We start from the raw sequence: 57,671 nt of genomic DNA, 5'->3' as shown, positions 1-57,671 counted from the left end.
TCTGAAAATAAAAAAATCCAAACTTCAGAAACGAGTGGATATTTTTTAACAGCAGCAGAGAGAGAAATAAATAATATACCACCGTCACAATCCACTAATGCTAATAATTCTTTTAAAGCAAGTAGTGGAACAGTACAATACGATCCTAAAATCGGCAACTTTGGTGGTGCAATTATAGATCAACAAATATTAAAAAATGGAATATTTAACTATCGTGGGAAAATAATGGATGCAGGTCTATATAAACAATGGACATATCATTACCAAATTGACCCAGCTTTATTACCTTATATCGGTTCAATAGAGTTACATAAACAAGATTTTCGCGGGTTATATGGTTTTGACAAGAAATATTATGCAGCCAATAAAGTAGCGACGCTACGTGTAGATTCGAAAGGTAGAGGATCTATTACACATAGTGACTTAAATCAATTAATAGAATTTAATAATGCTTTGCCAGAAACAGTAGGTATTAGAATAGTAATTAAATATAATCAAAGTCCTAATAATATATTGACTAGAAATGCTTCCTATGATCAAAAGGGTAATTTAATATCTAGTACAACTCAAGTAAAAGAAGATTTTGCATTCTATGGGTATTTTACAGATAGAAATGGAGGAATAATTAATAACACCTTTGGATCTGCAACCTACTATATACAAGATTTAGATAAAGATGGTTTAACGGATAATTATGAAATTCACAATTCACATTCTGATCCATTTAATGGTGATACAGATAGAGATGGCAAAAATGATGGGGACGAGGTTTTAAGATATCAAACTTCTCCTTTAGTAGGGAAACCCATCGTAAATGACATCACAACAGAGGATACTATTATTAGAGGTGATGTCCCATTAGATAAATCAGCAGCAAGACAAAAGGTGAAAATTTTAAATCCAAATGGCAATGTCATAAAACAAGGCGCGCTAAATAAAAATGGTACGTTTAGTTTTAACGTGTCAAAATTACCACCTGGAAAATATAAAGTGGCTATTGAGTCACCGAATTATCGAAATGCTGAAGTAAATACATTTAATGTAATTGATATGAAAGCATTATTAAAGCCTGCCATTGCACCAGTTAACGATCAAAATACAAACCTCCAAGTCAAAGGTGTTGAAGGTTCTACTGTTGTGGTTAAGGATAATAACAACAATGTTATTGGGACGGTTGTTTTAGGAAAAGGAGAAACAACAAAATCATTACAGTTAAATCAACCGCTAAAAGCTGGAACAGTTTTGACTGCCACTGCCACTAAGAAGGAAAAACTAGCTATGCATCAGACCCAGTAACTGTAACAGATGTGACTGCACCGGTAGCACCAACGGTGAATGAAGTTACGAGTGAAGGTACACAAGTGGCAGGTTCGGGCGAAGCAGGATCAACAATAACAGTTAAGTTCCCAGATGGAAGTGTTGTGACGGGCACAGCAGATGATCAAGGCAACTACGCAGTCGATATCCCAACAAATGTTGATTTAGTAGGAAATGAAGAATTGGTAGTGACATCAACAGATGGTGCGGGCAATGTATCGCCAGAAACAAGAGTAACTGTAACAGATGCGACAGCACCGGCAGCACCAGCGGTGAATGAAGTTACGAGTGAAAGTACGCAAGTAACAGGAACAGGTGAACCAGGATCAACAATTACAGTTAAATTCCCAAATGGAACTATCGTAACTGGAAGGGCTGATAATCAAGGAAACTACGTAATTAATATCCCTTCTATAATAGATTTAAACCCTGGAGATACTATACAAGTCTCATCAATTGATAAGTCAGGAAATATGTCTGGAACAACAACAATTATTGTGAATAATAGTAGTGTTTCAATAACAAAACAAGCGAATGATCATGATAAATCTAGCAATAATTTTGATTTAAATAGTCAATTAGGATTGAATGGAATTGAAGGGGAAGATGGAAAAGAACACACAAATTTAAATAGTAACATCAAACATTCCGATGATTCAGTTAATCATAAATCAGGGACAGATGTAGCTTCCAAAGGCGATGTTATACAAACTAATGATGAAAAAGGTACTATTTCAAATATGAATAATGATAAAAATAATCTAGATAAAGGAAATAATAAACATGTAGATAAATTACCTACTACTGGTGAAAATGAGAACCAAAATAAAGGATTATTCAGTTCATTATTAGCTATGATTGGTGCATTTATATTAATTGGAAGACGTCGTAAAAATACAGAAGAACATTAATAAGTATTAATATTATAAAGATAAAATATCATTAAAGTATTACAAAATAAAGAAGACGGAATGCTCTTTAAATAGAGCTTCCGTCTTCTTTTGTATATAACTTATTGATGATGTGCCATTTCTAAAAATATAGCTTAGGCGTATAATGGAGTAATTAGTAAAGAAAGGTGTGGAGAAATGCAAAAAGCTTATCGGCAACTTATATTAGGTATGATTTGTTTGTTTATAGTTATGGCAATTGGACGTTTTGCATACACACCTATTATGCCGTTTATGCAACAAACGGGACATATGGATAACCAGAGTGCAGGATTACTTGCAACTATTAATTACTTAGGTTATTTAATTGGAGCAATTATTCCTATATGGATAGTTGTGTTTAGCAAGGTTACAGATTTGAAAGTTTATTTACTAATCAATATAGTTTCAACAATATTGATGGGATTATTTGATAATTTTACATTATGGATAATTTTCCGTTTAATCGCAGGGATAACGAGCGGAACGGTTTTTGTTTTAGCCTCAAATGTGGCGCTCGAAGCATTGAGAGCAGCGAACAAGGGTCGTATCTCAGGTATGCTTTATAGTGGTGTGGGTCTAGGCATTTTCACAAGTAGTATATTCATATTTTTATTCACTACAGAAAATAATTGGAAGATAACGTGGATTTTACTGGGCGTTTTTGCTTTAGTTATGGGAAGTTTTGTGTTTTTTGGTATGCGCCAAAATTCAAATGTTGAAAATGAAACACAAACCTTAAATGAAAAGGAAGATAAACCGAAAGTTAAGTTGAATAAAAAATTTATTTGGGGATTTTCAATAGCGTATTTTTGTGAAGGTGCGGGTTACATAATTACAGGTACATTTTTAGTAGCAATCGTTAAATCCATACCTGAATTTGCAGATTATGCAGCGTTAAGTTGGATGTTTGTAGGATTAGGAGCTATTCCATCGACGATTTTATGGTCTATGATGGCTGAAAAATTAGGGTACAGTAAAGCAACTAATTTAGCATTTATTTTACAAATTATTGCCGTAATATTGCCTGTTTTTTCAGAAAGTATAACGAGTTTAGTGATAAGTTCTATTTTATTTGGTGCTACGTTTCTTGGTTTAACGACATTGTTTATGTCTAAAGCACAAACGTTAATGTTTCAAAGTAATAGTAAAATAAATTTAGTTGCTTCATTAACGGTTATTTATAGTTTGGGACAAATGATTGCACCAGCACTTTCTGGTGTATTGATCGGTGAATCTGGAAATTATAATGCAGCACTGATTTTCGCGTCAATTATACTTTGCGTGGGACTATTAAGCAGTATGTATAGTTATAGAGTCACAAATTAAATGATATATTCAAAAGAGAAAATGGATTTAAATAAATAAAAAGTTAGAGGAGTTATATACACGTGTAGAAGTACTCTATTCAGGTTTTTTAACAGTCATAATACTTTTGTGTAAATTGACTTTTTGTGGTAATATCGTCATGGATAAAAATTCGAGATAATAATAGATAAGAAGGTTTAAATATATATGAAAGAAAACTTTTGGCGTGAATTACCACGTCCATTTTTTGTTTTGGCACCAATGGAAGATGTTACAGATGTTGTTTTTCGTCACGTTGTCAGTGAAGCAGGCAGACCTGACGTTTTCTTCACGGAGTTTACAAATACAGAAAGCTTTTGCCACCCTGAAGGTGTACACAGTGTACGCGGACGCTTAACATTTACTGAAGATGAACAGCCTATTGTCGCTCACATTTGGGGAGATAAGCCAGAGCATTTCCGTGAAATGAGTATCGGTATGGCAGAAATGGGCTTTAAAGGCATCGATTTAAATATGGGTTGTCCTGTGCCGAATGTTGCAACAAAAGGTAAAGGTTCAGGACTAATTCAGCATCCTGAAACTGCAGCTGAAATTATTCAAGCAGCTAAAGCAGGAGGTCTTCCCGTAAGTGTTAAGACTCGACTCGGTTATTCTGATATCGATGAGTGGAGAGATTGGCTGACACACGTATTCGAACAGGATATTGCGAACCTATCGATTCATCTTCGTACGCGTAAAGAAATGAGTAAAGTGGATGCGCACTGGGAATTGATTGGAGAAATTAAAAAGGTTCGTGATGCAATCGCACCGGACACATTATTAACGATTAATGGAGATATTCCGGATAGAAAAACAGGACTCGAACTGGCAGAGAAGTATGGCATTGATGGTGTAATGATTGGACGTGGAATTTTCCAAAATCCGTATGCATTTGAAAAAGAACCAAAAGAGCATACGAGTGAAGAGCTATTAGGTTTGTTAAGATTACATCTTGATCTATTCGATAAATATACAAAAGAAGAACCCCGTCAGTTTAAACCATTGCGCAGATTCTTTAAAGTCTATGTACGTGGCATCAAAGGTGCAGGTGAACTGAGACATCAGCTGATGAGTACGAGTACAACAGATGAAGTCCGGACACTGCTTGATGAATTTGAAGCACAAATGACACCTATACAATAACATTAATATAATTGGATAAAAACACTGAAGAAGTAAAAGAAACGGCTTATAAATCTTAAATTTAAGATTTGTAAGCTGTTTTCTGTTTGATTGTTAATGAAATAATAAATGCAATAATCATGAAAGCTGTGATCATAAATACAACACCTGGCCATTGTATCAGCCCATAGAAGATACCTGCTAATGTACCGCCAATAGATGACCCCATGTAATAAAATAATAGATATAAACTAGATGCTTGCGCTTTATGATGTTCAGCACGACTTGCAACTACGCCACTTGCTATCGCGTGACCACTGAAAAATGCATAAACACTGAATGCCAATCCGAGTATTTTAAAAGCTAAAAAAGGTAAAAGTGTAATCCAAATACCAACGATTAATAGTAATATGCTGAATTTTAAAGCGTTTAATGTGCCTAATTTATTACGTAATTTTGCATTTAATATAGAAGATATCATACCAATTAAGAATAATAAGTAAACAAAGCTAATAATACTGTCATGCAATTGATAAGGTTTAGCTGCCAACACAAAGCCAATATAGTTAAAAGCAGCGATGTTACAGCCTAATAATAGAAAGCCAATCATAAATGGTTTTAGTAAACGAATATTTTTCAAATGTTGACTATAGCTCAATACTAATGCTTTAACAGAAAAGTGTTGTTTCTCAAAATGTCGAGATGCTGGTAGTAAGAAAGCAAATAATATTGCTGCAATAACACTAATAACTGCAATAGAGAATAAGCCGACTTGATACCCATAAATACTTGAAATAAATCCAGTGAATATTCTACCAAACGCACCACCAAAGGCGTTGCCACTAATATAAATACCCATTGCCTCGGGTAAACTATGTGCAGAAATTTCTTCTCCGATATATGCCATGGCGATAGAGGGTAAGCCTGCTAAACAAATGCCTTGTATAAGTCTAACAATTAAGAAGGTGTTGAAATCTGTAATGAACGGTTGCACTAGCGCTAATAATGACACCGAAATTACAGAAAAAATCATAATAGGTTTGCGTCCAATTACTTCCGATATTGCACCGAAAAATAACATAGCAAAAGCTAATGTCAGGGTTGCTGCCGACAATGCCAAACTTGCAACAGTTTCGCTCACATTAAATGATTGTGTGAAGTGGGGTATTAATGGTTGAACGCTATATAGAATTGAAAAAATAGTAAATCCTGAAATGAAAAGTGCAACGATAATTTTAATATATGCTTTTGAACCTCTATTTACATAGTTATTTTTCAAATCTTCCATTATATGACCCCTTTATTCTTAATATATCTATAGTATCACTTAACAGATAATATAAAAAATACATTATTTATTTTAAAAGATCTAATAATATGAGGACTTAGATTATTGAGAAGTGACTGTATTTTTTAGAAGCTTTAGATAGAATTTTCAAAAAAATTACAGGTATCTCAAATCAATTACTAAGAAATTAAAAAACAGTTTCTGCTATTCTCTTTATATAATTTCTTTGCTATTGTTAGCTAAGGAAAAATTTTGGGAGGATTTATTAATTATGAAAAAAATCGTTACAGCAACAATTGCTACATTGTCATTGGGAGCAGTGGGCATAGCACAGTCAGACGCAGAAGCATCAGAGAATAATCAATCAGGTACGCAATATTCAAGTAACCAATCTACAAATGGTATATTTGAATATGGTTATATTGATGAAGATAATAATGGGAATTATCACCATACATTAGATGGAAACTGGGATCAATCAATGTTTGATCAACAACAATATTATTTCTATTTAATTGATGAAGAAGGAAATTACCATTATTACTATTTCCCTATGAATGATCAGGGCACAAACTCAACAAATACGAATGCAACAAGTGCATATAATGATAACAACTATAGTGCTGATAAAAGTCATGAAGCTGTTCAACAGAGTGGCTACGATGTAAATGAAGCACCAGCGCAATCACAAGAAGCACCACAAAGTTCTAATAATGAAGTTTCTGCTCAAACTTCATCACAAGAACAAAGCACAGCAGCTAACGACAACGCATCTTATACACAAAATAATACATCATCAAACGAAAACTATGAAAATAGTTATACGCGCAATGACGGTAATGGTGTTGAAGATGTAAAACAAAATGCAACATCAAATAATGTAGAGAACACAACAAATGCACCTGCTACAGAATCAACAAACACAAATAGTTCTAATGAAGGACAAGCTACACAACAAGAAGCGGCACCTTCATCAGAAGCTTCAAACAACAATGCATCATCAAACAGCAATAACAATGCGAGCACATCAGAAGCTTCAAATAACAATGCATCATCAAACAACAATAACAATGCGAGCACATCAGAAGCTTCAAATAACAATACATCATCAAACAATAATAACAGCACAAGTTCATCAAATTGGTTAACAAGTAATAGTCAAATGCAACCATATGGTCAATATCATGGTGGCGGGGCACATTACGGTGTGGACTATGCAATGGATGAAAACACACCAGTGTATTCATTAGCAGATGGTACTGTTGTTCAAAGTGGTTGGAGTAATTATGGTGGCGGAAACCAAGTTACAATCCAAGAACAAAACAGTGACAACTATCAATGGTATATGCACATGAATTCATTAAACGTTCAAAAAGGTGACCAAGTTAAAGAAGGACAACAAATCGGTGAGTCAGGTAGCACTGGTAACTCTACTGCACCACATTTACACTTCCAACGCATGGAAGGCGGAATTGGTAACGGTTATTCAGTAGACCCAACTTCATACGTAAACTCAAAAGCATAAATTAAAATGATAAAATAAAACGTTCTTGAAATTCTGTTATAGAATTCAAGGACGTTTTTTTATAGTAATATGCAGAATTAACAAAGAATATTTGAAATATCTTTAATACCATATCATACTTACATTAAATTTAAATTGAAGAGGATGATGGTATGTTTACTGTTTATGGACATAGAGGTTTACCAAGTAAAGCACCAGAAAATACGCTCGCGTCTTATAAAGAAGCTGGGAATACGCCTGGATTAAAATGGATAGAATTAGATGTAGCGATTACTAAAGATGAACAGTTGATTTTAATCCATGATGATTTTTTAGATCGAACAACGAATATGGTAGGAGAAGTGACACAATTAAATTATTCCGACATCAAAGATACATCAGCAGGTAGCTGGTTTGGCACAGAATTTGAAGCAGAAAAACTACCTACGTTTGATGAGGTTATTGAATTGGCAAATGCCTATAACATGAACTTAAACATTGAATTGAAGGGCGTTACAGGTCCGAATGGCACAGTATTATCAGAAAGTATGATTAAACAAGTTGCAGATAAACTAAAAAGATTAGATTCGGAGTTAAATGTATTGATATCAAGTTTTAATTTGGTTTTAGTGAAATTAGCAGAGCAGTTTATACCTGATTATGAGAGAGCTGTAATATTTAAATCAGCAGCTTTTGGTGATGATTGGAGAACGTTATTAGATTATTGTGGTTCGAAAATAGTGAATATAGAAGATGCGAAATTGACAGAAGCACGTGTTAAAAAAATTAAAAATGCTGGCTATGTATTAAACGTTTGGACAGTAAATAAGCAATTACGTGCAAATCAATTAGCAAATTGGGGCGTTGATGGTATTTTTACAGACAAAGCAGATGAAATGATTCATTTAGAAAGATTGTAAAATTGTATTTCTGGAGGGGATTAGGAAAGCAAATTCCGAATTTTGATTTTCTTCTGCTCTTTTTTAATATGATTTAAAATCAGAGGTCCTTTGTCTTAATTATACATTAAATAATAATATTATTATAGACTACTTCTTTATTGTTTATCAGTTTATACTGGTGAATAGCTTAGATGAAGAAGGAGTGTTGAACAATGGTAGAACAAAAAGAAGTGTTGGATCAAGGACCATTTTTTCATGGGACAAAGGCTGAATTACAAATAGGTGATTTACTACAAACACAGCGAATTTCTAATTATCAAAACCGTAAAATGAACCATATTTATTTTACTGGCGCTTTAGACACAGCTAAGTGGGGGGCAGAACTTTCGGCTACATTAGCTGACGAACCGGCACAAGAATATATTTATATTATTGAACCCATTGGGGCATTTGAAAATGATCCTAATGTCACAGATAAAAAATTTCCTGGTAACCCAACTCGCTCATATCGCTCGAAGGAACCTTTGAGAATTGTAGCAAAATTAGCTACATGGGAACGACACTCGAATCATGATATTGAACAAATGTTAAAAGGGTTAGCACAATTACGTAAAGATGGATTAGACATTATTGAAGATTAATATACAATTGTAATGAAAATAATGTAAAGCAGTCTATAATTAATAACAGTGGGCTGCTTGTTTATATAAAAAAAGATTATTCCCAGTGAGGTATTATCTGTCACATATTAGTGTTAAAATTCATTTGATAAATGAGAAGAATCATATCGGCTTTCAAAGCAATATAAACAGATGTAACGCTTGGAATTCGATAAAATAGTATAGTTATAATGTATGTAATATTCAAATATAAATAAAAAGGATTAATAAATGATATGTTTCGAAAATTTATAAGTGTAATACCGACTGCTATTTGTGGCTTAGCATTGGGTATTTCAGCATTAAGTAATCTTTTGTACATTATGGATAGGAATGTTTTAGCTACAATATTTTTAATTATTAGTGTTATTGTGGTTGGATTATTTATACTAAAATGTATACAATTTCCTAGCATTGTATTGAAAGAATTATCTGACCGTAATATATGTGCGACTTTTCCCACGTTTACAATGACGTTTCTGACATTACTCTATATCTTATACCACCAACTGAATATTACCTGGGAAATCATAATTTGGTTGTGGTGGTTCGTTGTGATACTGCAGTTTGTTATTATTGGGTTATTTATTTATTACCATATTTATTTACATGAAAATGAACGTATCGTTCCGAGTACCAGTTGGTTTGTTACATTTGTGGGAATTGGCGTTATTTCAGAAACTGCTGAAGATTTTTCACCATTCTTTGGGGAATTGATCGTGTATATTGCGACGCTATGCTTTTTAGTATTAATATGTGTCGTACTGTTTAAAAAGACATGGCGATTATATAACGAAAATCAATTTCCTATGACAATCATCATAGCAGCACCAGCTTCACTTTGTTTAAACGGTTATTTATTAAGTGTAGTACATACACAAATGTTTTACATTATAACGATGTTGATTATCTCTCAACTCATATTTATATACTCATTAACATTTATACCGAAATTATATAAATTGAATTTTAGATTTTCATTCTCAGCATTAACCTTCCCGTGGGTGACAACAGCGACATCACTCTATAACTTACTTGAAATTGAATCTTTACCTCATAAAGTACAAAGTGTGTTGTATTTTGTAATGATATTTGAAGTGATATTTGCAATCGTGACTGTGATTTACGTGATTTTAGGATATGCTTCATTTCTAAAGAAACGTACAATTGAAATAAAATAACCTAAATTAAAGAATGAACCTATCATCTAGTCAGCATAGTGGGAGTGGGTATACGAAATTAAATTTTGATTTCGTATACCCACTCCTTTTTAACTGCAATGAATTGAGTCGTTTTAACTGACGGATTTGCTCGCTTCAAATAGAGCATCTAGATGACTTGTAGTTAGTGCTGTATTTTGATTGAGTACTTTAACATCGTTATAAAGTGCTTCAAGCTCTTTAAAAGAACCTTGTGTTTGATTGATGAGGCCAATGTTCATAACTGTTTTTAATACTATATTGGATAATCCTTTGAAATTTTTAAATATAATAGACTGTGCTTTTGGTTTTATAGTATGGCCTTTGTGTTCTAACAATTGATGTAGTTCAGTAAAAGCAGCTATCGTTTCTTTGGTTAACGTCTGCGCGTTAGTGTTTTGGTTTTGTTTTAGAATAAATAGCATGTTTAAAGGTAAGACTAAAGCAGCGTGTGACATCAACCAATCTTCAAAGTTCTGTTCATAAGTTAGTTTGATTTTCGCATTTTTAAATATTGAATTTAGTTTGTCTGAGAATGTAATTTCTCCATGCATGTTTCCTACTTTGAGCTCTCCAGCATTAAATCTTAAAATATTAATATGGCTTGCTTCTCTTGAACCACCAGTCATTAAAAAGCCGAAAGTGATATGCTTAAGGTGATTACTCTGTTGCGTCAATGTGCTTTGTAGTAATTTAGGATTCATGTTATTTCCAATGAAAATAATGTTTTCACTTTTGTTTTGAGCTAATGTTGGTACGACATTGTAAAAATCTGAATATTTCATAGTTACAAAAATAACATCATAAATATCATGTTCTGAAAGTGTACTTATCGTTGTTATATGTTCATTTGTCGTTTTTCTTTGCAATGAATGCTGAAGTTTCAAACCTTTTTGATTCAAGTGCTCTAAAGTTTTTCCACGTGCAAACATTGTAATGTCATTATCTTTGGTATTTAGTGCGTGAGCTAAAAATTGCCCCTGTACACCTGCACCATATATTAAAATTTTCATATCATTATCACTCCAATTTAATTATTGAACAATTGTTTAATAACTTGAAGTTATCATCAATAAGATTTAAACTCAATGAACAATACAACCTTGTTGATGTTTAATGAACAAATATTAAAAATTGTTGAAATTAAAAGGAGTTAAAATGGATAAACGAAAAGAAAAATCCCAAAAACTTATTATTCGTAGCTTTGTTGAACTGATTAGAGAAAAAGACTTTGATAAAATATCGATGAATGATATTGCTCAACATGCCAATATAAATAGAGGTACGATTTATTTGAATTTTATAGATAAGTACGACATTTTAGATCATGCAATTGATTATATTTTGGGCGCAGCAGTTGATAAATGCAATATTTATCTTGCAGAATCAGGAAATAATAAAGAAACGTTGAGTGAAGTCATGTACGTGATTGACGATCAGTACGATATTTTGAAAACTTTGGTTAAAAAGTCAGATCTTAATATGCTTAAGCAAACATTATCAAAGAAAATGCGCGACACCATAAATAAACAAAACAGTGAAATTACTGCCCAGTTTTTATCTTCTGCTGTAGTAGGCGTTATTATATGGTGGATTGAAGAATCAAAACCATGTGATATAGATACTTTAGTAGGAGAACTTTCCGTATTATTGGAGCCACATTTAAAGCACTTGTAACAATCAACTGAACTGTTATAAATATATTAATTAGTAATCCCCCGCCGATGCGCTAAAAATTACAAAAAAGGAATGTGAATAATGGAAAGTAATAATAATGATTATGAGAATTTGTTATTTTATTTTGCTTACAAAACGTTTATAAATACAGCAGATGAAATTATTGAAGCATATGGCTTAAATAGACAACATCATAGGTTCTTATTTTTTATCGAAAAAGTACCTGGAATTACAATAAAAGATTTATTGAAAAGTTTAGAGATTTCTAAACAAGGCAGTCATGCAACGTTGAAAAAATTAAAAGATGAGGCATATATCACTGAACAACCAACCGAAACGGATAAACGTATTAAAGCCTTGTACCCCACAGAAAAAGGAACCAAATTAGTAAAAGAACTTAATAAGGCACAAAATGATTTATTTCAAGATATACAGAAAAAAGTTGGCAATGATTGGTATGCCATAATGGAAGAATTTGCTTCTTATCGTACAGGATTTCAAGAAGTAAAATATTTAAAAGACGAGAATAAGAAAGATTAAATGATTAAACAACTTTATACTATTTAAAAATTAAGAATTTTCTAACTATAGCGGAATTAACTTGCTGAATTACTATTATGAAATAAAAGGAAGGATGATTGTATGGTTAAGATAGCAATTGCAGGGGCAGGAGCAATGGGTGGTCGTGTTGGAACGCAAATTGCCGAAGCAGGATATGATGTAACTTTAATAGATTATTGGACAGAACATATTACAAATATTCAGCAACATGGCTTGAATATACAAACCGAAAAAGATACATATCATATTAATATCAAAGCGCAGTTGCCAGAACAAATCGATGAACAATATGATCTGATTATCATTTTAACAAAAGCAATGGATTCAGAAGCAATGATTGAGGCGTTGAATGAAGCTAATGCGATTAAAGAAACGACGGCGGTATTAACAATGATGAATGGCTTAGGACATGAAGAACGTTTTGCCAAAATTATACCAAAATCACAAATATTTTTAGCAGTAACGATGTGGACAGCAGGTTTAAGAGGGCCTGGACAAATACTGTTAGAAGGTACAGGAACAATAGAACTGCAGCGCGCAGACGGTGGGGAAGACTATCGTACAGAAGCAATTAATACAATTTTTAATAATGCAAAATTAAATTCTACAATCAGTGATAATGTCTTTGAATCTATATGGTCAAAAGCTACATTGAACAGTGTACTGAATCCATTATGCACGATCTTAGATAAAACAATAAACCAATTTTCACTATATGAACAAGCACGACAAATGGTTATTCCTATTATTGAAGAAATCGTGGCTGTGGCTCATGCACGAGGACTAGAACTCAATTTTGAAAATTTAATTAACAAAATTGAAGATGCTTATCCAATTGAATCACAAGGTTTACATTATCCATCAATGCATCAAGATTTATATAAAGGGCGGCTAACAGAAATAGATTATTTAAATGGACAAATTGTTACATACGGTAAAGCCTGTGGTGTGGCGACCCCACATAATGAAATGCTGACACATATGATTCATCAATTAGAATTAACATATAAAAAATAGTAAAAAATAAAGTCAACATCATTGACCTTTTATCTCTATTAAGTTAAGTTTGTAGTGTAATAGAGATGGATAAAAAAGGGGAAATGATGAATGAAAAAACGTATAGGACAATATTTAATGGACTGTATCAGCGCTGTAGGCGTCGATAAAGTATTCGGTGTGCCAGGTGACTTTAATCTGACTTTTCTAGATGATATTATTAGTCGCGATGATATGGACTGGGTTGGTAACACAAATGAATTAAATGCTAGTTATGCGGCTGACGGCTATGCGCGCTTAAAAGGGATAAGTGCAATGGTAACAACATTTGGTGTAGGAGAACTCAGTGCTGTTAACGGTATTGCTGGTGCATATGCTGAACGTGTGCCGGTTATTCAAATTACCGGTGCGCCTACAAGAGCAGTAGAAAAGGCAGGGAAGTATGTGCATCATTCCTTAGGAGAAGGAAATTTTGATGACTACAGAAAAATGTATGAACCGATTACGACGACACAAGCGTATCTTACGCCTGAAAATGCCCAGTCAGAAATTCCTAGAGTAATTGAAGCTGCATTAACTGAAAAACGCCCAGTGCATATACATTTACCAATTGACGTAGCAAGCGTAGAAATTGAAGTAGACCAACCGTTTGAAGTGCCACAACATCAGGGGATGGATGTTGCTAAGTATGTGAATATGATCAAAGAAAAGTTACAAAGTGCGGATAAACCAGTCATAATCACAGGCCATGAGATTAATAGTTTCGATTTACATGAAAAGCTTGAACAATTTGTGAATCTAACGCAAATTCCTGTAGCACAATTATCATTAGGCAAAGGTTCATTTAATGAAGAAAACCCATATTACATGGGTATTTATGATGGCTCATTAGCAGAAGAAGATATTAGAAATTACGTGGATCAAAGTGATGCAATTTTAAATATTGGAGCGAAATTAACAGATTCTGCAACTGCAGGATATTCATATCAATTTGATATTGATGATGTCGTTATGATTAATCATCGTCACTTTAAAATGAATGAAACGAAAGATATGGAAGTATCACTTATCGATTTATTGGATGGCTTAAATACAATTAATTACGTTAATGACGCAACGTTCCCTCAATTTCAACGTCCTAAAGAAAATCAATACGATTTGAATGGAGAACCTTTATCTCAAGCAACTTATTTCAAAATGATGCAAGATTTTATTAAGCAAGACGACGTGATATTAGCTGAACAAGGCACATCATTCTTTGGTGCTTATGATTTAGCGTTATACAGTAACAATAAATTTATAGGACAGCCATTATGGGGGTCAATTGGTTATACTTTACCAGCGACACTGGGTACGCAGATGGCGAACACACAGCGTAGAAATTTATTATTAATTGGAGACGGTTCCTTACAATTAACAGTACAAGAAATGTCTTCGATGATCAGAGCGCAAATCAAGCCGATTATTTTTGTTATCAATAATGATGGTTATACAGTAGAACGTAAAATTCATGGAGAAAATGCGTCATACAACGATATTAAAATGTGGGATTATAAATTATTACCAACAGTCTTCGGTGGAAAAGATGAAGTCATTGTGCACGATGTGACAACGAGTGAAACACTACAAAATACATTCCTCGAAATCGAGGCACAACCAGACATGATGCATCTAGTTGAAGTGAAGATGGCAGTACATGACGCACCACATAAATTAAATGCAATTGGCCAAGCATTTGCCAAACAAAATGGTTAAATTCACATAAAATGTAACAAGGAAGCATTGGACTTGATAAGGTCCAATGCTTTTTACATATTTTGAGATATTAATTCGTTTTTACAAAGCAAATACGCGATATAAAAAAGACAAACTAAGCTGTTTTATCTGCTCAGTTTGTCTGTATTTTAAATTAATCTTTTTCTATTGCTTTATAATCTACTTGATCATAGTTTGTTTCAAGTTTACGTAACTCGTCACGGGTTTCTTTTTTTAACCCTTCGCCGTAGTCCATCATTTTAACAATATCTTTAAATGCCGCATACGGGATTGCGAGTTCATCAATATCGTCGATGGTTACATGTAAATCAATATCCTCTGGACGGTCTTCTTGTAATTTTAAGACAAAATCTGGTTCCGTCACAAATGGAGACGACATTCCAACCATATCTGCATGTTGTAAGGCATCAAGCGCACTTTCAGGTGAATTAATACCACCACTAGCGATGACAGGAATTCTACCATCAAGGTAATCATGGACGACAGCATTGACATATTTTCCTGTGTGCTTGCCGTCAGAGCGGACTTTGTTTTGATAAATTTGACGCCCCCAACTTGCGATTGCTAAATATTGTATATTCGCTGTATCTAATACCCAATCCAGATGTTCGTTGAATTCGTCTATTGTATAACCGACATCACTCCCTCGTGTTTCCTCAGGTGTAGCGCGATAGCCTAAAATAAATTGTGGTGGTGCTTCTTTATCAATGACTTTTTGTACAGCAGCTAGTATTTCCAATCCGATACGAGCACGATTATCTAAACTTTGATTTCCGTATTGATCTGTACGTTGATTAGAAAAGGTAGAGAAAAATGTTTGTATAAGTAAGCGTTGGGCAGCTGAAACTTCTACACCATCAAAACCAGCTTGTATAGCACGAGAAGTTGCCTCCGCATATTGATGCGTTATAGAAGTGATTTTATCTAAAGACATAGCTAGAACGTCATGTTGAATAGGAGAATTTAAGGACATAGCGCTTGGGCCATAAACTTGGCCATAATTTAAGATGGCTTGATTTGAAAATCGTCCTGCGTGAGTCAGTTGTAAAATGGCTTTATTGCCATTTTTTTTCATTGCAGTTGCTAATTTTTTCAAACCAGGTATACAACTGTCATCAGTGATACTAAAACCATATTCAAATAATTGACCATAAGGTTCAATATAGGCTGCACCTGTTACTTGTAAGGGCGCAGCGTGTGCCCGGCGTTGTGCATAGCGTAAGTCTTGCTCAGTAATATGTCCGTCTTGTGTTGAGGAATTCGTAGTCATAGGTGATAGCACAAAACGGTTATTGAAGACGACGCCATTGGGGAACGTTAATGGTTCGAATAATGCTTGATAATGAGTTTTCATAACTATAACCTCGATCTTCGTTGTAATATGTAATTTTAAATTAACACTAATAGGATATCGTGGTCAATTAAATAAAAAATATGGTAATTTTTTCAAGCAAAATGTAACAAAAATTTTCTATATCAGTTATCCTAGAGGGTGAGGGTAATTTAAAAAAGGAAACATGTTTTGCAGATACGTGTCTAAAGTTTTGTACATGAATTTTAGCATAACTGAGATACGATATACACTCAAACGAAAGTGCTTACATTATAAGTACGACAAAGTATATAAGGTCAGTATTGGTGGAGGTGGTAACCAACGTGGTTCAATTGAATATTTTAGATTACGCTGTTATTGATGAAGGCAAGTCAGCACAAGATGCCTTACAGGATACAGTACGCTTAGCGCAATTAGCAGACAAACTTGGTTATAAGCGCTTTTGGATGACGGAACATCATAATGTACCGGCGTTTGCATGTAGTAGTCCAGAATTATTGATGATGCAATTACTGGCAAAGACGAAGCAAATCCGACTCGGTTCGGGTGGAGTGATGTTACCGCATTATAGTCCGTTTAAAGTGGCTGAAAATTTTCGATTATTAGAAGCATTTTACCCTAGGCGTGTAGACTTAGGTATCGGTAATAATTCAGGTACACCCAGTGTAAAACAAGCTATGAATGAAACGAAAACACATTTCTTAGACTACGAGCAGTCTATTACCGATGTGCGACATTATCTAACTGAGCGTGAATCAGAGCAACGTTTTAAACAAGTATTTGCACAACCTCGTGTTACTACTGTGCCTCAAATGTGGCTATTAAGTACGAGTGTACCGTCTGCACAAATGGCAGGACGTCAAGGCATGGGATATACACTGGGAACTTTTTTATTACCTAATGAAAAAGCAATTAAAAAAGCTGAAAGCAGTGTACAAGCTTATAGAGAAGCCTTTAAACCTACGGCATTAAATATGAAACCTACTGTTATGCTCACTACATTTGTTGCAGTTGCTGATACGGCATCAGAAGCAGATGCACTAGCTCAATCATTAGACGTTTGGCTACTAGGAAAACAACAATTTGCCGAATTTGAGCGTCTACCTTCTATCGAAACAGCGCAATCATATTCACGTTCTGAAAGAGATGAACGTTTGATTACTCAAAGCCGAGCTCGTATAATTGTAGGTACAAAAGAAAGTGCAAAAAAACAAATAGACACAATGATTCAAACATTTAATGCTGACGAAGTGATGGTTGTACCTTTGATACCAGACATAGCGCAACGCTGTCGTACAATCGAATTACTCGCGCAAATATATTTATAACAAATTGATGAAAGGAAGATATTTTATGAAAAAATTAGCTAATTATTTATGGGTAGAAAAAGTTGGAGAGCAGTACGTATACAGTATGACACCTGAATTGCAAGATGATGTAGGAACAGTAGGTTATGTTGAATTTATGGGTGGCGACGACATTAAAGTCGATGACGAAATTGTTAGTATTGAAGCTTCTAAAACAGTATTAGACGTTCAATCACCATTAGCAGGTAAAATTGTTGCACGTAATACAAAAGCTGAAGATGAACCAACGCTTTTAAATTCTGAAAAAGCTGAAGAAAATTGGTTGGTTAAATTAGAAAATGTTGACGAAGCAGCATTTAATGCACTTCCTGAGGCATAAATTATGCAACAAACAGAACGTTTAGCGTATTTAATTGAGTATTTGTGGCAAGAAACACATGACGGTGCCATTGCAGACTTACCTGATACGGAAACAGAACGTTTCGAAACGTTTCGAGGGTTAGTAAATGTAAGACCAGCAACACCGATTGAAGCTGATTTTATTGAGGTGCAAGATGCATTTTTGAAAAATTACAATGCGCAACAAGTTACGTCGTTAACATCATTAACCCCATATCTCAATGACGATATATATTTATGGCAAGGTGATATCACGCAGCTTGAGGTAGACGCTATTGTAAATGCTGCTAACAGTAAGCTGTTAGGCTGTTTTGAGCCGAATCATAACTGTATTGATAATATCATCCATACTAAAGCAGGCGTCCAGTTGCGTTTAGCTTGTGCAGATTTAATAGATAAACAAGGTAGACGTGAAGGTGTTGGTAAAGCAAAAATCACCCCTGGTTATAACTTGCCTGCTCAATATGTCATTCATACAGTAGGGCCACAAATTCGTAAAACACCGGTGTCACAAATGAACCGTGATTTACTTGCGCGCTCGTATCGAAGCTGTCTCGAACTTGCGGATCAGCAAAACTTATCAAGTATTGCTTTTTGTTGTATTTCAACAGGCGTATTTGGTTTTCCTCAAGATGAGGCTAGACAGATAGCAATTTCGACTGTAATGCAATATAAAAGAGAACATGATTCTGATATCACAGTTGTTTTCAATGTGTTTACAGATAAAGATGCTGCATTGTATAAGGAAGGACTGAAACATTATGACTGAATCAACTTGGGATGTCTTAAATACTAGTTATAATCGACAATCCGATATATTAGCAGATGCTTTAAATGAAGCGGACGCAGTTGTGATTGGGATAGGTGCCGGTATGTCAGCGTCAGATGGTTTTACGTATATAGGTGAACGTTTCACTCAAAATTTCCCGGATTTTATTAAAAAATACGGTTTCTTTGATATGCTACAAGCAAGCCTTCATACATTCGAAAGTTGGCAAGAATATTGGGCTTTTCAAAGTCGATTTGTTGCGCTGAATTATTTAGACCAACCTGTAGGCGCATCTTACACTGCGCTTAATCAAATTTTAAGTAATAAAGATTATCATATCATCACGACGAATGCAGATAATGCATTTGCGGTAGCTGATTTTGATTTGGATAAAGTTTTTCATATTCAAGGAGAGTATATCTTGTGGCAATGTAGTCAACATTGTCATGCGCAGACTTACCGTGATGATGCTGCAATACGTCAAATGATTGTAGAACAAGAGAATATGGAAGTACCACGAGAACTCTTGCCGCATTGTCCTGAATGTGATGCGCCCATGGAAATCAATAAACGAAAAGCACAAGTTGGTATGGTAGAGGATACTGATTTTCATGCGCAGTTATCTCGCTATAATCAGTTCCTTGATGCACATAAAGAAGATAAAGTATTATATCTAGAAATAGGTATCGGCTATACGACACCACAATATGTGAAACAACCTTTTCAACGCATGACACGACATAATCCAAATGCTTTATTTATGACAATGAATAAGAAAGCATATCGTATTCCAGAAAATATTCGAGATAGAACAATACATCTAACCGAAGATATTTCAACACTCATAACTGAAGCCAACAAAAAATTAACTATATAGGAGAACAATATGTATTTAATTGAACCTATTCGCAATGGCGAATATATAACAGACGGTGCAGTTGCATTAGCGATGCAAATTCACGTTAGCCAAAATATATTTTTAAATGAGGATATCTTATTCCCGTATATCTGTGATCCAAAAGTGGAGATAGGTCGTTTTCAAAATACTGCGGTAGAAATTAACCAAGATTATTTAGACGAACATGGTATTCAAGTTGTTCGCCGTGATACAGGTGGTGGCGCAGTTTATGTAGACAGTGGTGCAGTGAATATGTGTTGTATTTTAGAAAAAGACGATACAATTTATGGTAATTTTAAACGCTTTTACGAACCAGGTATACATGCTTTACATCAACTGGGTGCAACAGAAGTTGTGCAAAGTGGACGTAATGATTTAGCCATTCACGATAAAAAAGTATCTGGTGCAGCAATGACTTTGATTAAGGGACGTATCTATGGTGGCTATTCTTTATTATTGGATGTAGATTATGAACCTATGGTTAAAGTATTGAAGCCGAATCGTAAAAAAATAGAATCCAAAGGTATTAAATCCGTAAGATCACGTGTAGGCAATATTCGTGAATATTTGGCACCGGAATATCAAAATGTAACGATCCATGAATTTAAAGATCTGATGGTTAAAGAGATTTTAGACATTGATGATATGAATGACGCAAAGCGTTACGAATTAACTGATGCTGATTGGGAAGCCGTTGATGAAATGTTAGCGTCAAAATATAAAAATTGGGAATGGAATTTTGGTGGTTCCCCACGCTATGAATATAATAGAGACGCGAGATTAGCGGCAGGCACGATTGATATCTCTCTTTCGGTAGAAAAAGGACGTATTTCAGCATGTCGTATTTATGGAGATTTTTTTGGACAAGGCGACATTAAAGACGTTGAAGAACAACTCAAAGGCGTACGTGTAGTCAAAGAGGATTTATTAAAAGCTTTAAGTGAAATAGACATTACATATTATTTCGGTAAAGCTACTGCAGAAGAATTAGTAGATGTAATATTAAGTTAATAAAAATTGATAATTAAGGCTGAGGCATAAATTCATGTCTCAGCCTTAATTGTTACATTCACTTTCGTCACAACAATATTCAATGGTTTATAAATAGGTTGGTTATGTTTTCTTTGATTTGAAAAATACCTTAAGAGTAGAAGATGAAGAGACTCGAAATATAATCAGCTTTTACTTAAGGAGGTTGTAGCATGGATAAGCAACATATTAAAGAGGCTTTAAATAAGCATTCAGAAATAATTATCGAAACTATAGAACATGACCGCATTACTGTAAAGAAAATTGAAGATAACGACGATGAACAGTATTTACATGTATTGGAGCCTAAAGACCAAAAAGTAGAAATTGCTAAAATTACAGATCTTCAAGAAAATAACTTTAATCAATTATAATAAATATGTATAAAAGACTAATGTACCCCACATCCTAATTAAAAGAATACGGGGTACATTAGTTTAGCTAAATAATTTAATTTTAGAGTACATTAGCTGCGCGTTGATCTGTAACAATGAGTAGTACATTACCTTGATCCATAAGTTCTTCGTAATCTTGCGCATCACTTTCAGAAACGCCAAGAATTTGTAACTTATCTCTTAGTTGGTCACCTTGATTTTGTTCATCTTCGCCAACATCAGAACGATTGTAATCAATACCTGAGACTTCTGTATTTTTCACGATGCGTTCTGTATGATCTGCATCATGAGATAGAACATAAATATCTTTTGCATTAATTTTTTGATCTTTTAATGTGTTGATATTAATTTCAATGTCTTCATCATTTGAATAAGCTTTAACAATTGGTGTCATATACATACTCCTTTAACAATTGAATTATTTTATAATGCCACTATTTGTTTGTTCATTTTCATCAACCGTTTTAAGACGTGCGTAACGATCATGTGCGATATAAAATTTAGTGTGTTTAAGAGAAAAGTCATATAATTCTTCTCTTTTAATACCTTCAGGCATTTCAAATTCTGTTACGACTTTTTCTTCACTTTGATTTTCTACTTTTACGACTTGTTCAGGTTCAACATCTAATGTTTCTTTAGGATAAACCAAAACAATTGTTGTTTTACTTTCTTTAACATCTTCTAAATTTTCTATTTTAAAAGCTTCGCTAATATAGTTTGCTACTCTTTTTTCGCGTTTACGTTTTCTTTTATTAACTGCAGCTTCTTTTTTATAATTTTTTCGGAAAATGAAATAAATAATTAAAACAATTACTATAAATATTAAAAAATAAAATATGGACACAAAAATGCCTCCTTTATTTAAAGAATATAAAAAATAATCTCATGTTATACCTTTATATTAATTGTATACCACTAGTGAGATTTTCAAAACAAAATACGAATTGTATCAAGACTGTAGATTTTGAATTACATGATGAATTCAAATATAATGATATATTGAATGGGTTTTAAAATAGCTATTAACAATTTAATATTGCACCAAGTGATAACGTAGCATAATTTAGATTAAGTGAGAAGGAGAGACCAACATGAAATTAGGTATCGTAGGCGCGGGCAAGATCGTCAAAGAAGCATTACCAGTGATGGAAGAAATTTCAGACATTGAGTTTCATAGTATTGTTTCAACAGGAAGAAATCCAGAAAATGTAGAAAGTTTACAGAAACAGTTTAATATTAAAACAATTTTTACGGATTATAATGAGTTCCTTCAAGATGAAGGTATGGAAACGATTTATTTAGCTGTACCAAATCATCTGCATTTTGATTATGCACGCAAAGCAATTGAGCAACAGAAACATGTAATATGTGAAAAACCATTTACTTTAACTAAAGAAGAATTAACAACATTAAAAGCATTGGCTGAAGCGAACAACGTTATTATTATCGAAGCTATTACTAACCTGTATTTGAGTAATTATGATGTGTTAAAACAATCAGTGAGTGAAATAGGTACATGTAAAATAGCCCAATTTAATTATTCACAGTACTCTTCAAGATATGATAATTTTAAAAAAGGCATTATTCAACCTGCTTTCGATCCTGAGAAGGGCGGAGGTGCACTCATGGATATCAATGTATACAATATCCATTTAGCAGTTGGACTCTTCGGGATGCCTAAAGGTGTTACTTATTTTGCTAATGTTAAAAATGATATTGATACATCTGGTATCTTAAATCTTGATTATGGTGAAATGAAAGTTGTTTGTATTGGTGCAAAAGACTCTAGTTCTGACAATCAGTCTTACATTCAAGGTGAAAATGCAACAATTCATATTAAAGGTCCAACAAATGAATTGAAAGCGTTTGATCTTACATTTAATGACGGTGGTACACAATCATATCAAGTTAACCAACAAAAACATCGTATGTATGAGGAATTTGTGAAGATGGTTCAGATTATTAATGATAAAAATTTCGATTTAGCAGAAGAAAAGTTAGAACATAGTATTCAAGTTATTGAAGTATTAGAACTTGCATTAGATAGTGCAAATATTAAAGTGGGTCCTTCTTTAAAATAATTAAGCAATAAAAAATCCAGTACTTCACTTGAGTGTGAGTGCTGGATTTTATGTTGTTGATAGATTTTTTAATTTTGGAGCAGTCTTTTGTGTGGGGTATCCGCGGGTACAGACTCAGCCTGTAGTCTTTAGCTCGTGATAGACTATTTTAATCTTCTATTTTAATGTGGTTATGAACTTCGTGCTGAATTTCATTGTATACAGTTGAGAAAGTTTTGCCAGATTGGATTGCTGCATTTTTTACATCTTCAAATTCTGGTTTCGCTTTGATAATTTTATTATCCATCATGCCTATTTTTACTAATATAGCACCATACTTTGTGTGACTTGTTTGAAACTGACGATGGAGAATTTTGCGATTGACTGCATAACTTCTTACACCTAAAGAGCTTGTATTTTTAAGTATATAATCCTCAAAGTATTGTGCGTCATCAAATTTACTAATCACTGTAAGTTGTGTTGCGGGCCTACTTTTCTTCATCGTAATTGGAGTGAAGTAAGCATCTAGCGCACCGTCATCCAGTACTTGTTCGATAAAGAAACCGAGCATCTCTGGTGTCATATCATCAATCTGACACTCTATCACTTGGACTTGTGTTGGTGTGTTGTCTTTTACTGTATATTCAATTGTTCGTAAAATATTGGGGAAATCGAAATCTTTCGTGCCACAACCATAACCGATTTGCTCCATGGTTACTGCAGGTAAAGGACCGATTTCCGAAACTAATGCTTTAATAAAACCAGCGCCAGTTGGTGTTGTCAATTCACTGTTAACATCAAAGGACGCAAGCGGGATACCTTTGAGTATTTCAGCAGTCGCTGGTGCAGGTACTGGATAGACACCGTGTGCGATATTGATTTTACCGTTACCAGTTGGGATAGGCGAGGCATAGAGTTCATCAATTGCTAAATCTTCTAGTGCAAGACATCCGCCAATAATATCAATGATAGAGTCCATAGCGCCAACTTCATGAAAGTGAACATCTTCAACAGACATACCGTGAATTTTAGCTTCTGCGTGTGCAATCACGTCAAATACCCGGAGACTTCTTTCTTTCACTCTGCTTGGTAAGCTACTCTCTTTAATCATCTTAAAGACATCTGATGCTTTTCTATGATGGTGTGCTTCTTCGAAATCAATTTTAAGTGACATAGCTTGAATGCCTTCTTTGTTTTGAGTTGAGAAGTTAAGTTTGAAATGATTGAGCGGTAATGTTTTTAATTGTGTTTCAATAAAGGTGACATCTGCACCCAAATCTACAAGCGAAGACAATAGCATATCTCCAGCAATACCAGCATGACAATCAAGATAAATCGCTTTGGACATAATGTTTCACTCCGTTCTAAGCATTTTCAATCATTTTTATAATCATTGCGGCATTATAGCCACCACCAAATCCATTATCGATGTTGAGTACGCTCGAGCCAGGTGCACAAGAATTAACCATAGATAAGAGTGTGGTAACGCCATCTAAATTGGCGCCGTAACCAACACTCGTAGGTATTGAAAAAACTGGATGATCCACTAAGCCAGCAACGACGCTAGACAATGCACCTTCCATACCAGCAATAACTACGGACACCTTACTTTGACGAATGGTTTCGATATGTGCAAAAAGACGATGGATGCCAGAAACACCTACGTCATAAAAGCGCTGTACTGAAATACCCATAACTTCAGCTGTAATAGCTGCTTCTTCAGCTACAGGTAGGTCAGATGTACCCGCACAAATAATCGCTGCAAAATGTTCGGTTTTGCTAATTGTATTAACGGGTGTACAAACAATACGTGCTGTCTCATGGTATTCAAGTTGTGGATACTTAGCAATGATATTGTCTGCTTTACTTTGATCGATTCTAGTAATTAAGATGACTTCATTATGCTTTATTAAAGTGTGTACGATTTCGTCTAATTGGGTTACAGTTTTCCCTTCACCAAATATAACTTCAGGAAAGCCTTGTCGTTTTGTTCTGTGTGAATCAATTTTTGCGAAACCTAATTCATCATAATGACTTAATTTATCTTTGGCTTCTGTAATGGAAAGCTCGTTCTCTTTAACTGCTAAAAGTAATGACTCTATTGTGTCTTGGTTTTCAGTCATAGTTTCGCCACCTTTATTTTGTTAAATCTCATCTTGTGTATTGATGACTTCATTCATGCTACCTGTACGATAACCTTCTAAATCAATAGTTACATAATCAAAACCAAGTTCTTTCAAGCGAAGTGTAATTTGATTTTTAAATTGAATCACTACTGGGATATCTGTGTCGTCTACTTCTATTCTTGCGATATTATTATGATAGCGTACTCTGACATGATTAATGTTGAAGCTTAAAATGAATTTTTCAGCTTCATTTACTTTGTTAACCTTTGTGAAATTTAAAGGCTCACCATAAGGGATTCGAGAAGCCAAGCTACACAAAGCAGGCTTATTCCATACAGGGAGATCATTAGATTTACTTAGCGCTCTAATTTCAGATTTATATAATTCAACTTCTTGTAGCACACTTCTAACACCGAATTCAGTTCTTGCTTTGAGTCCAGGTCTGAAGTCATCTAAATCATCCATAATTATACCGTCGACGACATAGTCGAAGTTGTAGTTTACTCTCAAGTCTTCAAGTTTTGAATATAATAAACGTTTACTGTAATACCAACTACTTGGTGTGTTTTCAACTATATTTGGATCTTTTAATTCTTCAATTTCAGTTTCTATCACATTGGCATTAAGTGATTTACCTAGACGCAGGGCTTGATCAAATTCTTCATTTCTAAATAACTCGGATTTTACAATAACTGCTTTTACATTATCAGTGCCGAGTACATCGATGGCTTTCTTTAATACAAAGCTGCTATCTACACCACCTGAAAACGCGACGATTACACGATTCATATCTTTTAATACACGTTCTAATTGTTGTTCTTTAGTTAATACTTTAGTTAACATAATGATTCCTCCTAAATTATGATTCTACGTATGGAATAGTAAGTGGTCCAAGTGGCATAACACCTATCGTCATATCTTTTCCATATTTATCTTCTAATGCTTTAAGTGTCTCATTTATATTATGCACTGGATGCAACATGGCATCTTTGGTTTGTTGGTCACTGAGTTTAGAATATAAATAAACATCAGCGAAAGTTTGAATCACAGCTTGTTTTTGTACTTGCCATTGGTCAAGCATCGCGAAGTTAGGATCACTGATCATGTCGACAAGCCCTTGAGGAGAGTCAGCCATTTTTAGTATCTCTGCATAATTACCATGATTAGGATAGCCATCGCTACATTCAGATAACATAATAATGCTGCCACCTTCTTTAACTACTTTATGTGCTGCACTCATGCCTTTAACTGTTTGATATAAGTTTTGATCTAAAGGATAGCCGGAGTTAGAAGCAATCACGACATCAAAACGCTCATCACACTTGAACATAGCATGTGCTTTGGCATATTCACACCCTTTATCATGTGCTTCATATAATTCACCAGCAAATACTTCGGTAATCGCTTTCTCTTTATTCAACGTGACGTTGAGCATAAAGTCTGGTTTACACATTGCATTGATTTCCCGGGTCATATTTTGAACAGGATTATCTTGCATATTGCCCCAAGTTGAACGTATATCGCCAATCATTTTAGCGTTATGGAAGGTCATAATTGTTTCTATGCCAGCAATACCAGGCATAATACCTTTAGGCCCACCAGAGAAGCCAGCGAAGAAGTGAGGTTCGATAAAACCGGTGACAATTTTAAAGTCAGATTCAACATAATCTTTGTTCAGGTATACATCACAACCATATTGACTATGGCCTACTTTTTTAAGCGTATCCTTATCATTACAATGATTATGTACAATTTTCACTTTGCTCACTATGTCTTCACCAAGCATTTGTACAAGTTCTTCTCGTGTTTGATCGCGATGTGTACCTGTACCATTGATAATCACAAAGTTTTCTAAAGGTACGTGGGCTAATGTTTCTATCAGTAATGGTACGAGAATGTGATTGGGTGTCGGTCGTGTGATGTCACTAATAACAATAGATACAGTTTGGTTAGCACTCACCATGTCTTGCAATGGTTCTGAGCCAATTGGATTATTTAGGGCTGTACGTATTGCTGTTACATGATCTTCAAGTGGATCAATGTTTTTGGGTTCAATTAGAACGCTTTGCTCCGGCAAGTCAACTTCAACATTTGATTTGCCGTATAATATTGTAGTCTTCAAAGTTAATCCTCCTTTTTAGTTAAAGCGCTTTCATAATTAGCGGCATTTGTGGCTTGTTTTAACTTAGGAAATGCTTTGTGATTGGTTTTAAAATGTTCCTGAGTGCCATCAATGCCTTTGCGCTTCTGGTATTGATCTACCATGATAACAGCAATTGGACATAAAATCGCCGTAGTAATAGCAGAAACTGAAATTTGAGCTGTCGCGATAGGCGCTACTTTTTCTATCATAGCAAATTCACTTTGGCTCAAATTACCACCTGCTGCAGTTGAAGCGGCTGCGACAACTGCAGCAGGTGTAGAAACGGCGTTACCTGCAGTAGACGATTCTGAAATAGGACCGATGACACTTTTCTCTTTAAATAGTTTAAAGGCAATTACACCTGTCACAGCTGTACAGACAAATGTAAGTAATGCTAATGTGAGACCACCAGATAATACTGAGAAATTAAAGAATTCAGCTAAATTCATTCCTGCTCCTAATGAAAAGGCAAAGAAGGGAATGAGTAATGATTCTCCTGGTCGTAAAAATTCTGCGATTTTAGGATCTAAGTTACCTAAGAGCATACCTATTGCGAGTGGTAATAACACAGAAACGAAAGAAATGACTGGAAAATTCGTACCGATAAATCCTAAAGATATTAATGTAAGTAAAGGACCATCATTAATAGCTAATATAGATAAACCACCGATATCAGAGCGGTTACCATATGCACTTGTTAGCGCAGCATACATTCCGCTGTTACTATTGGTCATTGCTGCAATAATTGCTATTGTAGATAAACCGAATAACCCTGTCCATGGATCAAATATAGCGCCAAGTAATAGACCAACGCCTAACCCCGAAAAATATTTCGTTGATGTTAATATCATACCTTTTTTTAACGCTTTGCCACCAATCTTTAAATTCATTTGACTTCCTACACAAAAGATAAATAGGGCTATTAAAACGAGCGCACTATCTTTAAATAAATCCTGAGAAAAACCGCCAATTTGCAACATTTCATAATGTCCTTCTTCAGTCTTTGGAGCCCCTAAAAATTTCAAACCATTCGTAATAAAATTCAAGTGCAATTGATCAATCGTGTTGATTGCAGCACCTAATAATAACGGAACAACCATCAAGCCACCAGGTACTTTTTCAATCGTATCTTTAATTCTCATAACGAAACATCCCCTTAATTATGCTAGTGGTTATGGAAAAATGTTCTTATGATGTTCTTAGTCGTTTTTTTTATTAATTTTTCCGAATTTGCTAACGTCTCTGCGAGTGACAATGGACCATCGGTTAAACTAAAAGCACTTACCACACCAACCTCATCAAATTGGTCTATATCTACTTCGATAGAGCCTCCGATAAAGATGACAGGGACATCAAATTGTTTCGCACATTTTGCGATGCCCATAGGTGTCTTACCATAAAAAGTTTGAAAATCAATTTTGCCTTCTCCAGTAATAACTAGATCTGCATTTGGTAAAAGCTGTTCTAATTGCGTATGTTTTATTACTACTTGAATACCATCTTCAAAATGACTAGGTAAAAATGCTTTGAAAGCACCTCCTAGTCCGCCAGCTGCACCAGCCCCTGGCAAATCATGAAGCCTCATATCCGTACTTCTTTCTACAAGATTTGCCCAATGCGTGAGATTGTCATCAAGTTGTTTAATATTATCTTCTGTGGCACCTTTTTGTTTACCAAAAACATGTGAAGCGCCGTCAGGACCTATTAAAGGATTTTGAACATCCGTCGCAATAATAAATTCACAATGTTTAATTCTAGTGTCGAAATGACTTAAGTCTATTTGCTTAATATGTTGCAAAGCACCTCCTCCAAAGGCGATATCTTTGCCGTTTTCATCTAATAGTTTGGCGCCTATAGCTTGTAACATACCTGCACCAGCATCATTTGTTGCAGAGCCGCCAATAGCTAAAATAAATTTTTTGTAACCTTTTTCTAAAGCGTCATAAATTAATTCGCCTGTGCCATAAGTCGTTGTTGTCATAGCATTTAAAGTGTCATCAGTTAAATGTTTTAGCCCAGAAGCTTCTGCCATTTCAATTACGCATGTGTCGTCACCGAGCACACCATATTGAGCAGTTACATGATTTCCAAGAGGACCTGTTACTGAAGCAGTATGAAAGCTTCCGTTTGTGGCATTCACTAGTGCTTCCATCGTACCTTCGCCGCCATCACCAACGGGTAAAGCATGTATGTCAGCTTGTGGATATACTTCTGTAATGCTGTCTGCCATATATTTTGAGACTTGGGTTGCTGTCATACTCCCTTTAAATGAATCCGGTGCTAAAATGATTTTCACTTGTGAATCCTCCTTTGTAAACGCTTACTTTTGTTTATTATTTCATTGTATCGATTTTATTTTATTGAAAATAGAGTTAAACTATACAAATATAAAGCTATAATTTTGTATAAAAACGATAAGTGGTGAAAATATGAATATACTCACAGAGGAAATGGCAACATTAATTGTAGAAGAAACAGCTAAAAGAACACAGAGCAATATTAATATCATGAATTTTAACGGAGAAATCATAGCATCATTTGATAAAAAACGTGTAGGCACAATTCATGAAGGTGCACGTAAAGTATTAGAACGAGAAGAGACAGTTATATTATCAAAGGAAGATAGTGCAATATTAGAAGGAACGCAACCAGGCGTAAATTTACCGATTATTTTTCAAGATAACATCGTCGGCGTGATCGGTATAACAGGTGATCCTGAAAAACTTACACATGTATCGGATTTAGTGAAAATGTCTACGGAATTATTGCTATACCAAAATTATTTTACATACGAATTAGAAGGGAATATACGTAGTCAGGAGTTATTTATAGAAGAATTGCTGAAAAGTGAACCGTCAAAATCATTTATTCAACATTTGAGTAATCAACTTAATACTAATCTATTAACATTCGGCAAATGCATTATCATCAATATTGAAAAACAAATATTCTCTAGGAACAGCACCGTGCGTACATTAGCAAGTAAGATTGACCCTAGTTCTTTTGTCATTGCGTTTACGAATCATAACCGTATCGTAATTCTTGCTACTGATGAAGACCGGTGTGCATTAGATGAGAAAATAAATCGAATTCATCAAATGTTTAAAGACTTACAATTAGAAGTGCATATGACCTCAAGTCTTATATTTACAAATTTAAATGATTTTAAAAAAGCATATGAAGAATGTGAGCTCGTATTTATGTTAAATGAGCAATCAGCACCACTTGTATCATTTGAAGAGGTAGAAGAAAAAACACTGTTATATCAAATCGACAGCGAAATTAGAGAACGATTCAAAAAAAGAATAATAGGGGATTTAGATGAGCAAAGTATTGCAACATTGAAAATATTTTTTCATAACAATTTGAATATCTCGCAAACAGCAAAGCACTTATACATTCATAGAAATACACTGTTATATAGGTTAGAAAAATGTAAAACAGTTACAGGATTGAACCCTAAAAAGTATTCTGAGGCATTGAAATTACAAATTGCAATGTGGTGTTAAGGCGAGAATAGATAGGTGTGATTTGAAAAGCAAATGATTATAAAATTTAGAATTTTGATATTTATCATGATTGAATTTTCAAATTGTAATGGGTGTAAAATATTAGAACTTCAATTTTTAGAAAATTATTAAAAACCACTTTACAAATTACACGAACAACAATATAATAAAATTAAGTTATTGCTAAATAATTCTATAAAATAAATAACGAAAATCTTTATAGATGCAAAACGTTTTGTTTTCAGTTTGAAATTTTGTTTTGGAAATGGCGCCATTATTGAGTTGTTAAGTAATAACTCACATCAATGTGTCATTGGTGTATTTCGAGATGAAGGAGCGTGAACAAGATATAGCCGAAATAAAAGTTATTGTTTAGAAAAGTATTTTGCAAAGCACGAAGCTATAAAATAAGTATTACACTACAGAGGAAGTAGCACCTTATTTTCAACTTAAAAGTTGAGCATATTCAAAACTAATAATTTCCACCTTTGTTACTCGCGACATAATTCAATTGCAAGTATACCTCTTTATCACTTTATCAAATGATTATATATTAAATATTCACCTACTTTAAAGCAGACATTTGGTCTGTAACATGTCACTTTGAATGATTGTAAATACCACAAGTTATAAATGTTAGATTGTTTATATAGCACAAATCTATCTATTTAACTCACTTAATCTTTTAACATTTATCAATGAATAGAACCAGTTTATATCAAATGAAAATATTAAATAGATTAACTGTGCGTTTTATGATTGATAGAAATATAACATTTTATTGATGGTGATATGAAAACTACCTATGAAGCAGGTTCCTTATATTGTAAGCATCATAGTTGCATAGTAAATTAAATGATATCTTACATTCAAATATGACGATAAACTGGTGAACATAAGAAGCTCCAAGCAATGCATTAATAATGATTGCTTGGGCTTTTTTGTGTTTAAAGCAGCTACCATTTGTTTGAATCAGATGAATTTGTAATAAAGAAAAAATAAATATATTTTTCAAATTTTCAAATATTATAGTTGTTTTTTGCTTTTTAATATGACATACTCAATAACAATTAGTATAACGTATTTCAAAATAGGGGTGATTTAGTATGACAAAATATATTTATGCATTTGACGAAGGTCAAAAATCAATGAAAGATTTACTAGGTGGCAAAGGGGCCAATTTGGCTGAAATGAAACGCTTAGGGTTACCTGTTCCAGATGGTTTCACGCTTACAACTGAAGCGTGTATTGAATACTTGAAACATGGTTCTAAAGTGCCTGAAGCATTATCAGAACAATTGAATAGTCAATTAGCAGCATTTTCTCAACGTACAGAAAAATCATTTTCATCTGAGGAACAATTATTACTTGTTTCAGTACGTAGTGGAGCAAAAATATCTATGCCTGGCATGATGGATACAATTTTGAACTTAGGGCTAAATGATGATAACGTGAAAAAATTAGCAGCGAAAACAAATGATGCTCGCTTTGCTTATGACTGTTATCGTAGATTGTTACAAATGTTTGGTGAGGTCGTATATGGCATACCAATGAATGCATTTGATACATATTTTAATGCTTATAAAACGCAACATGAATATCAAAATGATGCTGATATTCCGACAGAAGGGTTACAAGAAATTTGTGAACATTTTAAAGGTGTCTATTTAGATGAAGTATACAAACCATTTCCACAAGAACCATTTGATCAACTAACAGAAGCAATTGAAGCAGTATTCAAATCGTGGGATAACGATCGTGCTCGAGTCTACCGAGAATTAAATGAAATTCCACATGATATAGGTACTGCAGTTAATATTCAAGAAATGGTATTTGGGAATAGTGGCGAACGCAGTGGTACAGGTGTTGCGTTTACACGTAATCCTGTCACTGGAGAAGTAAAATTATTTGGTGAATATTTATTAAATGCACAAGGTGAAGATGTCGTAGCTGGTATACGTACACCTAAAGATATAGAATCATTAAAAGATCAAATGCCACATGTGCATCAACAATTTGTAGATGTATCGCAACGTTTAGAGAAACATTATAAAGATATGCAAGATATAGAATTCACGATTGAGAATGAACAGCTCTATATTTTACAAACGCGTAATGGCAAACGTACAGCGAATGCAGCGATTCACATAGCAGTAGATTTAGTTGAAGAAGGTGTAATTACAAAAGAAGAAGCTGTGATGAATGTCGAAGTAAAATCGATTGATCAATTATTGCATCCTAATTTTGATAAAACAGCGCTAGAACATGCTTCAGTTATTTCTAAATTAGGCTTGCCAGCCAGTCCAGGTGCAGCGAGTGGAAAAATTGTCTTTTCAGCAGAAACCGCTAAAATACAATTTGAACAAGGTGAAAGTGTTATTTTAATGCGCCCTGAAACGTCACCTGAAGATATTGAAGGTATGGTCGCAAGTGAAGCAATTGTAACGACGCATGGCGGAATGACTTCTCACGCAGCAGTTGTAGCACGTGGTATGGGTAAATGCTGTGTTACAGGTTGTTCAGATTTAGAAATTAATGTTGTCGATAAAGTTGTAAATTATCCTGGTGGCACATTGCACGAAGGCGATATGATATCTGTTGATGGTGCTCAAGGGGACATCTATGTTGGAGAAGTTGAAACAATGAAAGCAGAAAGAAGTGAAGCTTTCGAACAGTTTATGGAATGGTCAGACGGTGTAGCAAAATTAGACGTACGTATGAATGCAGAAACGCCTCAAGATATCCAAGCTGGCTATCAATTTGGTGCAAAAGGCATTGGGCTTGTACGTACAGAGCATATGTTCTTTGGACCTGAACGTCTCGTTGAAATGCGTCGTTTCATTCTGTCAGATACACAAGATAAACGTATCGCAGCTTTAAATGAAATTAAACAATATCAAACAGCAGATTTTGAAGAAATATTAAAACTATCTGGAGAACGTCCGACAATTATTCGTTTGTTAGATCCACCACTACATGAATTTTTACCAAAATCAGCGGAGGAAAAATCATCTGTTGCCGGACAATTAAACGTACCAGTAAAAACATTAGAACAATATATAGAAAATTTAAACGAAGTGAATCCAATGCTTGGTCATAGAGGTTGTCGTTTAGCTATTACCTATCCTGAACTATATGTCATGCAAGTAGAAGCGATTATGGAAAGTGCATTAAGATTAAAAGCACAAGGTATTGATTGCCAACCAGAAATCATGATACCGCTTGTTTCAACTGTTGCAGAATTCACGACATTAAAGACACAAATCACTGAACGTATTGAAGTATTACAGCAAGAAGCGGGAGAATCTGTAAATTACCTCATAGGTACAATGATTGAAACACCACGTGCTTGTCTAATTGCAGGAGATTTAGCAAAAGAATGTGATTTCTTTAGCTTTGGTACGAATGATTTAACACAGTTAACATTTGGTTTTTCACGTGATGATGCTGGGAAATTTATTGGTGCATATTCTGAACAAGGCATCTTAGATATTGATCCTTTCCAAACGTTAGATGTAGAAGGGGTAGGACAATTAGTTAAAGTGGCAACGGAACAAGCGAAAGCTGCCAATCCAACGCTTAAAATAGGAGTTTGTGGTGAACTTGGCGGTGACCATAAATCAATACAATATTTTAATAATTTAGATATCGATTATGTCTCATGCTCTCCGTATAGAGTGCCAGGCGCATTGCTTTCTACTGCGCAAAGTGAAGTTGAAGGTGGTCGATTACGTGTTTAATGATACTCAAACACCACAACTCACTTTGTTCGTGGTATCAGATTCAATTGGTGAAACTGCACAACGCATGATTCACGCCACGTTAACTCAGTTTCCAGAAGTATCACAAATAGAGATTAAGAAGTTTCCATTTATTAAAAGTGAAACAGAATTAATCAATGTTTTGAAACGAGCAAAAGAGAGAGGGGCAGTCGTTGTTACGACGTTAGTGAACCCAGAATTTAATATAGTAGGTCAAAAGTACGCACAAAATGAACAAATCCCTTATGTCGACTATATGTCAGATTTAATAGGGATTATTCAGCAGCTTACCAATTGTTCACCTATTCTTGAAAGTGGCGCTTTACGCAAATTAGATGAAAACTATTTTAAAAGAATTGAAGCAATGGAATACTCAGTGAAATATGATGATGGTAAGCATTTTACTGATATCGGCGAAGCGGATGCGCTCATCGTTGGAGTTTCTAGAACATCAAAGACACCTTTGAGTATGTATTTAGCGAATAAGGGTTATAAAGTAGCAAACATTCCTTTAGTACCAGAAGTTGATATACCAGATGAAGTCTTTAAATATAAGAAGTTGAAAGTATTTGGTTTAACTGCTAGTCCTAATTACATTTTGAATATTCGTAATGAACGTGTAAAAGTTTTAGGATTACATGGCCCTACAAATTACAATAGTATTGAACGTATCAGACAGGAGTTAGTATATGCTGAGGAAATTTTTGAAAAATTAAACGCGACTGTGATTAATACGGAATATAAATCTATTGAAGAATCTGCATTTTATATTGAAAAATTCTTGTAATAACATCTATTATTTTAGATTTTATAATCATGTTTCAAAGCGAATGAAATATTTAAGACGTCGGTCAGTGTCTGTTTTAAAAAAGTGGAGACTAGTTATGTGTGAGAGTGGGTACTGTTAAAGTGATATAAAATTTTTAATAAGGAGTGTCACTATGCTTAAAACAGTAATGCCTTATTTGTTTTTTAACGGTACGTGTAAAGAAGCACTAGGTTTTTATAGTGAAATATTAAGTGGGACGACCAAAGGAATCATGACTTATGGCGAAGCGAATGAATCAGTTGCTGATGACCCGAATAGAATTATTCATAGTCAACTCGAGGTAGATGGTCAAATATTTATGCTGTCTGATATTCCGAAAGATGATGATACTATGTTACAAGATCGCAATGTCTATATTGTGTTAGAGTTTGAAAATAAAGCAGATATAGAGGAAGTTTATAACCGTCTCAAAGAGGGTGGAGAGGTACAGATGGAACTAGCAGATATGTTCTGGGGTGCTAAGTACGCTAAACTGGTAGATAAATATGATATTGGTTGGGATTTAAGTTATACTTTTCCGACATAGTATAAAACCACGTGCTCAATTATTTATGAGTACGTGGTTCTTTATATTTATTTATCCATATAGGCACGCGTAACTTTTCTGCGACCAAGGGTATAAACAAACAAGCCGGCTATAATGGCGCATCCAATAGAAATGAATAAGTTAGTCAGTATATCAGATTTCTCAGGAAGCATACTATGTATAATAAAAGGGAGAATATATTGATTAAAGTTTGCAATCAAGAACATCATTCCAGCAAAAATATAACTCCCATTACGCACTTTCTTCATCTCTTTTTTCAATGATTCTTCTGAATAAGCCTCTACTACATCTATTTTTTTGCTTCTAATAGCGATGATCATAATTAGAGATAATATCATAATTAAAGCAAAACCTAAAATACCTAAGATAGGTATACGGTATAAGTAAAATTCTATCCATATATCTGCTACAGAAATAATCATGATGCCCCAAAATAGCCACACAAAATATTTAGCGTATTCATGAAGTAATTGCTGTCTTTCATATTCATCAGTAAACCTGAAGTTAGGAATTAAACGAAGTAACTTGTTATTTTCCATTATACGTCTCCTTTTGATCAATAAGTTTTACACGTGAATCTTTAGCAATTGTAAATACTGCAATAACTATTACAGGGAAAAATGTGTTTAAGTCAGTTAGACGTTCCATATTCAATGCGTTTCCTGCAAGCATTGGAGCAATGACTGAGTTAACAAGTAGTATATAAATGATTGCTACAATAAGAAATATAATTCTCTTATTACGTGAATTTTTTAATGTTTGATGATACGTTTCTTTATCAGTAACTTCTATTGTAAGGGCATCTGCTGCAAAATGACTCATAGACATCCTGCATGCCAATATAATTATCAATATGATACCGCCTATACTAAAAGGTGAAATAAATGAACGCTCAATATCAAAAAATATAGATAAGTAAAGTAAAGATAAGAATATGTATAGTGAAATAATTGAAAGTTTAGCAAGTAATTTGTCAATTTCATGTCTTTGATATTCATCGGGATAGTTCGTTGTTCCTGCAAATCTTTGATAAAGCCATTTATCTTTATTATTCATGATTATCATCCTCCCAAAATAAGTCATTTAAGGTGACATCTAATGCTTTAGCAATCTTTATACATAAATTAAGCGAGGGATTATATTTATCGTTTTCAATCATATTAATGGTTTGACGAGATACTTCTACTGAACGCGCAAGTGTGAGCTGTGACATGTTTTTAGCAGTACGAAAGTTTTTAACTTTATTCATAATAGATTTATTACCCTTCTTTAGTGTCAAATATATATTACATGTACAATATATATGACATGAGAGTATGTGTCAAATATACACGACACTATAAGCTATTTTAGCTTATGAAAGATTCATGACGAAATGCCTAAGGAATCAACAAGACTCTAAAATATCTTGAATACAAAATGAGCCATTAGATTTCTGTTAGGAGACTAATGGCTCATAATATTATGAGGATTAAATTGAATGTTCTATTGATAATGAATCGTTGCGGTAAATACAACAGGTTCATCAGTTAGATTAAAGTAACGATGAGGCACGTCACTATTGAAGCGGAAAGCTTGATTACTATTGATCGTATACATTGTTGTATCGACTGCTATTTTTAACTGGCCTTTGTTAACAATAATATATTCTTCAGACCCAGTATGATGAGGTTCAGAAAGCATCTTGCCTCCTGCTTGTATCTCCATTTTAAACATTTCAAATTTTTTATTATCGTCGTAAGGAAAATAAGGATAAATCGCTATTTGTTCATCAATGATAGGGATGATATCTGATTCATCAATAAAGTCTACGCTATCATTATTCATCGCTGTTAATTGAGACAATGATAAATGTAATCCATTTGCGATTTTCCATAACGTTGTAATCGTTGGATTAGAAGTGCCTTTTTCAATTTGGCTCAGCATGTTTTTACTCACACCTGTTGCTATTGCAACTTTATCTAAACTGAGGTTGTGTTTTTTTCGGTAGTCAGATAAATTTCTGGCTACTATATTCTGAATATTATACAAGTGAATCCTCCTATTTACAATATAACGTACATATCGTACCATATATTGTGTTGCTTTAAAATAAAGCGAGCAAGGCGGTACAATATGGAAAAGTATAGAAAAATAAAACCATTTAATTGGTTATTGTTTATAGGAATCTTATTGATAGGCGCTAACTTAAGAGCACCGATCACCTCAATTGGTGTTGCGTTACCTGACATTAAGACAGATTTAGCGATGTCTAATAGTGCAGTCAGTGTTATAACAGTTGTGCCATTATTGGCATTCTCTGTGATTTCATTATTTGCTGCTCGAACAAGTAATAAAATGGGATTAGAAAAAACAATTTTCTTAGCACTTTGTTTAATCTTTATTGGTGTTCTTGTCAGATCAATTACGGACATTTCATGGTTATACATAGGAACAGTGCTAATAGGTATTGGTATCGGATTTGGTAATGTACTAGCACCAGCAATGATTAAGGCGAAATTTCCACTACATATCGGTATTATGACGGGATATTATACCGTTGTGATGAATGTGTTTGGTGGCTTATCCTCATATGGGACAGCGCCCTTAGTAAAGGCATTTAATTATAATATCGCTATAAGTGTTATAGGAATTATCACACTTATAACAATTATTATATGGTCATTTCAATTAAAAGGAACACAAGAAACCGCCACAGCTTTACCTCGGAAAAGTGTGAATGTGTGGAAATCTCCATTAGCATGGCAAATTACGATACTTATGGGAGGACAATCACTTATATTTTATTCGTTGATTAATTGGCTGCCTGCTTATTTATCTCATAGTGGTATGACTATTAATGAGGCAGGCGCATATTTATCTATTATGCAGATTGCTATTATTCCATTTACCTTCATTACACCTATATTTGCGACTAAAATGAAATCGCAATTCTTCTTAACCTTTATTACAGGTATATGTTTTATTGTGGGTGTGACAATTATGCTAATTGCGCCAAATCTAGCAATCATTTCTACTATCTTAATCGGCGTTGCGGGTGGTCTTGCGTTTGGCTTAGTGAATACGTTCTTTAGTTTAAGAACGGAACATATTCAAACATCAGCAAAGCTTTCAGGAATGGCTCAAGCAGTAGGTTATCTTGTTGCAGCAGTAGGTCCGTTATTATTTGGTATCTTGCATGATATGACAGGTAAATGGACCGCTTCACTAAGTATTTTATTAATTACTGCGATTGTTATAACGTTATTTGGCTCACAAGCGGGACGTAAACGTACTATAGAACAATCAAGCACAATCAAAACAAAATAAATAGTTTGAAAATAAGCTGTCATATATTTTTATAAATTAAATGAAATGTATTTAAAATGGTAAAAATACTCACAATAGAATATAATTGAAATGATTATATCGATTGAAATATTATTCATTGAACGTTATTATTTATGACATTCAATTTATATGTGAATAAAATGGAAGTTTTGATGCAATATTTAATTTTTAAATAACAGATTTCATAAAAGAGAAGTAGTGAGGTGATTTTATGCAATTGATGTTTGATACAGGTATAAGTCCGATATATAGAATCGTGTTAGCTTTCTTTTTTCTAATGAACATCGTGCTCGCTTTACTTATTGTATTTTTAGATAGGGATAGAAGAGATGCGACCTCAACTTGGGCATGGTTATTCTTATTATTCGTTATGCCGATTTTAGGTTTTATTGTGTATATATTCTTCGGACGTGCAGTTAGAAAAAAACGTGAACGCGGATTTGAGCATAATCAAATTGAAGATGGGTTGAAAAGGTTACGGTCACAACTTCAAGATGATACAAACAAAATTAGTGATTCAAAAAATCCTATTGTAAGAAAACATGCTGATATTGCTAATACGTTATTAACGAAAGAACAATCTTTTTTAAGTAATAACAATAATATCGATATTTACACAGATGGTCATGATTTGTATGATCAAATGAAGCAAGATTTACGCAATGCTAAGCGCTATATTCATATGGAATATTACGTTTTAAAATTAGACGGCTTAGGTAGTGAAATTATTGAAATATTAGAAGAAAAAGCTGCAGAAGGTCTAGAGGTTAAACTACTCTATGATGCCGTAGGTTCTAAATCGGTACATAATTCTAATTTTAAAAAGTTTCAGTCAGAGGGCGGACAAGTCGAGGCATTTTTCAAATCTAAAATACCTTTTATAAACTTTAGAGTAAATAACCGAAATCACCGTAAAATTGTAATTATTGATGGACTGACAGGTTATGTAGGTGGTTTTAATATAGGTGACGAATATTTAGGTTTAGACGAGAAGTTTGGCTATTGGAGAGATACACACTTAAGAGTGAGAGGCGACGGTGTCGATGCACTACAATTGAGTTTCATACATGATTGGAACTCGCAAGCTAAACGTGAACAGCTAGAATATAATAAAAGATATTTCCCGAACAATGCCTATCAAGGTGGCAACGTGTCTATGCAACTGGCTGCCAGTGCACCAAGTGATAATTGGCATCAAATTGAATTTGGATATATGAAGATGATTATGAATGCTAAAAAGTCCATCTATATGCACAGTCCTTATTTTATTCCGGATAAAGGGTTTATTAATGCCCTGCGTATTGCTGCGAAATCTGGTGTCGATGTTCGTTTGATTATACCGTGTAAACCTGATCATATATTTGTATATTGGGCGACAATTACAAGCGTAGCTCAGCTGATTAAAGACGGTGTGAAAGTCTACACATATGAGAATGGATTTATCCATTCTAAAATGATTATGATTGATGATGAAGTATCAAGCGTGGGTACTGCAAATATGGATGTTCGTAGTTTTGAATTAAACTTTGAAATTAATGCATTTATGTATGACACGCAAATCGCGGAACAATTAAAAGAAGCATTCTTTGAAGACCTTAAAGTTTCAAAAGAACTCACAGAAGAACGTTACGAACAGCGTTCACATTGGATTAAGTTTAAACAATCTATTGCTAAATTAGCATCTCCAATTTTATAATATTTGATTCTAATGTCTGATAATTCTTGACGTGAAATCAATACCAACAGCGATAGTTAACCTCATGGTGGCTACCGTTGTTTTTTAAATCAAAATAGAAAAAACAATTTTATTAGTATAGTAGACTTAACCATGTGTATCATAAACAAATTGTAATATAGCGAAGGGGTGTAGTTATGCAACAAGACACAGAAAAATATATCTATAGACAGTTATATAACCGCTTAAAAGATGATATACTCGCATTCAAATATGAAAGTCATGAAAAAATCCCTTCAAAAAGAGATATGGCAAAGCATCTTAATGTGAGTGTGAACAGTGTGAAATCAGCTTACGAACAGCTATTAGCTGAAGGTTACATTTATACAAAGGAACGAAAAGGTTATTTTATAGAACCGTTAGATAAATTAATCGTCGATCCTGACGCACAAATTTCATTAGAGGGCCACGAACATACAACTCGAACTACATTTGATTACTCTTTTTCCCATATGAGTACAGATATATCAGAATTTCCAGTCGACACATGGGCAAAGTTAACAAAGCGTGTATTTCAAGATTATGATTATTATTTGTCGACTATTCCACACGTTAAGGGCCCAATAGAACTAAGACAATCTATTGCAAAACTTGTGTCATATCAAAGAGGGATACAATGTCATCCTGAACAAATCGTTATAGGATCAGGAACGAATACTTTATTGATGCAGTTAATTCAATTATTGGAAAGAAACGTAACGATTGCTGTAGAAAATCCTGGTTATTCACGTTTTAGAACATTACTAAATCAAACGAATACATCAACCACAGCAATAGAATTAGATCATAAAGGTATATCTATAGATCAGCTCAAACAAGTGCAACCTAATGCTGTTATTGTAACACCATCTCACCAGTTTCCTATGGGCACCATTATGCCTGTCTCAAGACGAATCGATTTATTAAACTGGGCAAGCCAAACACATAGCTATGTTATAGAAGATGACTACGATAGTGAGTTTAAGTATGAAACAGACAATATACCGTCATTGTTTAGTTTTGATAAAAATGACAGCGTGATTTACTTGGGTACTTTTTCCAAAACATTAATGCCAGGTTTACGTATGAGTTATATGATTTTACCATCAAAATTGATTAAGCAGTTTGAATTACAAAATGATAATATGATACCAGATTTTTCTATGTTAAATGCATTAACACTCAATTTAATGATTAAAGAAGGTCATTACGAAAAATATATTAAAAAAATGCATCAACTATATGGAAAAAGAAGGTCTCTATTAATCGAACATTTAGAAAATGTTTTTAAAGATGACATTCAAATAAAAGATACACGCGCAGGTTTACACTTCATCATAGAAGTAGTTTCTCCTTATACATATACAGAAATTGAAACACGCGCAAAAGCACAAAAATTAGAACTTTATACTATTAAACGCTTTTCTGTAAAAACATTTCAAAAGAATGAGGCGGTTAAAATTTTAATTATTGGCTTCTCAAAAATTGAACAATCACAGATACCTGAAGCTGTAAAGCGTTTGAAACAAGTGCTTTCTGAATAAACTGGGTCTTTACATAATACCAATAATGACTTAAATTTTTAGACAACCATAAATCTTTTTTAATAAGCATGAGGAGGTTTTTTAATGTCAGGTCAATTTGAGCATTTTAAAGAAAAAAGAGAAAAGTATGTAGCACGTGGTGTTGGTAATGGAAATTTGCATGTTGCAGATAAAGCGCAAGGAGCAACAATTACTGACGTAGATGGTCATACATTTATTGATTTTGCTGGTGCTATTGGTACGCTTAATGTCGGTCATACGCACCCAGAAATTACCAAACATTTAAAAGAAAAGCTAGATAAATTCATTCATCCCGGCTTTAATGTCATGATGTATGAAAGTTACCTTAACCTAGCACAGAAATTAACAGAGATTACGCCAGGTGAATTTGCTAAAAAAGCTATTTTACTAAACTCTGGTGCTGAAGCAGTAGAAAATGCAGTGAAAATTGCTCGGAAATATACAGGTAGACAAGCCGTTGTATCATTTGTACGTGGTTTTCATGGTCGTACAAATTTAACAATGTCTATGACAAGCAAAGTGAAACCTTATAAATATGGATTCGGTCCATTTGCACCTGAAGTTTATCAAGCACCATATCCTAATATTTCTGAAAAATCTGAAGAATTAACGGAAGATGCATATGTAGATCAAGTGATTCATAAATTACATGACTTCTTCATTGAAACTGTAGATCCAAGTGACGTTGCATGTATTGTAATGGAACCCGTACAAGGTGAAGGTGGATTTATTATTCCTGATCAAAAGTTTGTTGATACAGTAAAACAAATTTGTGAAGATAATGGTATCGTTTTTGTAGTAGATGAAATACAAACGGGTTTTGCTAGAACAGGTAGAACCTTTGCAATTGAACATTTTGGTATTGAACCAGACTTAATCACAGTTTCTAAATCACTTGCTGCGGGATTTCCTTTAAGTGGTGTAGTAGGTAAAGCAGAAATCATTGATAGTGCAGCGCCAGGAGAATTAGGAGGTACGTATGCAGGTAATCCATTAGCTTGTGAAGCTGCGTTAAAAGTAATTGATATTATAGAGCAAGAGCAATTAAATGATAAAGCAGAACAGCTTGGCCATGATATTGAAGTATATTTGCAAGAACTCAGTCAGTCACACAAGCATATCGCACAGATTCGTCGTCTAGGGGCTATGGTAGCTTTTGAAGTTGTAGATGCTGAAACAGGTTTACCTGATAAAGCACTGACAGGTAAAATCACACAAACAGCAAATGACAAAGGCTTATTGTTATTATCTGCAGGAATTAAAGGCAATGTTATACGCTTCTTACCTCCATTAGTAATAACTGATGAAGAACTTAACCAAGGCTTAAACATTTTAACGCATGTATTTGATGAAGTGACTTCAAATTATAGCGTTTCTTAAAAAATGAAGTTCATTTTCAAAATATTAAAAGGTATAAGTTAATGATAGACATAGAGTATAAAACGTTTTTTAAGGAGTGAAGGATATGGAACAGTTAGAAGTATATAATCCAGCAACGAATGAAGTAGTTGAACGTTTAGATTACACGACGCATGAGGAGATTGATGCACAGATAAACCGTGCTCATCAAGCTTTTCAAGAATGGAAAGTTGTAGATGCACATGAACGTGCTAGTAAATTAAACCAATGGGCTACACTTATAGATGAACACCAAGATGAACTTGCACGTCTGATTACCCTTGAAGGTGGTAAACCTTTAGCTGAAGCTCAAGGGGAAGTAGCTTATGCGAATTCTTATGTGAAATGGTATGCAGAAGAAGCGAAACGTGTCTATGGACGTACAATTCCGGCCCATACACCTTCTAAGAAAATGGTTATAGATAAATTTCCAGTTGGTGTGGTTGGAGCAATTACACCTTGGAATTTTCCAGCAGCAATGATTACGCGTAAAATGGCACCAGCTTTAGCAGCAGGATGTACAATCATTTGTAAGCCAGCAGTGAAGACACCTTTAACTACAATCAAATTAGTAGAACTTGCACATGAAGCGGGTATTCCGAAAGATGCGATATCTTATATTATTGCATCAGGTAAAGATGCGGGTGATATATTTACTGGACATGGCCAAATTAATAAAATAACGTTTACTGGATCGACAGCCGTTGGTAAAACATTAATTGAACAATCAGCACAAACAGTTAAAAATGTAACGATGGAACTTGGAGGTCTTGCACCGTTTATTGTACATAATGATGTAGATATTGAAGCAGCCGTTGATGGGACGATTGCTTCTAAGTTCAGAAATGCTGGACAAACATGCATATGTGCAAACCGTATCTTTGTACATAAAGATATAGCGGAACAATATACAGCAAGACTAACTGAAAAAGTACATGCACTCACAGTAGGTGATGGTTTAGAGGAAGAAGTTAAAATAGGTCCTCTAATAGATCACAATGCTGTCGAGAAAGTGTTAACACATATTACGGATGCACAAGACAAAGGTGGCAAGTTATCTCGTAGTTTAGAAGAGATCCAAGCATTAGGTGGCAATTTCTTAAAACCAGTAGTAATTTCTAATGTAGATTTGAACATGAAAGTGATGCATGAAGAAACATTTGGACCTGTGGCACCAATCATGACCTATGATGATTTAGATGAAGTGATAGACATTGCAAATGATACTGAATTTGGGTTAGCTTCATATTTCTTCACAAATAATTATCGTACTGGATTGAAATTATTTAATGAATTAGAGTACGGCGTCATTGGATGGAACGACGGTGGCCCTTCTGCAGCACACGCACCTTTTGGTGGTTTGAAAGAAAGTGGTTATGGTCGAGAAGGCGGTACAGAAGGAATTGAACCATATTTAGAAACTAAATATCTATCAATAGAAACTTAGCAGATAATTTTGATTTTCAACAATTACAATATGAAATGATTTAAACGTAAACAAAGTGCGGAAATAAAGTGATTGCAAGGTTGGAAATATCGTAATTAATTAGATGTTATTTCAGCCTTAATATATCACTTTTTGAAATTTGATGAATGATATGGGGTATGTTCAATGAAATCAGAATTTAATAAATCAATGAGTATTGTTGATGTCTTGTTTCTTGCTATCGGCGCCATGCTTGGATGGGGATGGGTCGTATTATCAGGAGAATGGGTTTCAACAGCAGGTTTTGTAGGAAGTATTATTGCATTTTTAATAGGTGGATTTTTAGTTATTGTGATAGGACTTACATATGCAGAGTTAGCTGCAGCTATTCCTGAAACAGGAGGCGGATTTGTTTTTGTGAAAAAAGCATTTTCTCCGGGGATTGCTTTTATATCCGGCTGGTCGGTACTTTTTGGCTATGTCTCTGTAATAACATTCGAAGCGGTTGCTTTGCCAACTGTGATAGATTATGTAATTCCGTTTCAGCATCAAGGGTTATTGTGGAATATCGCAGGATGGGATGTTTATCTGACATGGGTACTCATCGGTTCTGTAGGAAGTATCATCTTAACGTCACTTAATTACTTCGGCGTTAAGCCAGCAGCGATTATACAAACAGTGTTTACAATATTTATCGTTGGAGTAGGATTACTACTTGTGTTTGGTGCAGGGTTTAATGGTAACTTTAATAATTTACAACCATTTGAAAATGGTGTTGGTGGTACAATGTCTGTCTTAATGATGATTCCTTTCTTATTTGTGGGATTTGACGTCATACCGCAAATAGCTGAAGAAGTAAAAGCACCAGCTAAAAAAATTGGTGGTATTTTAATTTTTTCTATTATTGCGTCAGTCATATTTTATTTATTGATTGTTTTTGGTGTATCCACAGGACTATCTCCACAAGCATTGACGACAAGTAGCTTAGCTACAGCTGATGCGATGGTCAATTTATTCGGTCATAGTGGTTTCGGTATCTTGCTAGTACTTGGTGGTGTCGCCGGTATTATTACGAGTTGGAATGCTTTCATTATTGGTGGTAGCAGAATATTATATGCCATGGCCAAAAATAAGATGATTCCTCAATGGTTTGCTTATATACATCCCAAGTTTAAAACACCTACACACGGTATTTTATTCTTAGGTGTACTTGCATTTGTTGCACCATTATTAGGTAGACCTGCACTTCAGTGGATTGTTAATGCAGGGGGTATAGGTGTTGTATTAGGTTATTTACTCGTGGCTATTTCATTCCTTAAGTTACGTAAAACACAGCCAGAGTTAGAACGCCCTTATCGTATTAAGAATGGTAAAGCAGTCGGTATAATTGCAATTGTATTAAGTGTGTTATTCTTAATCATATACTTGCCTGGCATGCCATCATCATTGGCTTGGCCATCAGAATGGTTGATTGTCTTAGTTTGGTATTTCATTGCATTTGTACTCTATTTTACACAAAAGAGAAATGTTGTGAGTAGTGAGCAAGTACCAATACAAGAAGATAGGTAATATTATTTTAATATAGGATAAATACAAAAAGCAGCCCGAATTTTATATTCGGGCTGCTTTTTGTGCACGCTTTTCCACATATGAGTCAGATTCAATTATCACTATTTAAAAATTAGTTAGCGATATGGATAAGTTGATCTCCAGGTTTAATCCATTGCTTATTTAAACATAGTTTATATAATGAAAAACTAATAGCTGCAGGTAAGAGGATGTGGAATACAAGGATTAACATCCAAACTTGTAGTGAGCCACCCATCGTATTAATAGTCATAATTTGACCGATGAATCCACTTGTTCCCATACCGGCACCAGCAGCATTATTCGTCATAGGGAACAATGTTGTCATGATAGGTGCAACAATTGCACTCGCAAGTGTTGGAGGTAAGAGTATCATAGGGTGCTTAATAATATTTGGAACTTGTAACATGCTTGTACCAATTCCAACGGATAATATACCGCCCCAGCCATTGTCTTTAAAGCCATTGACTGCAAATCCAACCATTTGAGCTGCGCAACCAATTGTCGCCGCTCCGGCAGCTAATCCACTTAAATCAAGCATAAGTGCAAGTGCAGCACTAGAAATAGGCGCCGTTAAAGCTAAACCGAAGATGACAGCTACGAGAATCCCCATTATGAATGGTTGTTGCTCAGTAGCAGCGTTGATGATTTTGCCTAAGCCAGTCATAAATTGATTGAGCGCTGGACCAAAGCTTTTTGCAATGAAACCACCAATAATAATTGTTAGTAAGGGCGTTATAATAATATCGATTTTTGTTTTTCCTGCATATAATCTACTCAGTTCAACTACGATTAAAGTAGCAATATATGCCCCCACAGGACCACCTTCAAAAGTGGTATACCCCAATGTTCCTACAATGACACAAGAAAAAACAACGAGTGGTTTTGCACCTAATCCATATGCAATTGCAACACCTATCGCTGCACCTGTCACAGACATGGCAACCTTACCTATTTCAGTTAAAAATGTTAAGTCTAATTGAGGTAGTAATGTTTGACTACCTATTGTATCCAAAATTAACCCGATAATTAACGATCCGAATAATCCTAAAGCCATAAAACTGAGTGCTTCTATGACCCACCTATGTAAATAATTCTTCATTTTTGTCCCCTTAATCTTTAAATAAAGTTATTTTATAAATTAAATTTAGTATACAGATATTTTTCAATGATGGCTAGTATATTTTAAGAATTAGTTTATAGTCAATATATCGCAAAATTAAATAGTTGAGATTATAAAAATTTAATTAGGTTATATAGTATAAATACAAGATGTTTCAACGGTTAGGGGGATTAGAATGTCGGAAATATATACGATAGGTCACGCGAATCATTCGGAACAGCAATTTATAGATATGCTTCAACAATTTAATATAGAGGTCATTGTGGATGTACGTGCGTATAGAGGGAGTAAACGCAATCCTCAATTTAATGAAGAGAATATGAGAAAATGGCTCACTGAAGCAAACATTGAATATCAATATAATACGTTGTTAGGTGGTAGAAGAAAAGCCTCTGAAAGTGTAGGTAGAACAATAAATGAAGCATGGAATAATGAGTCTTTCCATAATTACGCTGATTATACTTTGACGAAAGATTTTCAAGAAGGAATCAATGCATTAGAAGTGTTAGGGGATTCAAAACGTGTAGCATACATGTGTTCAGAACCTCATCCAGCGCGATGTCATAGATTAATTGTGAGTAATTGGCTAACTGCTCACAAATGGTCTGTACATCATATTATGCTTGATAACGAACAACAAATTATTCAGCAACAGCATGAATTAGGACAATGGGGTGCTTTGCCGATTATAGAAGATGATGGATACATTGTTTATCCTGAAATTGATGAAGGTAATTAGGATGTTATTGCTGATTACATACCATAGGAACTTCATGAACTTATAATCTCAAATCACCTCACATTCTAGTAGGACGCATACAAAAAATATGTGTTTTAGGTGTTTGTTGTTACGAAAAAAGTACCTCTATGTACAAATAAAAAAACCTAATCATGAAAAAAGCAGTTTTCTACATTTTGAGTAGAAAACTGCTTTTATTAGTTTACTGAGGTATTCAAATCTCAAGCGCTCTGATTTTCCTGGGAAATAAATAATGTGTAGGAATTATTTATTTAGGCTTTATTGACTGAAGCGTCATAAATAGATTCGATTGTTTCACCTAAGATTTTATCAAATTCTTCATCTGATTGATTTACATTTAAATCATTAATAAGTGCACGTGAGAAGCTAGCAATTAAATCTTTGTTTTGTTTAAGGACTTCGTTTGCATGTTCTCTACTGTATCCACCTGATAGTGCAACAACACGTACAACATTAGCATGGTCAATAAGTGTTTGGTATTGGTTAGCTTTTGTAGGGATAGATAGTTTTAACATCACAAGTTGATCATCGTTTAATTTGTTTAGTTCTTCTAAGATTGAGTCAGCTAAATATGCTTCAATTTCTGCTTTATTTTCAGCATTAATATTAACTTCTGGTTCAATGATTGGAACTAATCCAGCAGAGATAATTTGTTTAGCAACATCAAATTGTTGTTTTACCACTAAATCAATACCATCTTTGTTTAGTTCTAAAATATTAGAACGCATTTTCGTACCAAAAATTTTGTGTTCATTGGCACGACTTAATAAAGCATCTAAATCTGGCATAGGTTTCATTAATTGAACGCCATCTTTTTGTTCGTCTAAACCTTTATCAACTTTTAAGAAGGGAACAACGCCTTTATCTGCTAAGTAATCTCCAGTATGTTTACCGTCTACTTCGCGATCCATCGTTTGTTCGAAAAGAATTGCACCAATAATTTTATCAGCACTGAATGAAGGTGATGATACAATACGTGTACGCATGTCATGAACGAGTTTGAACATTTCATCTTCGCTATCGTATTGATCTTCAGTAACGCCGTAATCTTTAAGCGCTTTTGGTGTACTACCACCACTTTGATCTAATGCAGCAATGAAACCTTTACCATTTTTCACTTTATCAAATTGTTCTTTATTCATTCTTACCACTCCTTTTACTGTATTCTCTTTTAGTATGATAAAAATTGAAGCATAACGCAAGTTCAAGGCACTTAAGATACTAAAATATAATAAATATTCTATCTAATATAAAAAAATGTACATTAAACTAGGTCATAGGTTTAGAGACTGATATTAAAAATATAGGTGTTGGATTATAAAAAGCATCTTGTTCTTTATATACTCGAGCATAAACACCAGTATCAAGATGAATGTTTTGATATCCTAACTGTTTTAAGATGTTTATGTCATATCGTGGTCTTGATTGATGATTAATAGGTATGCTTTGTTTGATGATTTCGCTTTCCTGCAACATCTCATCTCCCAGTGTGTTATGTGCGTGATCTGTTGAGATATCCCCGTAATTAATAAAGGAATCTTTGCCATAGTTACCATCTATATTAATAAGATGACCATTTGGTTTTAACACACGTAACCACTCTTTGTAAGTAGCTTGTGTGTTAGGCATTAACCATGTCACATTTCGAGCGATAACGACATCAAAAGTTTCATTTTCATAATTTAGATGTTCTGCATCCATGACTTTAAATTGTATATTTTGATTTAATTGTTGTGCATTCTGTTTTGCAGATTGAATCATATCAGGAGCAAGATCAATACCTGATACTTCAGCGCCTTGTTGTGCACATATGATTGCTAGAAAACCAGCACCTGTACCTATGTCTAAGACTTTTAAACCATCTCTTAATCGAGTAATTGCTTCTATCTCTTTCAACCAAGCTGTTGCATGACTACTTTCTAATTCGGCCTGTTTATCTTTACTAAAAGACTCGGCACGTTTATCCCAATAATTTACAATTTGTTTTTTATCCATTTTCAAACCCTCTTTATTCAAGACTTTATTATTCCTTCTATATTATAGAATACTTTCAATTAAAAGTAAGATAATTAAAATACATATTGAAATTGATTATCATTATCATTAGAATGGTTTATATATAGATAAATATGCATAAATATAGACTTTGAATGCTATTGGAAGTATTTAATCAATTTTTATGGATGCATATAGGTCTAGTACTTATAAATTACACTAGGCTATTTTGACTTAGTTTAGAAAATAGATATGAACAGGAGATCAGCAATGAATAGAAAATATAGTATCCTATCTGGGATTGTATTATCAGCTACATTACTTACTGCATGCAGTTCAAACAATACAGCGAGTAATTCAGAAGATAAAGAATTAACGAAAGAGGAAAAACTTGTTACCGATCAAACAAACCGTGAAGTGAAGATTAAAAAAGATCCGGATAGTATTGTAGTAGGGGGCATACTGCCTTATTTTTCTGCTTGGTTTGTAGGGACGAATTCTACTAAAGAAATAAAAGGATTACATCCAAATGCCTACAATGCTGCAGAAAATTCAATGCTAGCTAAAATATCTCCTGATATTAAAAAAACATCTACTGAATTTGTTAAAAACGGTGATATAAATATAGAAGAATTATCTAAAATCAATCCAGATGTCTACTTTGAACTTGCATCTGAAAAGAAAACCTTAGATAAAGTTGCAGAAAGTGGTATACCTACAATTGGTCTTGATACTGTAAATGATGAAGATGATGATCCATTGACTACATTTAACAGTTGGTTAGAAATAACTTCAGAAATCAAAGGTGGTAAAACAAGTGAGAGAACTGATAATTTTATGCAAGAGGGTGAAAAATCTCAAAAAATGATTGATGAAAGCTTAAAAGACACAAAAAAATCAAAGAAACCCAAAGTTTTATTTCTACATCAGCACTCAGATAATTCTATCGTTGTAGCTGGATCAAATTTCCATAGTGAAAAATGGATTAAAGCAACTGGCGGAGTTGATATAGTTGGAGAAGATGGCGTAGAAGGACAAAAAGAAGTCAATATGGAACAAATTTATAAATGGAATCCGGATAAAATCTATATTACTAATTTCACTGAAACACAACCAGAAGATTTGATTGAAAATAAAACGGATGGTCAAGATTGGAGCCAAGTGAAGGCAGTGAAAGACAAAGAAGTTTATAAGGTACCTTTAGGTATTTATCGTTGGTTCCCACCAAATGGCGATGCTCCATTAATGTTGAAATGGATGGCACAACATAACCATCCTGATAAATTTAAATATAATATGAAAGATGAGATTAAATCATATTATCAAAAATTTTACGATTATGAATTATCGGACAAAGATGTAGAGTTAATTTTACATCCATCATCTGATGCTGCAAAATATTAATATTCGATAACAATAATTGGTATATAGGAAGATGAAATTAAAATTAAAAAAATAGATTATGAGTGTCGACAAAGTCTCGGATTTTGTCGACACTTTTTTGTACGCGATTCACTATACCTTTTTAGTTTTGAATGCCATTAATTTAAACTCGAAGTCATTTTAATATGACGTAATTTAAAGACATTTATATTTATAATTATTTTATGCTTTTCACTAATATTAACAAAAACCAAGCAATGTAAAAATTAAACGATTTTTTTGTGAAAAATCACCAAATACATAAATAAAATAAAAAAATAAAATAGAATATATATTCATATTATGTGTATAAAAATACAGTTAGTTAAGTTTGTAAGATTCATTAATTTCGTTAAGTTTAAACTTAACACTGTGCTTGTAGCAATTTTAATATTCAAATTAATTGGTGTTTTTATATAATTATTCATCTTTTACAAATAACTCGTTTGAATGTAATTTGCATTATTATTTAAAATTCGTTAGGCTCATGTTTGTGAATAATTAAATAGTTCTTGCTAATTCATTAAATTTATTAGCGGTAATTTTACATACAAATTTACTATGAGGGGTGTTCAACAATTGAAAAAGAATAAAGTAATGGATTGGACGACCTTTATAGGGTCTTCCGTAATTTTATTAATTGCAGTAATTCCTATGATGGTTTTTCCAAAGGCCAGTCAAGATATTATTACGAAAATGAATGAAGCTGTGGTAAGTACAATTGGTTCAGTATATTTATTTATTGGATTGGCAATTTTAATATTTGTTTTGTACATTGCATTTGGAAAATATGGAAATGTGACATTAGGTAAATCTACAGATAAACCTGAATTCAATAATTTTAGTTGGGCAGCAATGCTGTTCTGTGCTGGTATTGCTTCAGATATTTTATATTGGGGCGTTATTGAATGGGCCTTTTACTATCAAGACCCGCCACACGGTGGTAAAGGAATGACGGATAGTGCTTTAAACTACGCTACAATGTATGGCATGTTCCACTGGGGTCCTATCGCTTGGGCAACATTCGTACTGCCAGCGTTATGTATTGGTTATCTTATATTCGTGAAGAAAAAACCAGTGTTTAAAATCAGCCAAACGTTACGACCTATCTTAAAAAGTCAGACAGATGGTTTTATTGGACAAGTTACTGATATTATATTTATCTTCGGTTTACTTGGAGGCGCTGCAACATCACTCGCACTTGGCGTACCGATGATTACAGCAGGTATAGAAAGATTAACCGGTTTAGACGGAGATAGTATGGTCATGCGTGGTGCGATTCTATTTATCATAACTGCACTTTTTGCATACAGTTCTTATTCTGGATTGAAAAAAGGTATAAAAGTATTAAGTGACGGGAACGTTATTTTGTCATTTGTTTTACTCGGATTTGTACTGATTGTTGGTCCAACTGTGTTTATTATGGAAACAACAATAACAGGTATGGGTAATATGGTAAAAAACTTCTTCCAAATGGCGACATGGATAGAACCATTCGGAGGTATCGGTGGACGTAAGGAAACGAACTTCCCACAAGATTGGACAATATTCTATTGGTCATGGTGGATTGTATATGCACCGTTTATAGGGTTGTTTATTGCTCGAATTTCTAAAGGGCGAACTATGAAAGAAGTCGTTCTAGGTACGATAATATACGGTACTTTAGGCTGTATGTTGTTCTTTGGTATTTTCGGTAACTATGCAGTTTACTTACAAATAACTGGAGCGTTTGATGTTGTTCAGAATTTAAACACACATGGTACAGAAGCAACTATAATTGAAGTGTTGCATCAATTACCATTCCCTAATTTAGTTATTATTTTATTCTTGATTTCTGCGGTACTGTTCTTAGCAACGACTTTTGATTCTGGATCTTATATTTTAGCAGCAGCATCTCAGAAAAAAGTGGTTGGAGAACCTTTAAAAGCAAACCGTTTATATTGGGCATTCGCATTATGTTTATTACCATTTGCATTAATGCTAGTTGGTGGTGAGCGATCATTGGAAGTGTTAAAAACAGCTTCCTTACTTGCTAGTGTGCCAGTACTCATTGTCTTCGTCATGATGATGATTTCCTTCTTACGGACATTAAATGAGGATCGACTCAAACTTGAGCGTCGTGCGGATAAATATAAAGAAGTAGAAAGACGCTCACTGAGAATTACACAAGTGAGAGAAAAGAAAAATGACGACAACTTATAGATAAAAACATATAAAAAAGCAGTGGAGTATCTATGACATTAGATTGCTTCACTGCTTTTTTGGTAGTGGAGATGGAAATGTATTGTGACGTATCAGGAATTTTAAATACGTATTTCACACTGATTTTTCAATGAATATATTGAACTTAATAATGAAGATGTATCTGAAAATAAAAAATGACAGCTAGATTTCTAAGAAAGAATCTAACTGCCATTTTTATAGTTGTAAAACTTCTCTTGAAGCATTGAAATAAGTGTTATTTCTTATTTTCGGGAATTGGGAAGTATTTAAATATTTCTCCACTTTCGATTGCTTGGCCTAAATTATCTAACCAATCATAGTAGGGTAATGTATCGATTAATTGTGCTTTGACTTCGCTAGCTTCTGTCTTAGTCGCTGCATCAGCATTTTTGTCGTTGATGACCTTATCAAGTATAGCTACTGAATCATAAACAGCCTCAGAGTTAATTACAATTTCTCTTTTCCATTTGCGGGTAAAGAAGTTACTAAAGAAATTGAAAAAGTCTTTTTCAGCAATGAAATGTTGTTTTCTACTGCCGCGTGTAAACTGTTGTTTGACAAGATCGAATTCTTGGAGCCTTTTTACTCCAGCACTCATGCTAGGTTTGCTCATTTGTAGTTGTTCACGCATTTCATCTAATGTCATGCTGTCTTCAAAGAGCATAGTACCAAATAAATTACCTACACTTCTGTTAATCCCGTATAAGTCCATCGTTTCACCAATTGCATTGATAACGATGTCTTTTGCTTCATCCAATTGCTTATCAGGGTTGTTTGAATGTACCACGATGTACACCTCCGATAATTTTTTATACGAATTTAAGATATTGATGATTAAGTAATGCAAAATAATTACATTTTTATAATTATACAAATCCCTAATCAGCTTATAACTAAACTCGTTTGACACCCTTTCAATTACTATGCTAACATAAAGCTTGTAAAATTCGTTAAATAAAAATTTAACAAACTTAACGGAGGTAATTTTCATGGAACTTTTAAATCAATTATCTCGTCGTCAATATATTGATGGTGAGTGGGTAAATAGCTCGAACGAAGAAACAAGAAAAATTATTAATCCATATAATCAAGAAGTCATTTTTGAAGTCGCAGAAGGTACTTCGGAAGATAGTGAACGTGCCATTTTAGCTGCGAGAAATGCATTTGAAGGTAGCGAATGGTCTCAAGAAACAAGTGAATCTAGAGGCAAAAAAGTTGGCGCAATTGCTGACTTAATCGTTGAACACCGTGAAGAATTAGCAAGACTTGAAACATTAGATACAGGTAAAACATTAGAAGAATCTTATGCGGACATGGACGACATTGCGAATGTATTTAATTATTTTGCTGGTTTAGCAGATAAAGATGGTGGCGAAATAATAGATTCACCAATCCCTAATACTGAAAGTAAAGTGATAAAAGAACCAGTAGGCGTTGTCACACAAATCACACCTTGGAACTATCCTTTACTACAAGCTTCATGGAAGATTGCTCCAGCATTAGTTACAGGCTGTACGCTTGTTATGAAGCCGAGTGAAATCACACCGCTAACAACAATTCGTGTATTTGAATTGATGGCGGAAGTGGGGTTCCCTAAAGGTGTAATTAACTTAGTCTTAGGTAAAGGTTCAGAAGTAGGAGAGCCGTTATCATCGCATAAAGAAGTAGACTTAGTATCTTTCACAGGTGGTATTCAAACAGGAAAACATATTATGAAACAAGCTGCTAATCACGTAACGAATGTTGCATTAGAGCTTGGTGGTAAAAATCCTAATATTATTTTCGATGATGCTGATTTTGATCTTGCAGTCGATCAAGCTTTGAATGGTGGGTTTTTCCATGCAGGACAAGTATGTTCTGCTGGGGCAAGAATCTTAGTACACAACGATATCAAAGATAAATTTGAAGCAGCATTAATTGAAAGAATTAAAAATATTAAATTAGGTGATGGATTTAATCCAGAAACCGAAATGGGTCCAGTTATTTCAGCTGAGCACAGAGAAAAAATCGAAAAATATATGGAAGTTGCAAAATCGGAAAACGCAACAATTGCGATTGGCGGTAAAAGACCAGAACGTGAAGACTTACAAGATGGTTTCTTTTTTGAACCAACTGTCATTACAGATTGTGATACTTCAATGCGTATTGTACAAGAAGAAGTGTTTGGTCCAGTTGTAACAATTGAAGGCTTTTCAACAGAAGCAGAAGCAATCGAACTAGCAAATGATTCAATTTATGGTTTAGCAGGTGGCGTATTCACTTCAGATATCGGTAAAGCTGAACGTGTTGTTAATAAATTGAAAATGGGTACGGTTTGGATTAATGACTTCCATCCATACTTTGCACAAGCACCATGGGGCGGTTATAAACAATCAGGCATTGGTAGAGAACTTGGTAAAGAAGGTTTAGCAGAATATCAAGTTGAGAAACATATTCTACGTAATACGAACCCAGAGCCAGTAAATTGGTTTGGTAAACAATAGGTAATTTACACACAAATACAAAATATTAATAATTAAAAATTTAGGAGGTTTTATCAAAAATGAAAAAATCGTATGATTATATCATTATTGGTGGTGGCAGTGCCGGTTCGGTACTTGGTGGCCGTTTAAGTGAAGATGCATCTAAAGATGTACTTGTATTAGAAGCTGGACGTAGTGACTATTCTTGGGATTTATTAATTCAAATGCCAGCAGCATTAATGTATCCAGCAGGGAATAAACTATATGACTGGATTTATGAAACA

53 protein-coding genes (2 of these 53 cut by a window edge) are annotated in these 57,671 nt (G+C 34.1%); 34 read left to right on the top strand and 19 right to left on the bottom strand.

Annotation, left to right across the window (positions count from 1 at the left end):
* From NSR03_RS12415 to NSR03_RS12400, 4 genes are all read left to right on the top strand, one after another.
* Window positions 1–1,296, top strand: partial view of a carboxypeptidase regulatory-like domain-containing protein gene (locus NSR03_RS12415; protein WP_069821109.1) — the 3' portion only. Its footprint begins 795 nt before the window's first position; 1,296 of the gene's 2,091 nt are visible here — the last part of the coding sequence; the start codon falls outside the window, past its left edge; it ends in the stop codon at window positions 1,294–1,296.
* Window positions 1,297–1,307: 11 nt separating this feature from the next.
* The gene (locus tag NSR03_RS12410; protein WP_141714497.1) at window positions 1,308–2,228 is read left to right on the top strand and encodes an Ig-like domain-containing protein; all 921 of its coding nucleotides are present in this window, start codon (window positions 1,308–1,310) and stop codon (window positions 2,226–2,228) included.
* 177 nt (window positions 2,229–2,405) lie between these two features.
* Entirely contained in the window at window positions 2,406–3,575 is a 1,170-nt protein-coding gene (locus NSR03_RS12405) for a YbfB/YjiJ family MFS transporter (RefSeq protein ID WP_002506476.1), read from the top strand.
* 186 nt (window positions 3,576–3,761) lie between these two features.
* Complete coding sequence (locus NSR03_RS12400) at window positions 3,762–4,736, top strand: tRNA dihydrouridine synthase (RefSeq protein WP_002506477.1); 975 nt, start codon at window positions 3,762–3,764, stop codon at window positions 4,734–4,736.
* Window positions 4,737–4,797: 61 nt separating this feature from the next.
* Here NSR03_RS12400 and NSR03_RS12395 read toward each other — a convergent pair whose 3' ends face one another.
* A complete protein-coding gene (locus NSR03_RS12395) occupies window positions 4,798–6,003 on the bottom strand; it encodes an MFS transporter (RefSeq protein WP_002506478.1) in 1,206 nt (401 codons plus the stop codon).
* Between the two features lie 271 nt (window positions 6,004–6,274).
* Here NSR03_RS12395 and NSR03_RS12390 point away from each other — a divergent pair, with 271 nt between their 5' ends.
* From NSR03_RS12390 to NSR03_RS12375, 4 genes are all read left to right on the top strand, one after another.
* Window positions 6,275–7,528: a M23 family metallopeptidase gene (locus NSR03_RS12390; protein ID WP_069821106.1), complete on the top strand. Its 1,254-nt coding sequence runs from the start codon at window positions 6,275–6,277 to the stop codon at window positions 7,526–7,528.
* 152 nt (window positions 7,529–7,680) lie between these two features.
* Complete coding sequence (locus NSR03_RS12385; RefSeq protein WP_002506480.1) at window positions 7,681–8,427, top strand: glycerophosphodiester phosphodiesterase family protein; 747 nt, start codon at window positions 7,681–7,683, stop codon at window positions 8,425–8,427.
* A 194-nt stretch (window positions 8,428–8,621) separates the two neighbouring features.
* Complete coding sequence (arr, locus tag NSR03_RS12380; RefSeq protein WP_002506481.1) at window positions 8,622–9,050, top strand: NAD(+)--rifampin ADP-ribosyltransferase; 429 nt, start codon at window positions 8,622–8,624, stop codon at window positions 9,048–9,050.
* A gap of 254 nt (window positions 9,051–9,304) precedes the next feature.
* Entirely contained in the window at window positions 9,305–10,249 is a 945-nt protein-coding gene (locus tag NSR03_RS12375) for a TDT family transporter (RefSeq protein WP_002506482.1), read from the top strand.
* Window positions 10,250–10,362: 113 nt separating this feature from the next.
* Here the strand turns inward: NSR03_RS12375 and NSR03_RS12370 are convergent, their stop codons facing one another.
* A complete protein-coding gene (locus tag NSR03_RS12370; RefSeq protein WP_069821105.1) occupies window positions 10,363–11,280 on the bottom strand; it encodes a ketopantoate reductase family protein in 918 nt (305 codons plus the stop codon).
* A gap of 145 nt (window positions 11,281–11,425) precedes the next feature.
* Here NSR03_RS12370 and NSR03_RS12365 point away from each other — a divergent pair, with 145 nt between their 5' ends.
* From NSR03_RS12365 to NSR03_RS12350, 4 genes are all read left to right on the top strand, one after another.
* On the top strand, window positions 11,426–11,944 hold the full coding sequence (locus NSR03_RS12365) for a TetR/AcrR family transcriptional regulator (RefSeq protein WP_069821104.1): 519 nt from the start codon (window positions 11,426–11,428) through the stop codon (window positions 11,942–11,944).
* An 81-nt stretch (window positions 11,945–12,025) separates the two neighbouring features.
* Window positions 12,026–12,484: a MarR family winged helix-turn-helix transcriptional regulator gene (locus NSR03_RS12360; protein ID WP_002511636.1), complete on the top strand. Its 459-nt coding sequence runs from the start codon at window positions 12,026–12,028 to the stop codon at window positions 12,482–12,484.
* Window positions 12,485–12,586: 102 nt separating this feature from the next.
* Complete coding sequence (locus NSR03_RS12355) at window positions 12,587–13,522, top strand: ketopantoate reductase family protein (protein ID WP_069821103.1); 936 nt, start codon at window positions 12,587–12,589, stop codon at window positions 13,520–13,522.
* Between the two features lie 90 nt (window positions 13,523–13,612).
* Complete coding sequence (locus NSR03_RS12350) at window positions 13,613–15,256, top strand: alpha-keto acid decarboxylase family protein (RefSeq protein WP_069821102.1); 1,644 nt, start codon at window positions 13,613–13,615, stop codon at window positions 15,254–15,256.
* A gap of 154 nt (window positions 15,257–15,410) precedes the next feature.
* Here the strand turns inward: NSR03_RS12350 and NSR03_RS12345 are convergent, their stop codons facing one another.
* The gene (locus NSR03_RS12345; RefSeq protein ID WP_002506488.1) at window positions 15,411–16,631 is read right to left on the bottom strand and encodes an NADH-dependent flavin oxidoreductase; all 1,221 of its coding nucleotides are present in this window, start codon (window positions 16,629–16,631) and stop codon (window positions 15,411–15,413) included.
* Window positions 16,632–16,933: 302 nt separating this feature from the next.
* On the opposite strand from NSR03_RS12345, the gene NSR03_RS12340 reads away from it, so the two are divergent.
* The 6 genes from NSR03_RS12340 to NSR03_RS12315 all read left to right on the top strand — a co-directional run bounded on the left by NSR03_RS12340 (window position 16,934) and on the right by NSR03_RS12315 (window position 21,386).
* Complete coding sequence (locus NSR03_RS12340; protein WP_069821101.1) at window positions 16,934–17,938, top strand: LLM class flavin-dependent oxidoreductase; 1,005 nt, start codon at window positions 16,934–16,936, stop codon at window positions 17,936–17,938.
* A 25-nt stretch (window positions 17,939–17,963) separates the two neighbouring features.
* Window positions 17,964–18,296, top strand: a complete 333-nt coding sequence (locus NSR03_RS12335) for a glycine cleavage system protein H (protein WP_002506490.1) — start codon at window positions 17,964–17,966, stop codon at window positions 18,294–18,296.
* A 3-nt stretch (window positions 18,297–18,299) separates the two neighbouring features.
* Complete coding sequence (locus tag NSR03_RS12330; RefSeq protein WP_056936000.1) at window positions 18,300–19,085, top strand: protein-ADP-ribose hydrolase; 786 nt, start codon at window positions 18,300–18,302, stop codon at window positions 19,083–19,085.
* Window positions 19,078–19,962: an SIR2 family NAD-dependent protein deacylase gene (locus NSR03_RS12325; protein WP_069821100.1), complete on the top strand. Its 885-nt coding sequence runs from the start codon at window positions 19,078–19,080 to the stop codon at window positions 19,960–19,962. Before NSR03_RS12330 ends, NSR03_RS12325 begins: the two co-directional genes overlap by 8 nt.
* Window positions 19,963–19,971: 9 nt before the next feature.
* A complete protein-coding gene (locus NSR03_RS12320; protein WP_002511629.1) occupies window positions 19,972–20,994 on the top strand; it encodes a lipoate--protein ligase in 1,023 nt (340 codons plus the stop codon).
* A 191-nt stretch (window positions 20,995–21,185) separates the two neighbouring features.
* Window positions 21,186–21,386, top strand: a complete 201-nt coding sequence (locus tag NSR03_RS12315) for a hypothetical protein (RefSeq protein WP_002511628.1) — start codon at window positions 21,186–21,188, stop codon at window positions 21,384–21,386.
* A gap of 82 nt (window positions 21,387–21,468) precedes the next feature.
* Here the strand turns inward: NSR03_RS12315 and NSR03_RS12310 are convergent, their stop codons facing one another.
* Window positions 21,469–21,801 (bottom strand): general stress protein, encoded by a 333-nt coding sequence (locus NSR03_RS12310; protein ID WP_002506495.1) that lies wholly within the window; start codon window positions 21,799–21,801, stop codon window positions 21,469–21,471.
* A gap of 24 nt (window positions 21,802–21,825) precedes the next feature.
* Window positions 21,826–22,251, bottom strand: a complete 426-nt coding sequence (locus NSR03_RS12305; protein ID WP_069821099.1) for a hypothetical protein — start codon at window positions 22,249–22,251, stop codon at window positions 21,826–21,828.
* A 247-nt stretch (window positions 22,252–22,498) separates the two neighbouring features.
* Here NSR03_RS12305 and NSR03_RS12300 point away from each other — a divergent pair, with 247 nt between their 5' ends.
* Window positions 22,499–23,488: a Gfo/Idh/MocA family protein gene (locus NSR03_RS12300; protein WP_002506498.1), complete on the top strand. Its 990-nt coding sequence runs from the start codon at window positions 22,499–22,501 to the stop codon at window positions 23,486–23,488.
* 148 nt (window positions 23,489–23,636) lie between these two features.
* Here NSR03_RS12300 and larC read toward each other — a convergent pair whose 3' ends face one another.
* Genes larC through NSR03_RS12270 form a run of 6 tightly spaced genes read right to left on the bottom strand, consistent with a single transcriptional unit; the run spans window position 23,637 to window position 30,032 of the window.
* Window positions 23,637–24,815, bottom strand: coding sequence for a nickel pincer cofactor biosynthesis protein LarC (gene larC / locus NSR03_RS12295; RefSeq protein WP_069821098.1), 1,179 nt, complete (start codon window positions 24,813–24,815; stop codon window positions 23,637–23,639).
* 16 nt (window positions 24,816–24,831) lie between these two features.
* Window positions 24,832–25,590, bottom strand: a complete 759-nt coding sequence (gene larB, locus NSR03_RS12290; protein WP_069821097.1) for a nickel pincer cofactor biosynthesis protein LarB — start codon at window positions 25,588–25,590, stop codon at window positions 24,832–24,834.
* A gap of 21 nt (window positions 25,591–25,611) precedes the next feature.
* Entirely contained in the window at window positions 25,612–26,436 is an 825-nt protein-coding gene (gene larE / locus NSR03_RS12285) for an ATP-dependent sacrificial sulfur transferase LarE (protein WP_069821096.1), read from the bottom strand.
* A gap of 16 nt (window positions 26,437–26,452) precedes the next feature.
* Complete coding sequence (larA, locus tag NSR03_RS12280) at window positions 26,453–27,715, bottom strand: nickel-dependent lactate racemase (RefSeq protein WP_002511622.1); 1,263 nt, start codon at window positions 27,713–27,715, stop codon at window positions 26,453–26,455.
* A gap of 2 nt (window positions 27,716–27,717) precedes the next feature.
* Window positions 27,718–28,878 carry a 2-keto-3-deoxygluconate permease gene (locus tag NSR03_RS12275; protein WP_340719237.1) on the bottom strand — a complete coding sequence of 387 codons (1,161 nt, stop codon included), beginning with the start codon at window positions 28,876–28,878 and terminating at the stop codon, window positions 27,718–27,720.
* A 23-nt stretch (window positions 28,879–28,901) separates the two neighbouring features.
* The gene (locus NSR03_RS12270) at window positions 28,902–30,032 is read right to left on the bottom strand and encodes a glycerate kinase (protein WP_069821094.1); all 1,131 of its coding nucleotides are present in this window, start codon (window positions 30,030–30,032) and stop codon (window positions 28,902–28,904) included.
* 154 nt (window positions 30,033–30,186) lie between these two features.
* On the opposite strand from NSR03_RS12270, the gene NSR03_RS12265 reads away from it, so the two are divergent.
* The 4 genes from NSR03_RS12265 (at window position 30,187) to NSR03_RS12250 (ending at window position 36,361) form a co-directional block, all read left to right on the top strand.
* Window positions 30,187–31,245 carry a CdaR family transcriptional regulator gene (locus NSR03_RS12265; RefSeq protein WP_285336386.1) on the top strand — a complete coding sequence of 353 codons (1,059 nt, stop codon included), beginning with the start codon at window positions 30,187–30,189 and terminating at the stop codon, window positions 31,243–31,245.
* Between the two features lie 1,106 nt (window positions 31,246–32,351).
* Window positions 32,352–34,985 (top strand): pyruvate, phosphate dikinase, encoded by a 2,634-nt coding sequence (gene ppdK / locus NSR03_RS12260; protein ID WP_069821092.1) that lies wholly within the window; start codon window positions 32,352–32,354, stop codon window positions 34,983–34,985.
* Window positions 34,978–35,793 (top strand): pyruvate, water dikinase regulatory protein, encoded by an 816-nt coding sequence (locus NSR03_RS12255; RefSeq protein ID WP_069821091.1) that lies wholly within the window; start codon window positions 34,978–34,980, stop codon window positions 35,791–35,793. Before ppdK ends, NSR03_RS12255 begins: the two co-directional genes overlap by 8 nt.
* Window positions 35,794–35,947: 154 nt before the next feature.
* Entirely contained in the window at window positions 35,948–36,361 is a 414-nt protein-coding gene (locus tag NSR03_RS12250) for a VOC family protein (protein WP_002506508.1), read from the top strand.
* A gap of 47 nt (window positions 36,362–36,408) precedes the next feature.
* On the opposite strand, the gene NSR03_RS12245 is transcribed toward NSR03_RS12250, so the two are convergent.
* The 4 genes from NSR03_RS12245 to NSR03_RS12230 all read right to left on the bottom strand — a co-directional run bounded on the left by NSR03_RS12245 (window position 36,409) and on the right by NSR03_RS12230 (window position 38,413).
* Window positions 36,409–36,921 (bottom strand): hypothetical protein, encoded by a 513-nt coding sequence (locus tag NSR03_RS12245; RefSeq protein WP_069821090.1) that lies wholly within the window; start codon window positions 36,919–36,921, stop codon window positions 36,409–36,411.
* Entirely contained in the window at window positions 36,911–37,438 is a 528-nt protein-coding gene (locus NSR03_RS12240; protein ID WP_021338875.1) for a hypothetical protein, read from the bottom strand. Before NSR03_RS12240 ends, NSR03_RS12245 begins: the two co-directional genes overlap by 11 nt.
* Window positions 37,431–37,631 (bottom strand): helix-turn-helix transcriptional regulator, encoded by a 201-nt coding sequence (locus NSR03_RS12235; RefSeq protein WP_002506511.1) that lies wholly within the window; start codon window positions 37,629–37,631, stop codon window positions 37,431–37,433. The genes NSR03_RS12240 and NSR03_RS12235 overlap by 8 nt, the downstream gene beginning before the upstream one ends.
* Before the next feature lie 236 nt (window positions 37,632–37,867).
* On the bottom strand, window positions 37,868–38,413 hold the full coding sequence (locus NSR03_RS12230; protein WP_021338874.1) for a helix-turn-helix domain-containing protein: 546 nt from the start codon (window positions 38,411–38,413) through the stop codon (window positions 37,868–37,870).
* Between the two features lie 84 nt (window positions 38,414–38,497).
* Here NSR03_RS12230 and NSR03_RS12225 point away from each other — a divergent pair, with 84 nt between their 5' ends.
* From NSR03_RS12225 to NSR03_RS12200, 6 genes are all read left to right on the top strand, one after another.
* Entirely contained in the window at window positions 38,498–39,691 is a 1,194-nt protein-coding gene (locus tag NSR03_RS12225; protein ID WP_046466023.1) for a CynX/NimT family MFS transporter, read from the top strand.
* Between the two features lie 232 nt (window positions 39,692–39,923).
* Window positions 39,924–41,408, top strand: coding sequence for a cardiolipin synthase (cls, locus tag NSR03_RS12220; RefSeq protein ID WP_002506514.1), 1,485 nt, complete (start codon window positions 39,924–39,926; stop codon window positions 41,406–41,408).
* A 176-nt stretch (window positions 41,409–41,584) separates the two neighbouring features.
* Window positions 41,585–42,970: a MocR-like transcriptional regulator GabR gene (gene gabR, locus NSR03_RS12215; RefSeq protein WP_021338872.1), complete on the top strand. Its 1,386-nt coding sequence runs from the start codon at window positions 41,585–41,587 to the stop codon at window positions 42,968–42,970.
* Window positions 42,971–43,054: 84 nt separating this feature from the next.
* A complete protein-coding gene (gene gabT, locus NSR03_RS12210) occupies window positions 43,055–44,371 on the top strand; it encodes a 4-aminobutyrate--2-oxoglutarate transaminase (RefSeq protein ID WP_002506516.1) in 1,317 nt (438 codons plus the stop codon).
* Between the two features lie 85 nt (window positions 44,372–44,456).
* Window positions 44,457–45,836: an NAD-dependent succinate-semialdehyde dehydrogenase gene (locus NSR03_RS12205; protein ID WP_046466021.1), complete on the top strand. Its 1,380-nt coding sequence runs from the start codon at window positions 44,457–44,459 to the stop codon at window positions 45,834–45,836.
* Between the two features lie 165 nt (window positions 45,837–46,001).
* Window positions 46,002–47,384, top strand: a complete 1,383-nt coding sequence (locus NSR03_RS12200) for an APC family permease (RefSeq protein ID WP_002511608.1) — start codon at window positions 46,002–46,004, stop codon at window positions 47,382–47,384.
* Window positions 47,385–47,496: 112 nt separating this feature from the next.
* Here the strand turns inward: NSR03_RS12200 and NSR03_RS12195 are convergent, their stop codons facing one another.
* Window positions 47,497–48,504 carry a PTS transporter subunit IIC gene (locus NSR03_RS12195; protein WP_002506519.1) on the bottom strand — a complete coding sequence of 336 codons (1,008 nt, stop codon included), beginning with the start codon at window positions 48,502–48,504 and terminating at the stop codon, window positions 47,497–47,499.
* Between the two features lie 196 nt (window positions 48,505–48,700).
* Here NSR03_RS12195 and NSR03_RS12190 point away from each other — a divergent pair, with 196 nt between their 5' ends.
* Window positions 48,701–49,264, top strand: coding sequence for a DUF488 domain-containing protein (locus NSR03_RS12190; RefSeq protein ID WP_002506520.1), 564 nt, complete (start codon window positions 48,701–48,703; stop codon window positions 49,262–49,264).
* Window positions 49,265–49,536: 272 nt separating this feature from the next.
* On the opposite strand, the gene NSR03_RS12185 is transcribed toward NSR03_RS12190, so the two are convergent.
* Both NSR03_RS12185 and NSR03_RS12180 read right to left on the bottom strand, forming a co-directional pair.
* Window positions 49,537–50,427: a fructose bisphosphate aldolase gene (locus NSR03_RS12185; protein WP_002511606.1), complete on the bottom strand. Its 891-nt coding sequence runs from the start codon at window positions 50,425–50,427 to the stop codon at window positions 49,537–49,539.
* Between the two features lie 127 nt (window positions 50,428–50,554).
* The gene (locus tag NSR03_RS12180) at window positions 50,555–51,280 is read right to left on the bottom strand and encodes a class I SAM-dependent methyltransferase (RefSeq protein WP_021338869.1); all 726 of its coding nucleotides are present in this window, start codon (window positions 51,278–51,280) and stop codon (window positions 50,555–50,557) included.
* A 270-nt stretch (window positions 51,281–51,550) separates the two neighbouring features.
* On the opposite strand from NSR03_RS12180, the gene NSR03_RS12175 reads away from it, so the two are divergent.
* Together NSR03_RS12175 and NSR03_RS12170 are read left to right on the top strand one after the other, a co-directional pair.
* Window positions 51,551–52,684 (top strand): ABC transporter substrate-binding protein, encoded by a 1,134-nt coding sequence (locus NSR03_RS12175; protein ID WP_046466019.1) that lies wholly within the window; start codon window positions 51,551–51,553, stop codon window positions 52,682–52,684.
* A gap of 597 nt (window positions 52,685–53,281) precedes the next feature.
* On the top strand, window positions 53,282–54,904 hold the full coding sequence (locus NSR03_RS12170) for a BCCT family transporter (RefSeq protein ID WP_002506524.1): 1,623 nt from the start codon (window positions 53,282–53,284) through the stop codon (window positions 54,902–54,904).
* 256 nt (window positions 54,905–55,160) lie between these two features.
* On the opposite strand, the gene cudC is transcribed toward NSR03_RS12170, so the two are convergent.
* A complete protein-coding gene (gene cudC, locus NSR03_RS12165) occupies window positions 55,161–55,712 on the bottom strand; it encodes a choline uptake/conversion transcriptional regulator CudC (RefSeq protein WP_002506525.1) in 552 nt (183 codons plus the stop codon).
* 202 nt (window positions 55,713–55,914) lie between these two features.
* Between cudC and betB the strand changes: the two genes are divergently transcribed.
* Together betB and betA are read left to right on the top strand one after the other, a co-directional pair.
* Window positions 55,915–57,408, top strand: coding sequence for a betaine-aldehyde dehydrogenase (gene betB / locus NSR03_RS12160; protein ID WP_002506526.1), 1,494 nt, complete (start codon window positions 55,915–55,917; stop codon window positions 57,406–57,408).
* Between the two features lie 59 nt (window positions 57,409–57,467).
* Window positions 57,468–57,671 carry the beginning of a choline dehydrogenase gene (gene betA / locus NSR03_RS12155; protein WP_002506527.1) on the top strand. It continues 1,479 nt past the right edge of the window, so 204 of the gene's 1,683 nt are visible here — the first part of the coding sequence; its start codon is at window positions 57,468–57,470; its stop codon lies off the right edge, out of view.

The sequence above is a fragment of the Staphylococcus sp. FSL W8-1207 genome, from assembly GCF_038003745.1.
Classification (GTDB): domain Bacteria; phylum Bacillota; class Bacilli; order Staphylococcales; family Staphylococcaceae; genus Staphylococcus; species Staphylococcus equorum.
The sequence above is the reverse complement of the archived record's forward strand: the minus strand, read 5'-3'. Positions and strand labels throughout refer to the sequence as shown.

What these genes read in the sequence shown, in the direction of transcription:
- gabR (WP_021338872.1), top strand. Translation starts at nt 41,585, where the DNA reads ATGCAACAAGACACAGAAAAATATATCTATAGACAGTTATATAACCGC.
- NSR03_RS12275 (WP_340719237.1), bottom strand. Translation starts at nt 28,878, where the DNA reads ATGAGAATTAAAGATACGATTGAAAAAGTACCTGGTGGCTTGATGGTT.
- gabT (WP_002506516.1), top strand. Translation starts at nt 43,055, where the DNA reads ATGTCAGGTCAATTTGAGCATTTTAAAGAAAAAAGAGAAAAGTATGTA.
- NSR03_RS12300 (WP_002506498.1), top strand. Translation starts at nt 22,499, where the DNA reads ATGAAATTAGGTATCGTAGGCGCGGGCAAGATCGTCAAAGAAGCATTA.
- NSR03_RS12325 (WP_069821100.1), top strand. Translation starts at nt 19,078, where the DNA reads ATGACTGAATCAACTTGGGATGTCTTAAATACTAGTTATAATCGACAA.
- NSR03_RS12330 (WP_056936000.1), top strand. Translation starts at nt 18,300, where the DNA reads ATGCAACAAACAGAACGTTTAGCGTATTTAATTGAGTATTTGTGGCAA.
- NSR03_RS12390 (WP_069821106.1), top strand. Translation starts at nt 6,275, where the DNA reads ATGAAAAAAATCGTTACAGCAACAATTGCTACATTGTCATTGGGAGCA.
- NSR03_RS12395 (WP_002506478.1), bottom strand. Translation starts at nt 6,003, where the DNA reads ATGGAAGATTTGAAAAATAACTATGTAAATAGAGGTTCAAAAGCATAT.
- NSR03_RS12385 (WP_002506480.1), top strand. Translation starts at nt 7,681, where the DNA reads ATGTTTACTGTTTATGGACATAGAGGTTTACCAAGTAAAGCACCAGAA.
- NSR03_RS12335 (WP_002506490.1), top strand. Translation starts at nt 17,964, where the DNA reads ATGAAAAAATTAGCTAATTATTTATGGGTAGAAAAAGTTGGAGAGCAG.
- NSR03_RS12180 (WP_021338869.1), bottom strand. Translation starts at nt 51,280, where the DNA reads ATGGATAAAAAACAAATTGTAAATTATTGGGATAAACGTGCCGAGTCT.
- NSR03_RS12320 (WP_002511629.1), top strand. Translation starts at nt 19,972, where the DNA reads ATGTATTTAATTGAACCTATTCGCAATGGCGAATATATAACAGACGGT.
- NSR03_RS12310 (WP_002506495.1), bottom strand. Translation starts at nt 21,801, where the DNA reads ATGACACCAATTGTTAAAGCTTATTCAAATGATGAAGACATTGAAATT.
- NSR03_RS12240 (WP_021338875.1), bottom strand. Translation starts at nt 37,438, where the DNA reads ATGAATAATAAAGATAAATGGCTTTATCAAAGATTTGCAGGAACAACG.
- arr (WP_002506481.1), top strand. Translation starts at nt 8,622, where the DNA reads ATGGTAGAACAAAAAGAAGTGTTGGATCAAGGACCATTTTTTCATGGG.
- NSR03_RS12405 (WP_002506476.1), top strand. Translation starts at nt 2,406, where the DNA reads ATGCAAAAAGCTTATCGGCAACTTATATTAGGTATGATTTGTTTGTTT.
- NSR03_RS12345 (WP_002506488.1), bottom strand. Translation starts at nt 16,631, where the DNA reads ATGAAAACTCATTATCAAGCATTATTCGAACCATTAACGTTCCCCAAT.
- NSR03_RS12190 (WP_002506520.1), top strand. Translation starts at nt 48,701, where the DNA reads ATGTCGGAAATATATACGATAGGTCACGCGAATCATTCGGAACAGCAA.
- betB (WP_002506526.1), top strand. Translation starts at nt 55,915, where the DNA reads ATGGAACTTTTAAATCAATTATCTCGTCGTCAATATATTGATGGTGAG.
- NSR03_RS12250 (WP_002506508.1), top strand. Translation starts at nt 35,948, where the DNA reads ATGCTTAAAACAGTAATGCCTTATTTGTTTTTTAACGGTACGTGTAAA.
- cls (WP_002506514.1), top strand. Translation starts at nt 39,924, where the DNA reads ATGCAATTGATGTTTGATACAGGTATAAGTCCGATATATAGAATCGTG.
- NSR03_RS12195 (WP_002506519.1), bottom strand. Translation starts at nt 48,504, where the DNA reads ATGAAGAATTATTTACATAGGTGGGTCATAGAAGCACTCAGTTTTATG.
- ppdK (WP_069821092.1), top strand. Translation starts at nt 32,352, where the DNA reads ATGACAAAATATATTTATGCATTTGACGAAGGTCAAAAATCAATGAAA.
- NSR03_RS12350 (WP_069821102.1), top strand. Translation starts at nt 13,613, where the DNA reads ATGAAAAAACGTATAGGACAATATTTAATGGACTGTATCAGCGCTGTA.
- larC (WP_069821098.1), bottom strand. Translation starts at nt 24,815, where the DNA reads ATGTCCAAAGCGATTTATCTTGATTGTCATGCTGGTATTGCTGGAGAT.
- NSR03_RS12235 (WP_002506511.1), bottom strand. Translation starts at nt 37,631, where the DNA reads ATGAATAAAGTTAAAAACTTTCGTACTGCTAAAAACATGTCACAGCTC.
- NSR03_RS12175 (WP_046466019.1), top strand. Translation starts at nt 51,551, where the DNA reads ATGAATAGAAAATATAGTATCCTATCTGGGATTGTATTATCAGCTACA.
- NSR03_RS12400 (WP_002506477.1), top strand. Translation starts at nt 3,762, where the DNA reads ATGAAAGAAAACTTTTGGCGTGAATTACCACGTCCATTTTTTGTTTTG.
- NSR03_RS12360 (WP_002511636.1), top strand. Translation starts at nt 12,026, where the DNA reads ATGGAAAGTAATAATAATGATTATGAGAATTTGTTATTTTATTTTGCT.
- NSR03_RS12205 (WP_046466021.1), top strand. Translation starts at nt 44,457, where the DNA reads ATGGAACAGTTAGAAGTATATAATCCAGCAACGAATGAAGTAGTTGAA.
- NSR03_RS12315 (WP_002511628.1), top strand. Translation starts at nt 21,186, where the DNA reads ATGGATAAGCAACATATTAAAGAGGCTTTAAATAAGCATTCAGAAATA.
- NSR03_RS12185 (WP_002511606.1), bottom strand. Translation starts at nt 50,427, where the DNA reads ATGAATAAAGAACAATTTGATAAAGTGAAAAATGGTAAAGGTTTCATT.
- NSR03_RS12355 (WP_069821103.1), top strand. Translation starts at nt 12,587, where the DNA reads ATGGTTAAGATAGCAATTGCAGGGGCAGGAGCAATGGGTGGTCGTGTT.
- larE (WP_069821096.1), bottom strand. Translation starts at nt 26,436, where the DNA reads ATGTTAACTAAAGTATTAACTAAAGAACAACAATTAGAACGTGTATTA.
- NSR03_RS12265 (WP_285336386.1), top strand. Translation starts at nt 30,187, where the DNA reads ATGGCAACATTAATTGTAGAAGAAACAGCTAAAAGAACACAGAGCAAT.
- NSR03_RS12370 (WP_069821105.1), bottom strand. Translation starts at nt 11,280, where the DNA reads ATGAAAATTTTAATATATGGTGCAGGTGTACAGGGGCAATTTTTAGCT.
- NSR03_RS12225 (WP_046466023.1), top strand. Translation starts at nt 38,498, where the DNA reads ATGGAAAAGTATAGAAAAATAAAACCATTTAATTGGTTATTGTTTATA.
- NSR03_RS12365 (WP_069821104.1), top strand. Translation starts at nt 11,426, where the DNA reads ATGGATAAACGAAAAGAAAAATCCCAAAAACTTATTATTCGTAGCTTT.
- larB (WP_069821097.1), bottom strand. Translation starts at nt 25,590, where the DNA reads ATGACTGAAAACCAAGACACAATAGAGTCATTACTTTTAGCAGTTAAA.
- NSR03_RS12200 (WP_002511608.1), top strand. Translation starts at nt 46,002, where the DNA reads ATGAAATCAGAATTTAATAAATCAATGAGTATTGTTGATGTCTTGTTT.
- NSR03_RS12245 (WP_069821090.1), bottom strand. Translation starts at nt 36,921, where the DNA reads ATGGAAAATAACAAGTTACTTCGTTTAATTCCTAACTTCAGGTTTACT.
- NSR03_RS12375 (WP_002506482.1), top strand. Translation starts at nt 9,305, where the DNA reads ATGTTTCGAAAATTTATAAGTGTAATACCGACTGCTATTTGTGGCTTA.